This window comes from Hydrogenophaga intermedia, assembly GCF_000723405.1.
GTDB classification, from domain to species: Bacteria; Pseudomonadota; Gammaproteobacteria; order Burkholderiales; family Burkholderiaceae_C; genus Hydrogenophaga; species Hydrogenophaga intermedia.
This window is the reverse complement of sequence record NZ_CCAE010000040.1, coordinates 1-41,543: the sequence shown is the minus strand read 5'-3', so window position 1 is coordinate 41,543 and position 41,543 is coordinate 1. Positions and strand designations below refer to the sequence as shown.

The window sequence follows — 41,543 nt, the reverse complement described above, 5'->3', positions numbered from 1 at the left end:
TCAGTTGCGGCTCTGATCGACCAGCTTGTTCTTGGCGATCCAGGGCATCATGGCGCGAAGCTGCGCGCCCACCACCTCGATGCTGTGCTCGGCCGTGTTGCGCCGACGCGCGGTCATGCTCGGGTAGTTGGTGCGGCCTTCGCTGATGAACATCTTGGCGTAGTCGCCGTTCTGGATGCGCTTCAAGGCATTGCGCATGGCCACGCGCGACTGCTCGTTGATCACCTCGGGGCCCGTCACGTACTCGCCGAACTCCGCGTTGTTGGAGATCGAGTAGTTCATGTTGGCGATGCCGCCTTCGTAGATCAGGTCCACGATGAGCTTCAACTCGTGCAGGCACTCGAAGTAGGCCATCTCCGGCGCGTAGCCCGCTTCCACCAGCGTCTCGTAGCCCATCTTGATCAGCTCGACCGCGCCACCGCACAGCACGGCCTGTTCGCCGAAGAGATCGGTCTCGGTCTCTTCCTTGAAGTTGGTCTCGATGATGCCGGCCTTGCCACCGCCGTTGGCCATGGCGTAGGAGAGGGCCAGGTCGCGCGCCTTGCCGCTCTTGTCCTGGTGCACGGCCACCAGGTGGGGCACGCCACCGCCTTGCGCGTAGGTGCTGCGAACGGTGTGGCCGGGGGCTTTGGGCGCGACCATCCACACGTCCAGGTCGGCGCGGGGCACCACCTGGTTGTAGTGCACGTTGAAGCCGTGGGCGAAGGCCAGCGAGGCGCCCTGCTTGATGTTGGGCTCGACGTTGTTCTTGTAGACCTCGGCGATCTGCTCGTCGGGCAGCAGGATCATGACGACGTCGGCGGATTTCACCGCGTCATTGACTTCCAGCACGTTCAGGCCGGCCTTGCCGACCTTGTCCCACGAGGCGCCGCCCTTGCGCAGGCCCACCACCACCTTCACGCCGCTGTCGTTGAGGTTCTGCGCGTGCGCGTGGCCCTGGCTGCCGTAGCCGATGATCGCGACCGTCTTGCCCTTGATGAGGGACAGATCGCAGTCCTTGTCGTAGAAAACTTTCATGGTGGTGCTTCGTTTTGTGGATCAGGCGGCCGTTGCCTGCGGGGCGTCGGCCATGAGGGACAACGCTGCCTCGACGACAGCGGCGGGGGAGACACGGGCCACGGTTTCCAGCCGCGTGGCGTAGCCCACGGGAATGCGCGGCGCGCCCAGGCGGCCGATGCGGCAGCCCGTGGCCTGCGCGGCGGTGGCGGCCACCTCGGCGCCGAAGCCGGCGGCCTGCACGGCGTCGTGCACCACCAGCAGGCGGCGTGTGCGCGCGCAGTCGGCCAGCACGGCGTCGCGGTCCCAGGGCCACAGGGTGCCCAGGTCGATGACGCTGGCGCGCACGCCTTGCGCGGCCAGTTCGTCGGCGGCCTTCGCTGCGGTGTGCACGGCGGCGGACCAGCTCACGAGCGTGAGATCGTCGCCGCGCCGCAGGACGTTGGCGCGGCCGGGCGTGGCGATCAGCGAATCATCGACCTCGCCCTCCAGGCCCCACAGCTCCTTGTTCTCCATGTAGATCACCGGGTCCTCGCCGCGCAGGGCCTGGGTGAGCATGCTGAAGTTGTCTTGCGGTGTGGCGGGGCACATCACCACCACGCCGGGCAGGTGGGCGAACCAGGCCTCCAGGCTTTGCGAGTGCTGAGCGGCCGAGTTGGCCCAGAAGCCGATGGGCAGGCGCATCACCAGCGGCACGCGGCCCTGGCCGCCGAACATGTAGCGGTTCTTGGCGGCCTGGTTGACGATCTCGTCCATGGCGCAGAGCGCGAAGTCGACCACGCGCATCTCCACCACGGGGCGCATGCCCACCAGCGCCATGCCCACGCCGACGCCGACGATGGTGGCTTCGGAGATGGGCGTGTCGATCACGCGCTCGGGCCCGAAGGCGGCCTGCAGGCCCTTGTACTGCTGGAAGATGCCGCCCCGGCCCACGTCTTCGCCCAGCACCACCACGCGCGGGTCATCGCGCATGGCGTTGGTCATCGCGCGCACGGCGGCGTCGGCATAGGTGGTGCGGATCAGTGCCATGCGCCGGCTCCGGTGGTCTGGATGTCGGTGAAGGCCGCGGCCGGCTCGGGCGCGGGCGATGCGTCGGCGAAGGCCACGGCGTCGTCGATCTCGGCGCGCACCTCGGCGTCGATGGCGTCGAGCTGCGCGAGCGTGGCGCCGCCGGCCAGGGCGGCTTCGCGCGCGCGACGCAGCGGGTCGGCGTCGATGGCGCCTTGCAGGTCGTTCGGGTCGCGGTAGCCCTGGGTGTCCACCGACACGTGGCCGCGCACGCGCCAGGTGAGGGCGTGCAGCAGTTGGGGGCCTTCGCCCGCGTGGATCTTGGCGACCAGGCGGCCGGCGGCCGCGTGCACGGCCTGCACGTCGTTGCCGTCGGCCGTTTCACCGGGCACGCCCAGCGCCGCTGCGCGCGCGGCCACGCCGGGGCCGGCGCTGAGGCCCGCGGTGGCGGTGGTGGCGGAGTAGCGGTTGTCCTCGCAGACGAAGAGCACCGGCAGCTTGAAGACGGCGGCCCAGTTGAGCGCTTCCAGGAAGGGCCCGCGGTTGGTGGCGCCGTCGCCGAAGAAGCAGGCCACCAGGTGCGGCTTGCCTTGCAGCTTGAGCGCCTGCGCCGCGCCGCAGGCGATGGGCAGGCCGGCGGTGACGACACCGTTGGCGCCCAGCATGCCCACCGAGAAGTCGGCGATGTGCATGGAGCCGCCCTTGCCGCCGTTGCTGCCACCGGCGCGGCCGAACAGCTCGGCCATCATGCGGCGCATGTCGCCGCCCTTGGCCAGGGTGTGGCCGTGGCCGCGGTGGGTGCTCGTCAGCAGATCCTCGCGGCTGAGGTGGGCGCAGACGCCGGCGGCCACGGCCTCCTGCCCGATGGACAGGTGCAGTGGGCCGCGCACCTTGGCGCGTTCGTCCAGCTTGGCGCCGAGCACGCCCACGCCGCCCTGGCTGGCCACCTCGGCCGCGAGTTCGAAGGCGCGGATGCGCGCCATGGTTCGGTACAGATCGATCATGTTCACGCGGGCCTTCGTCACAAGACCATGGTGGTGATGCCCGGTACGGCCGCGATGATCAGCACGCCCACGAGCAGTGCGACCAGATACGGCCAGATGGCGCCGATGACCTCGTCGGGCGGGGCGCCGCCGATGCGGCAGGCGATGTAGAAGCCCACGCCGATGGGGGGCATCATCAGGCCGATGTTCATGGCGCAGACGATGACCATGGCGTAGTGCACGTCGTTGATGCCCAGCTTGTGCGCGATGGGGAACATGATGGGCGCGAGCAGCAGCACGGCGGGCAGGCCTTCCAGCAGACAGCCCAGGGCCACGAAGACCACGATGGTGACGGCCATGAAGCCGACCCAGCCGCCGGGCAGCGAGGTCATCACCGTGGACAGTTGCTGCACCACGCCGCTCTGCGTGATGGACCAGGCCATGGCCGAGGCCGAGCCCAGCACCAGCAGCACCACGCCCGAGAGCGCGGCGGTCTCCACCAGCATGTCGTAGAACTTGCGCAGGCCGATGCCGCCGTACATCACCTGGCCCACGAACAGCGCGTAGACCACGGCGACGGTGGAGACCTCGGTGGCTGTGGCCACGCCTTCGCCCACCGCCGCGCGGATGAGGAAGGGCAGCACCAGCGCGGGCGCGGCGATCAGCAGGAAGCGGCGCACCAGCGACAGCGGGGCGCGCTTGGCGTCGTGCATGTCTTCGTTGCGGGCCTTCCAGCGCGCCAGCACCAGCAGCACGGCCAGCAGCACCATGGCGATGACGAAGCCGGCCTGGAACAGGCCCGCGATGGACACGCCGGCCACAGCGCCCAGCACGATGAGCACGATGCTGGGTGGCACGGTGTCGGCCATGGCGGCGCCGGTGGCCAGCAGGGCCACCATCTCGCGCGGCTTGTGGCCGCGGCGCTTCATCTCGGGGAAGAGGGCGGGGGCCACGGTGGCCATGTCGGACACCTTGGAACCGGAGATGCCCGAGACGATGAACAGCGAACCCAGCAGCACGTAGGACATGCCGGCCTTGACGTGGCCGAGCAGCGAGCCCAGGAAATCGACGATGGCCTTGCCCATGCCGGTCGCATCAAGGATGCAGCCCAGCAGCACGAAGATGGGCACGGACACCAGCACCAGGCTGGACATGCCTTCGTCCATGCGCCCGATGACGACGGTGAGCGGCACGTGCGTGGTGAAGGCCAGGTAACACACCGCGCCCACGCCGAAGCAGAAGGCGATGGGCACACCCGCCACCAGGCAGATGGCGGCGAAGCCGATGAGGAAGAAGCCGATGTTGGCCGCGCCCAGCTTCATGAGCTGCGGCGAGAAGTGCCAGCACAGGCCCGCGACCACCGCCACCAGCAGCACGGCCAGCGCCAGGTCGGCCTTGCGCGCGGAGCGGCCGGCGTACAGCACCACCAGGGCCAGCATGACGGCGAAGCCGAAGCCGATGGAGCTGACGCGGAAGGAGTTGGGCAGGTCCAGCGCGGGCGTGTGGATGAACCACTCGTCTTTGGCGTAGTCGATGGCCGGGCCGATGAGCGCGAGCAGCACCGCCGCGATGGCCACCAGCGCGAAGGCGTGCACGAACTCGCGCAGGCGCGGCGGCAGCAGGTCGACGAACAGGCCCAGGCGCAGGTGTTCGTTGCGGTGCACGGCGATGGCCGCGCCCAGCATGGTGAGCCAGATGAAGGAGATCGAGACGACCTCGTCCGACCACACCAGGGACTGGTTGAACACGTAGCGCGAGACCACGCCCACCAGCAGCAGCACCGTGATGACCACCATGAGGAGGGCCGAGACGGCCTCCAGCGGCTTGAGCCAGAGCGGGCTGCTGCGGGTGTCGTGAAGGACGGTGCCCTTGTAGGCACCGTCGGCGTCGGCGGAGGTGCCGGCGATGAGTTCCGTCATGTCAACCCAGCTTGCCGGTGTACTTTTCCATCACGGCCCAGGCCTCGTCGCCGAACTTGCCCTTCCACTCGGCGTAGAAGCCGGCGCTGCGCAGCTTGTCGCGGAAGGGCGCGGTGTTGGGCGAGTTGAAGACGATGCCCTTGGCGGTGAGGTCCTTCTGCAGCGTGGCCTCGTTGGCGGCCACGTCCACGCGCTCCTTCACGGCGGCGGCGTTGATGTGCTTGGTGACGATGTCGCGCACGTCGGGTGGCAGGCGGTCCCAGGCGCGGCGGTTGATCAGCGTCCAGAAGCCGTCCCACATGTGGTTGGTGAGCGAACAGTACTTCTGCACCTCGTAGAGCTTGAAGTTGGAGATGACCGCGAAGGGGTTCTCCTGGCCGTCGGCCACCTTGGTCTGCAGGGCCGTGTACATCTCGGACGCGTTGATCGAGATCGGCGAGGAGCCGAAGGCCTTGAACATGGAGGTCCACATCGGCGACACCGGCACGCGGATCTTGAAACCCTCCAGGTCGGCCGGGGAGTTGATGGGCTTGGTGGACGAGGTGGTCTGGCGGAAGCCGTTGTCCCAGATGCGGTCGAGCGTGTGCAGGTTGGCCTTGGCGATCTGCGCGCGGATGTAGGCGCCGACGTCACCGTCCATGGCCTTCCACACGGTGTCGTAGTTGGGGAAGGCGAAGCCCAGGCCGTTGAGCGCGGCGGGCGTGACGAGGGTGGACAGGATGAGGCCGGAGAGGTTGAACATCTCCACACCGCCCGAACGCAACTGGCTCAGCGTGTCGGTGTCGGAGCCGAGTTGGTTGCTGGGGAAGAGCTGGATGTCCATGCGGCCATTGGTTTCCTTCTTGATGGCCTCCACCGCTTCCTTGGCGCGCACGTTCATGGGGTGCTGCGGCGGCTGGTTGTTGGCGTACTTGAAGGTGAACTCGGCGTTCTGGCCATAGGCCAGCTTCAGTGGCGCGGCCACGCTGGCCGCGGTGATGCCCGTGGCCTTGATGAGGGTGCGGCGGGAAATGGTCATGGTGTGTCTCCTCTGGTTGGGGTGCTGGCGCGGGGGAAGGGGTGCGGCGCTCACGCGGCCTGCGGCGTGGCGGCTGGGATGTCGAACAACTGGCGCATGTACAGGCCGCTGGCCAGGTAGCCGCCGTCGACGCCGAGCGTCTGGCCGGTGACGAAGCTGGCCTGTTCGGAGGCGAAGAACAGCGCGGCGGCGGACACCTCGGCCGGCGAGCAGAAGCGGTGCATGGGGCAGACGTCGAGATAGGTGTTGGCCTTGGAGCTGCCGTGCAGGCTGCGGATCATGGGCGTGTCGACGAAGCCTGGCGCGATGGCATTGACGGTGATGCCTTGTTCGCCGAGCTCGATGGCGAATTGCGCCGTCATGGCGATGAGCGCGGCCTTGGAGCTGCCGTAGGCCAGGCGCCCCGTGCCCGCGCGCACGCCGCTGATGGACGAGACGTTGACGATGCGGCCCCAGCCCTGGCGCTTCATGCCCGGCAGCACCGCCTGCGTGAGCAGCATGGGCGCCGTGAGGTTGATGGCCAGCGTGGTGTTCCACTGCGCCAGCGAAACCTCGTCGTGCGGCTGGGTGGAGACCACGCCCGCGTTGTTGACGAGGATGTCGACCTGCGGGTGGCGGCGCAGGAGCGCGGCCATGGTGCGTTCGATGGCCTCGGCGTCGGCCAGGTCGGCCACGAAGGCCTCGGCCTGGCCGCCGGCCTCGCGAATGCCCTGCGCGGCCTGCTCGGCCGCCGGGCCGTTGCGGTCCACGATGCAGACCGTGGCGCCTTGCCGCGCCAGGTCTTGTGCGATCTGCAGGCCGATGCCGCTGGCGGCGCCCGTGACCAAAGCGACGCGCCCGACGTGCTGATTGGGGTTGTCCATCTCGCCCTTGTGAGGTTGAATGTCCAGAATGTGAATCGATTGGCCACATGTTCGCAGCACAACTGACGTGAGCGTCAGAGGAAAACCCTGAATCTCCCCGCAAAACCGGTTCACTATGTGATCCGAGAATTGCGGGTTTTCACCAAGATGAACGCACCCGAAGCACCGGCCGGCGAAACCGCTGGCGCGCAGACCCTGCGAAGGGGGCTGGGCATCCTGAAGCTGCTGGCGCGCCATCAGCCCGAGGGGCTGCGCATTGGCGAGATCGGGCGCCGCCTGGGCCTGAGCAAGGCCACGGCGGTGCGGCTGACGCACACGCTGGCGGACGAGCGCTTCGTGGTGCACGACGCGGCGAGCCGCTGCTACCGGCTGGGGCCGGAGTCCTTCGTGGTGGGCCTGGCGGCCGAGCCCAGCTACTCGCTGCAGCGCCTGGCCACGGCCTCGCTGCGCGCCTTCGCGCTGGAGACGGGCGACTGGGTGTTCTTCTCGGTGGTGCAGGGGCTGGAGGCGATCTGCCTCTCACGCGAGACGGGCCACGGCCCCATCCCCAGCGACGCGCTGCGCCTGGGCGACCGGCACCCGCTGGGCGCGGGCGCGGGGGGCCTGGCCATCCTGGCCGCGCTGCCCGACGAGGAGGTGGAGCTCGCGCTGCAGGTCAACGGTGCCTTCATCGACGAGCACTTCCCCAAGTCACCGGTGGCGGTGATCCGCCACCTCGTGGCCGAAACGCGCGAGCGCGGTTACGCGGTGATCCCCGGCATCGTGGTGCCGGGCTACTGGGCGCTGGGGGTGCCACTGCTGCAGCGCGATGGCCGGCCGGTGGGCGCGATCGTGCTGGTGGCGAGCGAGTCGCGCCTGCACCCGACGCGCCGGGCGGCGCTGGGGGACCGCATGCTGGCGATCAGCCGGGACCTGATGAGCCGGGCGGCGCAGGGGGAGGGCATCGCGCCATGACAAATTCCAACCGCTCCACGCGGCGGCAGATCATCACCGTGGTGCTGCTGGTGCTGGCACTTGTCGGCGGCCTGGTGCGCTGGCTGGCGCCCCAGCCGTCGGTGGCGCGCGACCTGGGGACCCTGCTGATGGTGCTGTGGCTGCCCATCGTCGGCAACGTCATCGCGTGGCTGATCCGGCGCGCGAAGACGCCAAAGCAGGTGCCGCCGGGCTTCGCGGCCGGTGCCGTGTTCGTGCCGCATGCGCGCATTGAACTGGTGCTGCTGATGACCGATGTGCCCCGGCTCAGCCGACCCATCCGTGCGGGCTATTTCGATGGCGCTCTGGTGGTGGGCACCGAGGGATTCACCACGCGCCTGCTGGTGCCGCCGGATGGGGAGCCGGCGCCGGGGGAGCCTTGCGCGCTGGAGGCGCAGTTTCTGCGCCCGGAGCTGGCGCTGGCCAAGCTGGCGGCGGGCACCCGGTTCACCTTGCTGTCCGGCCGCACGGTGCTCGGCACCGGGCACGTGCTGCCGATGGTGGGTTGAGCGCGTTCAGCGGGCGACGCCGGCCCCGGGAGCCGGCGCCTCGGCGCCCGGCGGCTCCGCGGGCTCCAGCAGGCTGCGCGGCGGGTTGCGCTTCATCTCGTCCGCGAAGGTCACCTGCTCGGGGCTCATGCACTCGTCGGCCACGCGCAGGCCGAGCTTCTGGCTCATGAGCATGGACTTGTTGCCCAGTTGAAGCCACAGCGCGCCGCGTTTCGGGTCTTCCAGGCGGATGGCGCCGGTGCGGCTTTCCACCGGGTGCATGTAGTAGCGCGTCTTGCGCGGCTTGTCGACCTGCACGAGGAAAAAGCCCTGGCGTTTGGCGGGCGTGATTTCCACGGCCGCGCCCAGCTCGCAGGGGATCTTGCCGACGTACACGCGCTGCGCCACCGCCAGGTCGGCCTCGGTGAGCGTGACGCTGCTGTCTTCCTCGATCGGCGTCACCTCTTCCACGGCCTTGGCGGCGGAGCGCTTGAGCGGCGCGCGCTTCTTGGTGGGTTCCTGGGCGGTGGCGGCGGGCTTGGGTGAAGGGGTTTGCGCGAGCGCGGCCACCGGCGCGAAAGCCAGGGCGCTGAGGGAGAGGGCGAGGGGCAGCAGTTTCATGGGCTCGGATCGGAAGTCGGCGTCCAGTCTGCCTGCACTGGCGCGGAAAAAGTGTACGCAGATGTTCGATCCGGTCTTTGTCTGTATCGCCGGTGGTCTATATAATTCGTATACGTTTCATATACGGATTGACCATGGGCATCGTGAAGATTTCGGACCAGATGCACGAGAACCTGCGCGTGGCGGGCAACGCACTCAGCCGCTCCATCAACGCACAGGCCGAGCACTGGATGCGCGTGGGCATGCTGGCCGAAATGCACCCCGGCCTTGACCACCAGGCCATCTGCCAGCGGCTGGTGCGCGCCGAACTCGACGGAGGGCTGGACATCACGGTGGCCATCGCCCCCGAGGGCAAGGGCCGCAAGCCCCGCGCACCGTCGAACGGAAAACGCTGATGGAGCGCGGCATCACCATCAAGTCCGCCGAGGACATCGAGAAGGCGCGGCGCGCCGGCCAACTGGCCGCCGAGGTGCTGAGCGTTGTCGCGCCCCACGTGAAGCCGGGGGTGAGCACGGAGGCGCTTGACCGCATCTGCCACGAGCACATCGTGAAGGTGCAGCGCGCCGTTCCCGCCAACCTGGGTTACCACGGCTACCCCAAGACCATCCTCACCTCCGTCAACCAGGTGGTGTGCCACGGCATTCCCTCGCCCGACAAGATCCTGAAGAAGGGCGACATCGTCAACATCGACGTCGCGGTGAACCACGGTGGCTGGTTCGGCGACACCAGCCGCATGTTCTTCGTGGGCGCGCCGAGCGTGCTGGCGCGGCGCCTGGTGGAGACGACCTACGAGGCCATGCGGGCGGGCATCCGCCAGGTGCGGCCTGGCGCCACGCTGGGCGACATCGGGCACGCCATCCAGGCGGTGGCGCAGCGCGAGCGGTTCAGCGTGGTGCGCGAGTACTGCGGGCACGGCATCGGGCAGGTCTACCACGAGAAGCCCGACGTGCTGCACTACGGGCAGCGCGGGGAAGGGCTCACGCTGGAGGCGGGGATGGTGTTCACCATCGAGCCCATGCTCAACGCCGGCCTGCGCGACACGCGCACCCTGGCCGATGGGTGGACGGTGGTGACGAAAGACCGCTCGCTGTCGGCGCAGTGGGAGCACATGGTGGCGGTGACGCCCGAGGGGTACGAGGTGCTGACGGGCTGGCCGGAGGGGACGGGGGCGTACGCGCCGGTGTGAGCGCCGGACGGGGGTGCGGTCGAGGCCGCTAAGCTACGCCGCCCATGGACTCCCTCATCGCCGCCGCCGCCCGCGCGCTTGCCACCGGTGCCCCGCTGGCCGCACTGCAGCGCGTCGCGCTGCGCGAGGACCCGCCCGCATTGGCGCTGCGCGGCATCGCGATGGCGCAACTGGGCGAGTACCCGCGCGCCCGCGAGCTGCTGCGCCGCGCGGGCAAGGGCTTTGGGCCGCACGAGGCGCTGGCCCGCGCGCGTTGCGTGGTGGCCGAGGCGGAGGTGGCGTTGGCGCTGCGCGAGTTGGGCGGCTCGCCGCGCACCCTGCTGGCCGCCGCGAAGACCTTGGCCGCGCGCGGCGACCAGGCCAATGCCTGGCAGGCGCAACTGATCGCCGCGCGCTGGCGTTTGCTGGTCGGTCGGCTCGACGAAGCCGCCGCGCAACTGGAACCATTGAACGGGCAGGCCCTGCCGCCGCTGCTGGCCGCCGTCGCCCACCTCCTCTCGGCCGAGCTGGCCTTGCGTTCGCTGCGCACCGGCCCCGCGCGCCAGGCACTGGTGCGCGCGAAGCAGGCCGCCGAGCGCGCTGGCGTGCCCGCGTTGCAGGCCGAGGTGAGCGAGGCGCGCGCGGCGCTGGAGCGCCCGGCCGCGCGCCGTGTGGGCTCGGGTGGCGAACAGGTGCTGCGCCTGGACGAGGTGGAGGCGCTGCTCGCCTCGCGCGCGCTGGTGGTGGACGCCTGCCGGCGCGGCTTGAGCGCGGGCGCCGCGTGGCAGTCGCTGGCGGGGCGTCCGGTGCTGTTCACGCTGGCCCTGGCCCTGGCCGAGGCCTGGCCCGGCAACGTGGACCGCCAGGCGCTGATCGAGCGCGCCTTTCGCACGCGGCACCCCGACGAGACCCACCGCGCGCGCTTGCGGGTGGAGATCGGCCGCCTGCGCGCGCTGGCCGCCGAGGTGGCGGACATCGTGGCCACGCCGCGCGGCTTCCAGATCGTGCCCCGCGACGGGCGTCCCGTGATCGTGCTTGCGCCGCCCATTGAAGGCGAGCTGGCCGCGCTGCAGGCGCTGCTGTCCGACGGAGCGGCCTGGTCCACGTCGGCGCTGGCCCTGGCGCTGGGCGCCAGCCAGCGCACGGTGCAGCGCGCCCTGGCGGAACTGCAGACGCAGGGCCGTGTGCGGGCCATCGGTCAGGCGCGCTCGCGCCGCTGGCTGGCGCCACCGCTGGCGGGATTCACGACGATCTTGTTACTCCCCGCTTCGCTGCCGCTTGACTAGAGTGCACCTCAAGGCGTCGCGTGTGGCGCCCTCAAGGAGCACCTGATGAAGAGCAACCCATCGATCCAGCCCGCCGAGGTCGTGCGCGAGTACGGCCCCTTCGACGGCGCCACCAACGTCCACGGGGTGAGCTACGACGGCCGCCACGTGTGGGCCGCCACCGGCCCGCGCATCGTGGCCTTCGACCCCGCCAGCGGCGAGACCGTGCGCCGCGTCGAACAGCCCGGCGACGCGGGCACCGCCTTCGATGGCAAGCACCTCTACCAGATCGCCGAGTCGCGCATCGACAAGATCGACCCGGCCACGGGGAAGGTGCTGGCCTCCATTCCCGCGCCGGGCCAGGGCTACGACTCGGGCCTGACCTGGGCCGAGGGCAGCCTGTGGGTGGGCCAGTACCGCGACCGCAAGATCCACCAGATCGACCCCGAGACGGGCGCGATCCGCCGCACCATCGAATCGAACCGCTTCGTCACCGGCGTCACCTGGGTGGACGGCGAGCTGTGGCACGGCACCTGGGAAGCGGACGAGAGCGAGCTGCGCCGCATCGACCCCGCCAATGGCGAGGTGCTGCAGCGCCTGCGCATGCCGGCGGGCGAGGGCGTGAGCGGGCTGGAGTCCGACGGTGCCGACCTTTTCTATTGCGGCGGTGGCGGCAGCGGCAAGGTGCGCGCCGTGCGCCGGCCCAAGGCCCTTCAATCCTGAAGTCCCTCAACCCTGAAACTGGAGCCTCTCATGAACCCCACCACCATCACCGACCGCGAGCAATGGCTCGAACAACGCCTGGCGCTGCTGGAGCGTGAAAAGGAACTCGGCCGCCTGAGCGACGAACTCGCCGAGGCGCGCCGCGCACTGCCCTGGGTGCGCATGGACAAACGCTACGTGTTCGACACACCCGAGGGTCCGCGCGCGCTGGCCGATCTGTTCGACGGCCGCCGCCAGTTGCTGGTGCAGCACTTCATGCTGGGCCCGGGCTGGGAGCAGGGCTGCAAGAGCTGCTCGTACATGGCCGACCACACCGACGGCATGCTGGCGCACCTGGCCGCGCGCGACGTGGCCTTCGTGGCGGTCTCGCGCGCGCCGCTGGCGGAGATCGAGCGCTTTCAGCAGCGCATGGGCTGGCACTTCCGCTGGGTGTCGTCCCACGGCAGCGACTTCAACCGCGACTTCGGCGTGAGCTTCACGCCGGCCGAAGTGGCCGCGCAATCCATGCACTACAACTTCGCGCAACGGCCCTTCGCCAACGACGAGATGCCCGGCGTGAGCGTGTTCGCGAAGAACGACGCGGGCGAGGTGTTCCACACCTATTCGACCTACGGACGCGGCGTGGAGGTGATGATGGGCACCTACCGGCTGCTGGACCTCACGCCGCGCGGACGCCACGAGGACGGCCTGGACGACACCATGGGCTGGGTGCGGCACCACGACCGGTACGTGGACCGGCCGGCGGCGAAAGGGGGCGCATCGTGCTGCGGCTCGCGCGCCTGACGGTGCTGCTGGCGCTGACGCACGTCACGTGCGTGGGCTCGGTCGTGGCCCCTGCGGTCGGTGTGCCGATGCTGCTGTCGCTGTGTTCGGCCGTGGCCTTGTAGCCGGGTGACGCCGCCGCGCGCCGCGTGGTCGGCTCAGCCCGCCTTGTGCGCGGCCACGAAGTCCGCGAAGGCCGACATGTACTTGCGCAGGAATTCCTCGGTGCCGGCGTCGGTGCAGGCGCCGTCCTCGGTGAAGAGGCCTTTCTTGAACTGAAGGTAGACCTCGGGTTGCAGCAACTGCGGCACGTCCAGGTAGTTGAGCACGCCGCGCAGGTGCGCCTGGCCGAGCGCGGTGCCGATGGCGCCCACCGAGGCGCCGACCACGCCCGCCGGCTTGCGCGCGAAGGCGCTCTTGCCGTAGGGCCGGGAGCCCCAGTCGATGGCGTTCTTGAGCACGCCCGGGATGGAGCGGTTGTACTCGGGTGTCACGAAGAGCAGGGCGTCCGCGTCGGCGATGGCCTGCTTGAAGGCGGTGGCCGCGGGCGGAAAGTTCGCGTCCATGTCGTAGCTGTAGAAGGGCAGGTCCTTGATGGGGATCTCGGTCATGGCGAGCTCGGCTGGTGCGAGCTTGACCAGGGCCTTGGCGAGCTGGCGGTTGATGGAGGCGCTGGCGATGCTGCCGATGATGATGCCGACCTTGTGCTGGGCCATTGGGTTTCTCCTGAGGTGTGGTGGACGGGCCATTGTTGGCCGACGGCCAAACCCGACCGGACGATGGGGGCACGGCGCGTTCCCGATCCCATAATCACCGCGTGGCGCCGCCGCTCACTCAGACGATCCGTTTCTGCACCACCCGCGATGGTGTGCGGATCGCTTTTGCCAGCACCGGCCAGGGCGCGCCGCTGGTGCGCGCGGCGCACTTCCTCACGCACCTGGACGGTGACCTCGGCAGCCCGGTGTGGCGCCCCTGGATCGACGAACTGAGCCGCGAGCGCACGCTGATCCGCTACGACGGGCGTGGCTGCGGCCTGTCGGACCGCACGGACGCGCCGCTGGCGCTGGACGCCTGGCTGGCCGATCTGGAGGCCGTGGTCGAGGCCGCGGGGCTGGATCGCTTCGCGCTGTTCGGCTGCTCGCAGGGCGCGGCGGTGGCCGTGGCCTATGCGGCACGCCACCCCGAACGCGTCACGGCCTTGGCCATCATCGGCGGCTACGTGCGCGGCCTGCTGCACCGCCAGCCCACGCCGCAGCAGTTGAAGGAAGCGAAGCTGCTGCTGGACCTGGTCGAGATCGGCTGGGGCCAGGACAGCGAGGCCTTCCGGCAGGTGTTCACCTCGCTCTTCATCCCGGGTGGCACGCCGGAGCAGACGCGCTGGTTCAACGAGCTGGAGCGCCTGTCGTGCAGCCCCGAGCACGCGGCGCGCACCATTGCGGCCTTCGGATCGATTGACGTGAGCGACGAGGCCCGGCGTGTGCGTTGCCCCGTGCTGGTGATGCACGCGCGCGGCGATCTGCGCGTGCCCTTCGACGAAGGCCGCCACATCGCGGGCCTGATCGAGGGCGCGCGCTTTGTGCCCATCGACAGCCGCAACCACGTGCTCTTGCAGCAGGAGCCGGCCTTCGCCGGCAGCTTCGCTACCGTGCGACGGTTCCTTGCCGACGCGGAGGCGGTGGATGCACCACTGTCGCCGCTGTTCACGCGGCTGAGCCCCGGCGAGCGGGCCCTGCTGGAGTTGCTCGCGCAGGGCCGCGACAACCTGCAGATCGCGGCCCACCTGGGCCTGAGCGAGAAGACCGTGCGCAACAAGGTCTCGGCGGTGTTCGGCAAGCTCGAGGTGGCGACGCGGGCGCAGGCGATCGTGCTGGCGCGGGAGGCGGGGTATGGGAAGGGCAAGCCGCCGCCCGGCTGAGGCGCGGGACGGCGGTCCCGGCGGCCGGCGCGCGAGCAGGTGCCCAGGGACCGGATCGGGACATCTGCCCCGCGCATCGAAGGCGACCGTTCGCTGAAATGCCTGAACGCGCAGCCCGCGCGTTCAGGAGCTCGGCATGAAAGCCATTGCACTCTTCGCCTCGCCCCGCATGGGCGCCCCGCTGGCCGACCGTTGCCGGCGACTGGCTCCCAAGCTGCGCGCCTGGTTCGCCGCGCGATGTCAGGCGGCCTGTCAGCATGCGGAACGGCCGGAGCGGGTGGTGCCCTACTACTGATTGGCGGCGCTGTCCCGGCGGAGGCGCCGCCATTCGAACAGGGCCGATACGAAGAAGGCCCCGCCGATGATCAAGAGGGCGGCAATCTTGCCCCGCGGGCCCAACACTTCATGAGCCCACGTGAAAAGGATCGAAGCCTTACCCGTGTAGGGTGGCGCTGAAGGAGAGAGCCATTCCATCAAGGCCAATCCGATGGCCATTGCAGATATCCCCAACTGGATCTGCCATTTCCCGCTATCGCCGGGCAGCACGCCGCGCTTCATGCGCTCGCGCGACAACGGGGTAACGTCCGTGCGGCGCAGCCGACGACTGTCCCAGACGATGAACACGGCGAGTCCCGCCAACAGTGCCATGCCGATCCACATACCTATCCCCGCCCCTGAGTTCGAGATGCGGCCCGCATTGTCGTCGCTGCGGTGGCGCCCGATGGCTGAGAGCTTCTAAACTGTCTGCTTCGCCCAGACCTGCCGAGGCCATCCATGCTCCGACTGCGCCCCAACTGCGAGTGTTGCAACACCGATCTGCCGCCTGACGCGCGAAACGCTCGCATCTGTTCCTTCGAGTGCACCTTCTGCGAGGCCTGCGCCACCAGCAAGCTCTCCGGTATGTGCCCCAATTGCGGCGGTGAACTGGTGCGTCGGCCTGTGCGGCCCGCCACCAAGCTCGACAAGTACCCGGCGTCGACCGAGCGCGTGTTCAAGCCGCAGGGCTGCGCGATGGCCAGCTGAGCGCATACCACCCGTTGTCTGCCCACAAGGAGTTCCCATGCCCGACTTCCTTCCGTCCTTGCCGCTGTTGCTGGCCTTCCTGGCCGCCGCGCTGGTGCTCGCGGTCACGCCCGGGCCCGCCGTGCTCTACATCGTCACACGCACGCTGTCGCAGGGCCGCAAGGCGGGGCTGGCTTCGGTGGCCGGTGTGGCGTTGGGCAACCTGATGAATGCAGTGGTGGCCTCGCTGGGCTTGGCGGTGGTGCTGCTGGCGTCGGAGCTGGCGTTCGCGCTGATCCGCTACGCCGGCGCGGCGTACCTGGTGTGGCTGGGCGTGCAGGCCCTGCGCGCGCCGCGCACCACGGCTGCGCCGGATGCGCCCGCCGCCGCCGTGGCCGCGTGGCGCGTCTTCCGCGAGGGCGCGGTCGTGGCGCTGCTCAACCCCAAGACCACGCTGTTCTTCGCGGCCTTCCTGCCGCAGTTCATCGACGCGTCGCGCGGCGCCACGGCGCAGGCCTTGAGCTTGAGCGTGTTGTTCGTGGGCATCGCCGTCTGCAGCGACATCGTCTATGTGCTGCTGTCGCGCGCCGTGGCGAAGCGTTGGCGGCCGGGGCGCGGGGGCGTGCGCTGGGGGCGCTACGCCACGGCGGGCATCTACTTTGCCCTGGGTGGGCTGGCGGCCTTGTCGCCCAATGCATCGTCGAAAGGCGCACGTCCCACGCCTTGAAGCGATTTCCCCAGGAGGAGTTCAACCATGAAGTACCAAGGCAGCTGCCACTGCGGCCGCGTCGCGTTCGAGGTGGAAGGCACCATCGACGGCGGCATGGCCTGCAATTGCTCCATCTGTTCGCGCAAGGGCTCGCTGCTGTGGTTCGTGCCGCGCGCGAACCTCACGCTGAAGACGCCCGAGGAGGACGCGAGCACGTACATGTTCAACCAGCACGTCATCAAGCACCGCTTCTGCCCGGTGTGCGGCATCCATCCCTACGGCGAAGGCACCGACCCGAAGGGCAACGCCATGGCGGCGATCAACCTGCGCTGCGTGGAGGGCATCGACCTCGCGGCGATTTCGGTGCAGCACTTCGACGGCAAGTCGATGTGAGCCTGGCGGGCGGGCCGCTCAGGCCAGGGTCTTGAGCCCCAGCCAGGTGAGCAGCAGCGAGCCCAGCAGGTGCAATGAGGCCACGCCCAGCGCCAACGCCAGACGCCCCTGTTGCAGCAGCGTGACCACCTCGATGGAGAAGGTGGAGAAGGTGGTGAGCGCGCCCAGCAGGCCGGTGACGATGGCCAGGCGCCACACCGGGTCGATGTGCGGATTGGCGTGGAACACCGCCATGGCCAGGCCGATGGCGTAGGCGCCGATCCAGTTGGCCGCCAGTGTGCCCCAGGGCAGCAGGCCGTGTGGCTGGTTCAGCCACAGGCCCAGGCGCCAGCGCAGCAAGGCACCGACGCAGGCGCCCAGGCAGATGGCGAGCACCGAAGCCATGGTCAGAACGGCGCGCCTTCGTCGGCGCTGGCCACGGTGGCGTCAGGCGCTGGCGCCTCGCCGGCCGGCGCGGGTTCGTGCCCGGGCACCTGGCCCGGCTGCAGTTCACCACCCAACGCGGCGATCAGGGCGTCGAGCACGCCGCGCAGTTCGCCCGTGCCGATGGCGACGTTGCTGTCGAAGGTCTCGTCGTCGTTCGCCGGGCGGTCCTCGAACACGCCCTCCAGGAAGTTGATCTTCTTGAGCGACATGCTCTCGGTGAGCGTGAAGCCCACGCGGCCTTCCCAGTTGAGCGCCAGGCGCACGGGCAGCTTGCCTTCGGTGATGTGGCGGCGCACCTCGTCGTTGAAGAGGTGGTGGCGGGTGAACTTCACCACCGACTTCTCTTCGTCGCTGGAGCGCAGCTCGCAGTCGCGCTCCACGGCCAGGCCCTCGGGCCACTCTTCGGCGTCGGTCACGCTGAGCCATTGCGTCATGGCGGTCTGGGGCGTCACCTGCGTGTTGAACAAGGTGATGACCAGGCCGTCGAAGGCGCGCACCAGCGCGGTGATGAGGTCGTCGACCTTGCCCTGGCTGCTGGCGTCGGTGGCGAGCCAGCCGCGCTCGGGGTCGATCCAGACCCACAGGCTCTGTTGGCGCGCGAAGGCCTGGGGCAGCAGCGAGAGCAGGGCGTCCTCGCGCAGGGCCTTGGTTTCTTTCTTGCCGGGCTTGCGGCCGGTGGTGGCCTCGATGTGGTCGGCCGCTTCCTGCGCCTTGCGGCGCACCACGGCGCCGGGGACGGACTTGGTTTCGATCTGCAGCTTGAGGATGCGCTGGCCGGCGATGGCTTCCACCAGCGGGCCGTGGGCTTCGCCGCGTGGCTCCACCCAGCCGACGGATTTGTCCTGCGTGGCGGGGCAGGGCTGGAAGCGCGCGGCGTCGAGGGCCTTCTCCATCGCGTCGGGCGTGGGCGCCCAGCCGGGGCCGATGCGGTAGAGCGTGAGGTTCTTGAACACGAAAAGGGGTCTCCGGAAAAACAAACCCCGCTCGCGGGAAACGCGGGCGGGGTGGGCATCTTAGTGGCTTCGCGTACCTACATCTTCGAGGGCATCCAGGTGACCAGACCGGGAAACCAGTAGAGCAGCAGCACCGCCACCACCATGATGAGGAAGTAGGGCAGGCAGGCCACTGCGATCCAGGTGATCTCGCGTTTCGTCATGCCTTGCAGCACGAAGAGGTTGAAGCCCACGGGCGGAGTGATCTGCGCCATCTCCACAACGATGACGATGAAGATGCCGAACCAGATGAGGTCGATGCCGGCGGCGGTGACGGTGGGCAGGATCACGCCCATGGTGAGCACGATCATGGAGATGCCGTCGAGGAAGCAGCCGAGCACGATGTAGAACACGGCCAGCGCGATGAGCAGCATGCCGGGCGTGAGGCCAAGGCCGCCGACCCATTCGGCCAGGTGGCGCGGCAGGCCGATGTAGCCCATGGACAGCGTGAGGAAGGCCGCGCCCGCGAGGATCAGCGCGATCATGCAGTACAGGCGCGTGGCGCCCAGCAGCGAGTCGCGAAAACTCACCCAGTTGAGCGAGCCCTGCGAGGCCGAGAGGATGAGCGAGCCCACCACGCCGATGGCGGCAGCCTCGGTGGCGGTGGCAATGCCGCTGTAGATGGCGCCGATGACGCTGCCGATGAGCAGCACCACGGGGATGAGGTGGCGCGCCTCGCGCAGCTTCTCGCCGAAGCTCAGGCTGGCGTCGGCGCTGGGCACCTTGCCGGGGTTCATCAGGGCCCACACGATGATCGAGCCGCTGAACAGCGCCGCGAGCAGCACGCCGGGGATGACGCCCGCCACGAACAGCTTGGCGATCGACACCTCGGCCGCCACGCCGTAGACGATCATGATGATCGAGGGTGGGATCAGCAGGCCCAGGGTGCTGGCGCCGCCGAGCGAGCCGACGATCTTCTCGGGTGGGTAGCCTCGGCGCGTGAGCTCGGGGATGGTCATCTTGCCGATGGTGGCGCAGGTGGCGGCCGACGAACCCGAGACCGCGGCGAAGATGGTGCTGCCCAGGATGTTGGTGTGCAGCAGGCGCCCGGGCAGCGCGTTCACCCAGGGCGCCAGACCCTTGAACATGCTCTCCGACAGCTTGGTGCGAAAGAGGATCTCGCCCATCCAGACGAACAGAGGCAGGGCGGTGAGCGTCCAGCTGCTGGCCGAGCCCCAGATGGTGAGCGCCATGGCGTCGCCCGCGGGGCGCGATGAGAACAGCTCCATGCCGATCCAGGCCACGCCGGCGAGCGTGAGGCCGATCCACACGCCGCTGCCCAGCAGCGCGAACAGCGCCACGATGAGCAGCGTGGTGACGACGAATTCATTCATGGCGCGTGTCCCCCTCGGCGCGCACGCGTTGACCGCGCCACTCGAGCACCCATTCGTCGAGCAGCGCGATGAACAGCACCGTGCAGCCCAGGCCCATGAGGATCTGCGGAATCCACAAGGGCGTGGCGTCGGCGGCGGTGGAGATGTCGTGGAAGGTGTGGGACTGCCACACCAGACGCCACGAGAACCAGGCCAGCGCGCCCGACATGAGCACGGCCACGCTCAGCGCCCACAGCTCGAGGCCGCGCCGTGCGCCGCCGCGCAGCTTGCCGATGATCAGCGTGACGCGGATGTGCTCGTTGGCCTTGAGCGTGTGGGCCAGCGCCAGGAAGCCAGCGCCGGCCATGGCGTAGCCCGCATAGGCGTCGGTGCCTGGCACGTAAAAGCCCACGAGGCGGCTCACGATGGACAGCAGCACCATCGCGAGCACACCAATCATGAAGAGCGCGGCCAGCCAGCCCGCGCCCAGGTACAGAGCGTCAAGGGATTTGCGCATTCACTTCCTGTACGCATCGATCAGCTGTTGCCCTTCGGGGCCGGCCTTGCCCAGCCATTCCTGCAGCATGGTGGCGCCCACTTTCTGCAGATCGGACTTGAGCGCGGCCGATGGCGGCTCCACCGACATGCCGTTGGCCTTCAGCGTGGCCAGCGTGTCGGTGTTGACTTTCTCGGAGGCCGCCCAGCCGCGCGCCTCGGCGTCGGCGGCGGCTTTCATCAGCGCGTCCTGCGTGGCCTTGTCGAGCGCGTCGAAGGCCTTCTTGTTGGCGATGACCGCGTTCTTGGGCAGCCAGGCCTGCACGTCGTAATAGAACTTCAGGTGTTCATAGAGCTTGCTGTCCACGCCGGTGGCGCCGGAGGTCATGTTGTTCTCGACCACGCCGGTGGCCAGGGCCTGCGAGAGCTCGGCCGCCTGCACGGTGACGGGCTGCGCGCCCACCAGTTCGGCGATGCGCGAGGTGGCCGGGCTGTAGGCGCGCCACTTGCTGCCCTTCAGGTCGGCCGCGCTGGCCACGGGCTTCTTGCTGTACAGGCCCTGCGGCGGCCAGGCCACGGCGTAGAGCAGCACCATGCCCTGTTCGGCGAGCTTCTTCTGCAGGATGGGCTTCTGCGCGGCGTAGAGCTTCTTCGACTCGGCATAGCTGGTGGCCAGGAAGGGGATGCCGTCGGCACCGAACATCTGCCATTCGTTCTGGTAGGCCGTCAGCAGGATCTCGCCCACCTGGGCCTGGCCGCCCTGCACCGCGCGCTTGATCTCGGGCGCCTTGAACAACGAGGCGCCAGGGTGCACCGTGATCTTGAGCTTGCCACCGGTGGCCTTGTCCACGTCGCTGGCGAAGCTGGCAAGATTGACCGAGTGGAAGTTGGTGGCCGGGTAGGCGGCGGGCAGGTCCCAGGCGGTCTGGGCCTGGGCACCGGCGCTCAGTGCGAAGGCGGCGCTGGCCAGGGCAAGCTTGAATTTCATGGTCGCTCCAGAAAGTTGATCGGATGACAAAGACGGGCAGCATAGTTGCAAAAGCCGGGCCAGGCCCGTCCGTATTTCCCCGGAGGCGCGCATGAACCTGCGCTTCGTGGAAGCCTTCTACTGGGTGGCCTCGCTCAAAAGCGTGACGCGCGCGGCCGAGAAGCTCTTTCTCACGCAGTCGGCCATGTCCAGCCGCATCGCGGCGCTGGAGGAGGAACTGGGTGTGTTGCTGCTGGACCGGCGCGACAAGCAGTTCCGTCTGACCATGGCCGGCACGCGCTTCCTGGTGTACGCCCAGCGCCTGCTGGAGCTGCAACGCGAGGCCAAGGCCGAGATGGGTTCGAGCGACGCCCTGGCGGTGTCGCTGCGCATCGGGGCCATCGAATCGGTGCTGCACTCGTGGCTCATTCCCTGGATGGAGCAGTTGCGCACCGAGCACCCGGCGCTGGAGCTGGAGTTGTCGGTGGAAACCACGCCGGTGCTGATCGAGCAGATGCGCCGGGGCACGCAGGACCTGGTGTTCACGGCCCTGCCCGCCACCGCCGACGGCGTGCGCTCGCGCGCGCTGCCGTCGATGGAGATGGTGTTCGTGGGCAGCGCCAGCCTGCACCGGCGGCGGCGCTACACCCTGGCCGATCTCGCCGAGCTGGAACTGCTCACGTTCCAGCGCGGCTCGCTGCCGCACGTGGCCTTGCTCGACCTGTTCCGCGCGGCGCGCGTGGAGCCGCGACGCGTGCACACCATCTCTTCCGTCTCGGCCATGCTGCAGATGGCGCAGGGCGGATTCGGCGTGGCCACGCTGCCGCGAGAGGCCGTGCGGCACCTGTTCGTGGTGGCCGACCTGCGCGAGCTGCCCTGTGACGCCCGGCTGCAACCCCTGCCCATCCACGCCAGCTACCGCAGCGACCCGTCGGCCCAGGCGGTGGAGACGGTGATGCGCTCGGCGCAGGCCTTCGTCGATGCGTGGAGCGCGGCGCGGGAAGGCACCGCAATGGGGCGGCAGCGAACGAAACCGCCCCAAGGCAAGGCATCGAAAAAATCGATGAGCTGAGCAAGAAAATTTGCGTTTGTGGTGGCGATGGCCACTGCCCACAATCCGGCCCCAATGTGACAAGCCTGTCACGAAGCCAACGCAACGGAGACGGACGAAGTGGGATTCCTGGACGACATGGGCGCACGCCGCATCGACGCCGATGCGCAGGCCCTGGCGCGCCGCGTCAGGGGCGACATCCGCCGGGGCGAGTGGACGCGCCACACCAGCGGCCTGGCCGATGAACTCGTGCAGGGCAATGTGGTGATCCTGCCCCGGGCACTGGCCGATGACTTTCTGCTGTTCTGCCAGCGCAACCCCAAGCCCTGTCCGCTGCTGGCGGTGGGGGCGCCGGGTGACCCGTCGCTGCCCGGCCTGGGCGAGGGCATCGACATTCGCAGCGACCTGCCGCGCTACCGCGTGTGGCGCGAGGGCGAGCTGGTCGACGAGCCCACCGACATCACCGCGTTGTGGCGCGAAGACCTCGTGACGTTCGTGATCGGGTGTTCCTTCTCGTTCGAGCAGGCATTGATGAACGCCGGCCTGCGCCTGCGCCATGTGGACGAGGGCCGCAACGTGGCCATGTACCGCACGCGCCTGGCCACCACGCCGGCGGGCCCCTTCGCCGGCCCGATGGTGGTGAGCATGCGGCCGTTCAAGGCCGCCGACGCGGCGCGCGCGGTGGAGATCACCTCGCGCTTTCCCGACGTGCACGGCGCCCCCGTGCACGTGGGCGACCCCGCGCTCATCGGCATCGACGACCTGTCGCGGCCCGACTACGGCGACGCCGTGGCGGTGCTGCCCGACGAGGTGCCCGTGTTCTGGGCCTGCGGCGTCACGCCCCAGGCGGCGATCGCCCAGGCCCGTCCCCCGTTCTGCATCACGCACGCCCCGGGCGCGATGTTGATCACCGACCTTCTCAACCAGCAACTCGCCAACGACCAAGGAGAGCGACCATGATCAAGACGGCAATCGGCCTGAGTGCCCTGGCACTGGCCGGCGCGGCCCACGCGCAGACCAAGTGGGACCTGCCCAGCGGCTACGGCGCCAACACCTTCCAGGTGCAGAACCTGCAGCAGTTCGCCAACGACGTGGACAAGGCCACGGGCGGCAAGCTCAAGATCACGCTGCACGCGGGCGGCTCGCTCTACAAGGCCAACGAGATCAAGCGCGCGGTGCAGACGGCGCAGACGCCGATCGGCGAGTTCATCCTCTCCGGCGCGGCCAACGAAAACCCGCTGTTCGGCGTGGACTCGGTGCCCTTTCTGGCGACGGGTTATGCAGATGCGCGCCGCCTGTACAACGCATCGCGCGGTGCGCAGGAGAAGCTGCTGGCGCAGCAGGGCCTGAAGGTGCTGTTCTCGGTGCCCTGGCCGGGGCAGTCGCTGTACTCGATCAAGCCCGTGAACTACGCGGCCGATCTGGCCGGCACCAAGATGCGCGCCTACAACCCGGCCACCACGCGCATCGCGCAACTGCTCAAGGCGCAGCCGGTGACGATCCAGCTCGCCGAGTTGCCGCAGGCCCTGGCCACGGGCGCGGTGCAGAACTTCCTCACCTCCAGCGCCAGCGGCGTGGAGAGCAAGCTGCATGAGCAGGTGAAGCACTTCTACCCGGTGTCGGCCTGGCTGCCGCGCAACGTGACGGTGGTGAACCTCAAGGACTTCAATGCCCTGGACAAGGCCACGCAGGACGCGTTGACCAAGGCGGCGGCCGAGGCCGAGACCCGCGGCTGGGCCCTGAGCGAGAAGCTCGACAGCGAGTACATCGGCCAGCTCAAGGCCGCCGGCATGTCGATCAATCAGCCCAACGACGACGTGAAGAAGGCACTGGCGGCCATCGGCGAGACCATGACCGCCGAGTGGATCAAGGCCGCGGGCCCCGAGGGGCAGGCCATCGTCGACGCGTACCGCAAGCAGCCGTAATCCGATCGCCGCGCACGGCGGGGCCCGGCACCTGCAGGCCGCCTCGCCCCGCCGATCGCGCTTCCTTCCTCATCCTGTTGAACCGATGCCGGAGGGCACGATGGATGCGTTCGTCCGTACCGTTCACCGCTGGCTGTTGGCGCTCTCCTGCGTCAGCATGCTCGCGGCCTTCATCACCGTCTCGCTGGGCATCCTGGCGCGCCTGTTGCGCTGGGACATAGCCGGTCTGGACGCCTACGCGGGTTACGCCATTGCGGCTTCGCTGTTCCTGGCGCTGCCGGCCACTCTGCTGCGTGGTGAACACATCCGCGTGACCCTGGTGCTGGAGCGCTTGCCCGCACGGGGCCGCGCCGCGCTGGAGTGGTGGTGCCTGCTCGCCGGCACGGCGCTCTCGCTCTATTTGAGCTGGTACGCGGCGCGGCTGGTGTGGGTGTCGCACCTCACGCACGACGTTTCGCCCGCCGCCGACGTGACGCCGCTGTGGATTCCGCAGATCGCCATGGCCGTGGGTTGCCTGGGCCTGACGCTGGCCTTTGTGCAGGCCGTGCTGCAGCGCTGGCGCGGCAGCGACCCCTTCGCCGTGGCCTCGGCCGCGCGCACCGAATAAGCCCTTGAAAGAGCCGTCCCCATGGAAGCCGTGATCGCATTGACCCTGATCGTGCTCTTGTTCGCCGTGCTCGGCTCGGGCCTGTGGATCGGCCTGTCGCTGTTGGGCGTGGCCCTGGTGGGCATGGAGTTGTTCACCCAGCGCCCGGTGGGCGACAGCATGGCGCTCACGGTCTGGGGCTCCACCTCGAGCTGGACGCTGACCGCGTTGCCGCTGTTCCTGTGGATGGGCGAGATCCTGTTCCGCAGCAAACTGTCGAACGACATGTTCAAGGGCCTGGCGCCCTGGCTCAACTGGTTGCCCGGGCGCCTGCTGCACACCAACGTGGTGGGCTGCACCATCTTCGCGGCCATCTCGGGTTCGTCGGCGGCCACCTGCGCCACCATCGGCAAGATCACGCTGCCCGAGCTCAAACGCCGCGGCTACCCGGACGCGCAGGCGGTCGGCACGCTGGCCGGTGCCGGCACGCTGGGCCTGCTGATACCGCCCTCGATCATCATGATCGTCTACGGCGTGGCGGCCAACGTGTCCATCGCGAAGCTGTTCCTGGCGGGGGTGGTGCCGGGGCTGATGCTGGCCGCGCTGTTCAGCGGGTACATCGTGGTCTGGTCGCTGTTGAACCGCGACCGCCTGCCCGGCAAGGAGCCAGAAACCACGCTGCGCGAGAAGCTGCACGCCTCGCGACACCTCATCCCCGTCGTCACGCTGATCGCCCTGGTGCTGGGTGGCATCTACAGCGGCATCGCCACCGCCACCGAAGCGGCGGCGCTGGGGGTGGCGGGCTCGCTGGTTCTGGCGCGCCTGGAGGGCTCGCTGAACTGGGCGAGCTTTCGCGAGGGACTGGTGGCCGCCTGCCGCACCTACTGCATGATCGGCCTGATCCTCGCGGGCGCGGCCTTCCTCACGCTGGCCATGGGCTTCATCGGCCTGCCGCGCCAGGTGGCCGAGTTCATCGGTGGGCTCGGGCTATCGCCCTTTGCGCTCATGCTGTTGCTGGTGGTGTTCTTCATCGTGCTGGGCTGCTTCCTGGATGGCATTTCCATGGTGGTGCTGACCATCGCCGTGCTGCTGCCCACGGTGCAGGCGGCCGGATTCGACCTCATCTGGTTCGGCATCTTCATCGTGCTGGTGGTGGAGATGGCGCAGATCACGCCGCCCGTGGGCTTCAACCTCTTCGTGCTGCAGGGCCTCACGCAGCGCGAGGTGACCTGGATCGCGCGCACGGCGCTGCCGCTGTTCGTGCTGATGATGGTGGCCGTGCTGTTGACCTATGTGGTGCCTGGCGTCGCGCTGTGGCTGCCATCGCACATGCAGGGCTGAGCACCGCACCGGCACGCGACTCGCTACGATCCGCGGGATCCGTCCCCCGCGTGGACCCGGCTTTCCTTTCATTCCTTCATTCCTTCACGGCGCACGCGCCCGACCGACATGACCCCGACGCAAGACCCCCGCTGGCAGTTCTGGATCGACCGTGGTGGCACCTTCACCGACATCGTGGCCAAGCGGCCCGACGGCTCGCTCACCACGCACAAGCTGCTCTCCGAGAACCCCGAGCAATACCGCGACGCGGCGGTGGCGGGCATTCGCCACCTGCTGGGCCTCAAACCCGGCCAAGCCGTGACGCCCGAACAGGTGGCCTGCGTGAAGATGGGCACCACCGTGGCCACCAACGCCTTGCTCGAGCGCAAGGGCGAACCCACGCTGCTGGTCACCACGCAGGGCTTTCGCGACGCGCTGCGCATCGCGTACCAGAACCGCCCGCGCCTGTTCGACCGGAACATCGTGCTGCCCGAATTGCTGTACAGCCGCGTGATCGAGGCGCAGGAGCGCGTGGCCGCGCATGGCGAGGTGATGGTTCCCCTGGACGAGGCGCACCTGCGCGAACGCCTCTGGGCCGCCTTCGACGCCGGCCTGCGCAGCGTGGCCATCGTGTTCATGCACGGCTACCGCTACACCGCGCACGAGGCCGCGGCCGCGCGCCTGGCGAAGGAGATCGGCTTCACGCAGATCAGCACCTCGCACGAAACCAGCCCGATGATGAAGTTCGTGAGCCGGGGCGACACCACGGTGGTGGACGCCTACCTCTCGCCCATCCTGCGCCGCTACGTGGACCAGGTGGCCGGCGAGATGCCCGGCGTGCCGCTGTTCTTCATGCAGAGCAGCGGCGGCCTGACCGACGCGCACCGATTCCAGGGCAAGGACGCGATCCTGTCCGGTCCGGCGGGTGGCATCGTGGGCATGGCGCGCACCGCCACGCTGGCCGGGCACGACAAGGTGATCGGCTTCGACATGGGCGGCACGTCCACCGACGTGTCGCACTACGCGGGTGCCTTCGAGCGCGAGTTCGAGACCCAGGTGGCCGGCGTGCGCATGCGCGCACCCATGATGAGCATCCACACCGTGGCGGCCGGCGGCGGCTCCATCCTCAGCTTCGACGGCTCGCGCTTTCGCGTGGGCCCCGAGAGCGCGGGCGCCAATCCCGGGCCCGCGAGCTACCGGCGCGGCGGCCCGCTGGCCGTGACGGACGCCAACGTGATGCTCGGCAAAATCCAGCCGGCGCACTTTCCGAAGGTCTTTGGCCCGCAAGCCAATGAAGCCCTCAGCGCCGAGGCCGTGCGCGAAAAGTTCGCCGAGCTGGCGCAACAGACCGGACGCACCGCCGAGGACGTGGCCGAGGGCTTCATCCAGATCGCCGTGCAGCAGATGGCCAACGCGATCAAGAAGATCTCGGTGGCGCGCGGCTACGACGTGACGCGCTACACCCTGCAGTGCTTCGGCGGCGCGGGCGGCCAGCACGCCTGCCTGGTGGCCGACGCGCTGGGCATGGGGCGCGTGTTCGTGCACCCGCTGGCCGGTGTGCTCAGCGCCTACGGCATGGGCCTGGCCGACCAGAACGTGATCAAGGAACAGGCGGTGGAGCGTGTGCTGGATGCCGGCGCGCTGGAGGCCATCGCCGCGCAGCTCGACACCCTGGCCTTGGCCGCCGGCGACGAGTTGCGCGCGCAGCAGGTGAGCGAGGGCGAGGTGCGCCTGCACCGCCGCGTGCACGTGCGCTACGAGGGCAGCGACGCCGCGCTGATCGTGCCCTTCGGCGACCAGGCGGCCATCGAAGCGGCGTTCGAGGCCGCGTACCGCCAGCGCTTCGCCTTCCTCATGCCGGGCAAGCGGCTGATCGCCGAAGCGGTGTCGGTGGAGGCGGTGGTGGCCGGCGACGCGCCGGCCGAGCCGCGCCACGCCCTGCATGAGCCGCGCGAGGTGCCGCGCCGCGACACGGTGCGCCTGTACGCCGAAGGCCAGTGGCTGGACGCCGCGCTGGTGGTGCGCGAAGACCTGCGTCCCGGCGACGTGATCCCCGGCCCGGCCATCATCGCCGAGAAGAACGCCACCACCGTGGTGGAACCGGGCTGGGAGGCGCAGCTCACCGCGCTGGACCACCTGGTGCTGGAGCGCCGCGTGCCGCGCGCCGCGCGCCACGCCGTGGGCACCACGGTGGACCCGGTGCTGCTGGAGGTGTTCAACAACCTGTTCATGAACATCGCCGAGCAGATGGGCCTGCAACTGCAGAACACCGCCTACTCGGTGAACATCAAGGAGCGGCTGGACTTCTCCTGCGCGCTGTTCGACGCCGAGGGCAACCTCATCGCCAACGCGCCGCACATGCCGGTGCATCTGGGCTCGATGGGCGAGAGCATCAAGACCGTGATCCGCAAGAACGCGGGCCGCATGCAGCCGGGCGACGTGTACGTGCTCAACGACCCGTACCACGGTGGCACGCACCTGCCCGACGTGACGGTGATCACGCCGGTGTACGTGGGCGCCTCGACCGAGCCGACCTTCTACGTGGGTTCGCGCGGCCACCACGCCGACATCGGCGGCACCACGCCCGGCTCCATGCCGCCGTTCTCCACGCGCATCGAGGAAGAGGGCGTGCAGATCGACAACGTGAAGCTGGTGGAAGGGGGTCGCCTTCGAGAGGCCGAGATGATCGCGCTGCTGCAGAGCGGCCAGTACCCCAGCCGCAACCCGCAGCAGAACATGGCCGACCTGAAGGCGCAGATCGCGGCCAACGAGAAGGGCGTGCAGGAACTGCGCAAGATGGTGGAGCAGTTCGGCCTGGACGTGGTGCAGGCCTACATGCGCCACGTTCAGGACAACGCCGAGGAGTCGGTGCGCCGCGTGATCACGCGGCTGAAGGACGGCGCATTCACGCTGCCGCTGGACAACGGCGCGCAGATCCAGGTGGCGGTTCGCGTGAACGCCGCCGAGCGCAGCGCGCAGATCGACTTCACCGGCACCAGCCCGCAGCAGACCAACAACTTCAACGCGCCCACGGCCGTGTGCATGGCGGCGGTGCTCTATGTGTTCCGCACGCTGGTGGACGACGACATCCCGCTCAACGCAGGGTGCCTCAAACCCATCGAGGTGATCATTCCGCCGGGCTGCATGCTCAACCCCAACCCGCCGGCCTCGGTGGTGGCGGGCAACGTGGAAACGTCCACCTGCATCACCAACGCCCTGTACGGCGCGCTGGGTGCGATGGCGGCGAGCCAGTGCACGATGAACAACTTCACCTTCGGCAACGCGCGGCACCAGTATTACGAGACGATCTCGGGCGGGTCCGGCGCAGGCGAGGGCTTCGACGGCACGGCGGTGGTGCAGACGCACATGACCAACTCGCGCATGACGGACCCGGAGGTGCTGGAGTTCCGCTTCCCGGTGCGGCTGGAGAGCTACGAGATCCGCAAAGGCTCGGGCGGCACGGGGCGCTGGCGCGGGGGCGATGGCGGCGTGCGTCGGGTGCGCTTCCTGGAGCCGATGACGGCGAGCATCCTCTCGAACGGCCGGGTGCACCCTTCGTTCGGCATGGCGGGGGGCGCACCGGGTGCGCTAGGCATCAACCGCGTGGTGCGCGTCGACGGGCGCACGCAAGAGCTGCAGCACATCGGCCAGGCCGAAATGGCCGCGGGCGACATCTTCGAGATCCACACGCCCGGGGGCGGTGGCTACGGAAAGGCCTAGAGCTCTTCAACCCGGCGTGCCGGGTAGCTGTCCCAGGCCTGGCAGCCGGGGCACTGCCAGAAATGCTGGCGGGCCTCGAAGCCGCAGGCCGCGCAGCGGTAGCGCTTGAGCGGGCCGATCGCCTGGTCGAGCGCGCGCTGCACGCTGGCCTGAGCCTGAGGATCGGAGAGGGTTTCACCGGCCAGCCACTGGCTGGCGATGACCAGCGAGGGTTCCGCTTCGAGGTGGCGCAGGTACATGCCGCGAGCGCCGTCGGGCTGCGGCGCGAGGCGGGCGAGGGCTTCGGTGACGTCGATCGAGGGTGCGCGGGCCTGGGCGTTGCCCAGCGTGCGCAGCACGGGATCGGTTCGACCGGTCTGCTGCGCGAGCTCTGCCATCGTGCGCGCGGCCAGCGGTAGCGCGGCAGGAGCATGTTCGGTGAGGGCCAGCAGATCGTCGAGTGCGCCCGCGGCGTCGCCTTGCTGGTTGCGCAAGGCCGATCGCGCCATCCATCCGCGCGCCAGCGTGGGCACGCGCCGCACGGCCTCGTCGAGCAGCGCACGCACGCGTTCCGCCTGGCCCTCGCGGTGAGCGAGTTCGGCGAGTTCGCACAGGTAGTGCGCGATGCGCGTGGTGAAGGCGCCTTGCTCCACGGCGTCGAGCTTCTCGGCGATGGCACGGGCCCGTGCCCAGTCGCGCGAGCGCTCGTAGATGCCCAGCAAGGCCAGGCGTGCCTCGTTCTCGAAAGCGGTGCCTTCGAGCTTGCTCAGCGCGGACTCGGCGCGGTCGAGCAGGCCGGCCTTGAGGAAGTCGAGCGCCAGGGCGTGCTGCGCGCGTTCGCGTTCCTTGCGGTTGATGTCGGCGCGCGAGAGCAGGTGCTCGTGCACGCGCACGGCGCGGTCGTAGTCGCCGCGGCGACGGAACAGGTTACCCAGGGCGAAGTGCAGCTCGGTGGTGTCGGGGTCGCCCTGCACGGCCTCGATGAAGGCGTCGATGGCCTGGTCCTGCTGTTCGTTGAGCAGGTGGTTGAGGCCGCGGAAGTAGGCCTTGGGCGCCTGCCGGCCTTCGATGCGCCACTGGCGCAGGTCCAGGCGCGAAGCCACCCAGCCCAGCGCGAAAGCCAGTGGCAGGCCCCAGAGCAGCCAGGTCAGGTCAAAGTCCATGCCGGCGATCGACGGGGTCTTGCGGCATGAGCGTGGTCTCGTTGCCGAACAGGGTGGTGTTGCCGCTGCGCTGGCGGTGCCGGCGCGCGCGCAGCCACAGCGGCAGCATCACGATGACGCCGAGAAAGACACCCATGAGCAGCACCAGCAACAACACCAGCACCAGCGGAGCTTCCCAGCTGTGTCCGAAGAACAGCTTCAGCGTCACGCTGTCCTGGTTGTTCAGCGCGAAGGCGAAGAGGACAAAAAAAATGGCCGCGTTGAGCAGCCACATGAGGTACTTCAAAACATCCCCTCAAGTGGTGGGGGACGATTGTAGCGAGGGGGTCTTCAGCCCGTGCGCTGCTTGTCCTCGTGCTGCTGCATGAGGGCGGTGCGCTCGTCGACCTGCTCGCGCAGGGCCTTGCCGGGCTTGAAGTGGGGCACGCGCTTCTCGGGAATCATCACGCTCTCGCCCGAACGCGGGTTGCGTCCGATGCGAGGCGAGCGGCGATTGACCGAGAAACTGCCGAAGCCCCGGATCTCGATGCGGTGGCCCTTCACCAGGGCGTCGCCCATGGCGTCGAGGATCGCCTTGACGGCGAACTCGGCATCTCGGTGGGTGAGCTGGCCGAACCGGGCGGCCAGGGCTTCGACAAGATCGCTGCGGGTCATTGGACGCGGATCAGCGGCCGTTGCCGTTGTTGTCCAGCTTGGCGCGCAGCAGGGCGCCCAGGCTGGTGGTGCCGGCGTTGCCCGAGCTCTGGCTCAGGTTGGCCATGGCTTCCTGCGCGTCGGCGTTGTCCTTCGCCTTGATCGACAGCTGGATGTTGCGCGTCTTGCGGTCCACGTTGACGACCACGGCCGAGACTTCGTCGCCTTCCTTGAGCACGTTGCGCGCGTCTTCGACGCGGTCGCGGCTGATCTCGGAGGCGCGCAGGTAGCCCAGCACGTCTTCGCCCAGGTCGATCTCGGCGCCCTTGGCGTCAACGGTCTTGACCTTGCCGGTCACCACGGAGCCCTTGTCGTTGACCGACACGAAGGTGGTGAACGGGTCGCCGTCGAGCTGCTTGATGCCCAGGCTGATGCGCTCACGCTCGACGTCGATGGCGAGCACGACCGCTTCGACTTCCTGGCCCTTCTTGTAGTTGCGCACGGCTTGTTCGCCGGCTTCGTTCCAGGACAGGTCGGACAGGTGCACCAGGCCGTCGATGCCGGCGGCCAGGCCGACGAACACGCCGAAGTCGGTGATCGACTTGATCGGGCCCTTGACGCGGTCACCGCGCTTGGTCTGCTCGGCGAATTCGTGCCAGGGGTTGGCGCGGCACTGCTTCATGCCCAGGGAGATGCGGCGCTTGTCTTCGTCGATGTCGAGCACCATGACCTCGACCTCGTCGCCCAGCGACACCAGCTTGGAAGGGGCCACGTTCTTGTTGGTCCAGTCCATTTCGGAGACGTGCACCAGGCCTTCGATGCCGGGCTCGAGTTCCACGAACGCGCCGTAGTCGGCGATGTTGGTGACCTTGCCGAACATGCGCGTGCCTTGCGGGTAGCGGCGGCTCACGCCCAGCCACGGGTCGTCGCCCATCTGCTTGAGGCCCAGCGACACGCGCTGCTTCTCGGTGTCGAACTTGAGGATCTTGGCCGTGATTTCCTGACCGGCCTGCACCACCTCGCTGGGGTGGCGCACGCGGCGCCAGGCCATGTCGGTGATGTGCAGCAGGCCGTCGATGCCGCCGAGGTCCACGAACGCACCGTATTCGGTGATGTTCTTGACCACGCCGTTGACGATGGCGCCTTCCTTCAGCGTTTCCATCAGCTTGGCGCGCTCTTCGCCCATGGAGGCTTCCACCACGGCGCGGCGGCTCAGCACCACGTTGTTGCGCTTGCGGTCGAGCTTGATGACCTTGAATTCCAGGGTCTTGTTCTCGTAGGGGGTGAGGTCCTTGGTGGGACGGCTGTCGACCAGCGAGCCCGGCAGGAAGGCGCTGATGCCGTTGACCATGACCTTGAGGCCGCCCTTGACCTTGCTGGTGGTGGTGCCGGTGACGAATTCGCCCGATTCCAGGGCCTTCTCGAGGGCCATCCACGAGGCCAGGCGCTTGGCCTTGTCGCGCGAAAGCAGGGTGTCGCCGAAGCCGTTTTCGACGGAGTCGATGGCGACGGACACGAAGTCGCCGACCTGCACTTCGAGTTCGCCCTGGTCGTTCTTGAATTCGGACAGCGGGACGTAGGCTTCCGACTTCAGACCGGCGTTGACCACCACGTGGTTGTGCTCGATGCGAACAACCTCGGCGGTGATGACTTCGCCCGCGCGCATTTCGGCGCGCTTGAGGGACTCTTCAAAGAGGGCGGCAAAAGATTCAGACATGGAAATTTCCTGAAACCGCTTGGCGTGTCGACGCGGAGATGCCCTGGAGGGAGCAGCGCGGGTGACGACGGGTGGGCGGTGTGACGTTGTGCCGTGCGAAACACGGCGGGTTGGTTGACGATCCCTGGGACCTGCGGACGGGGAACATCCGGCGGGGTCTTCGGGGCTTGCGGGTTGCCTTCTCAGCGGACCGGGAAAGCCTGTTGGCCGTGCCAGCGTTTCAACACGAATTGCACCGATTGCTCGATGTCCAGTTCGGAGTTGTCCAGCAGCACCGCGTCTTCGGCCGGCTTGAGCGGTGCGTGCGCGCGGTTCATGTCGCGTGCGTCGCGTGCCTCAAGGTCGGCCAGAAGGTCTGCGAGTATAGCCGGTATTCCCTTTGAAATCAACTGCTTATGGCGCCGCTGCGCGCGCTGCCCGGCGCTGGCCGTGAGGTAGATCTTGAGCGGCGCGCCCGGGAAGATCACCGTGCCCATGTCGCGCCCGTCGGCCACCAGGCCGGGCAGGCGGCGCATCTGCAGTTGCAGGTCGACCAGGGCGGTGCGTACCTGGGGCACGGCCGAGACGCGTGAGGCTGCCATGCCGGCGGATTCGGTGCGCAGGGCCTCGGTGACGTCTTCGCCTTCCAGCCAGGTTTTGCCGGGAGTGAAGCGGACATCCAGCCCGGCGGCGAGGCGGCCCAGGCGTTCAGCGTGGGCGGGCTCGCGCAGGTCGGCTTCGGTGGTGGACAGACCCTCGCGTTCGGCGGCCAGGCCCACCAGGCGGTACAGGGCGCCGGAGTCGAGCAGGTGGTAGCCGAGACGTGAGGCCAGTTCGGCCGCGAGCGTGCCTTTGCCCGACGCGGTGGGGCCGTCGATGCAGACGACGGGAATGCGCTCGGCCGGCGTGTGGCACACGCTGAAGAGGGTTTCGAAGTAGTCGGGGAAGGTCTTGCCCACGCACTTGGGGTCTTCGATGCGCACGGGCAGCCGCGCCGGGTTGAAGGCGGCGAGCGAGAAGCACATGGCGACGCGGTGGTCGTCGTAGGTGTGAATGTTCGCCTTTTTCCAGGCGGTGGGCGGGGTGACGCGAAGGTAGTCCGCGCCTTCTTCGATCGTGGCGCCGAGCTTGCGGCCCTCGATGGCCATCGCAGCGATGCGGTCCGTTTCCTTGACGCGCCAGCTCGCGATGTTGCGCAGCGTGGTGGTGCCGTTGGCGTAGAGCGCCATCACGGCCAGCGTCATGGCTGCGTCAGGGATGTGGTTGCAGTCGAGGTCGATGGCCTTGAGCGGCCAGGTGTCGCGGCGCACGCGCAGTGCGTTGCCTTCGTCCACGACCTCGGCGCCCATGAGGCGGGCCGCCTCGACGAAGCGGATGTCGCCCTGGATGGAGTCCAGGCCCACGCCTTCGATGACGATGCCGTCGGTGCCCGGCGTGGCCGGCGCGATGGCGCCGAGCGCGATGAAGTAGCTGGCCGATGAGGCGTCGGCCTCGACGGCGATGCGCCCCGGGGAGGCGTAGCGGCTGCCGCGCGCAATGGTGAAGCGCTGCCACCCCTCGCGGCGCACGCGTACGCCGAAGCGTTGCAGCAGGTTGAGCGTGATCTCGATATAGGGTTTGGAGATCAACTCGGTGACGACCTCGATGACCACGTCGTGTTCCTGAGCCACCAGCGGCAGCGCGAGCAGCAGCGCGGTGAGGAACTGGCTGGAGACGTCGCCGCGCACGCGGATGGGCTCGTTCAGATGCAGCGGGTGGGGCGCGCCGTCGCCCAGGCGAAGTGGGGGGTAGCCCTCGGTCTGCAGACATTGCACCGGGCAGCCGAGCTGGCGCAGCGCGTCCACCAGGTCACCGATGGGGCGTTCGTGCATGCGGGGCACGCCGGAGAGCTCGAAGCGCGCGCCCTGGGACGCGGCCATAAGGGCCAGCGCGGCCGTGAGCGGGCGCATGGCGGTGCCGGCATTGCCCAGGAAGAGCGCTGCCTCGCGCACCGGCAGACGCCCACCCAGGCCCTGCACGCGCACGCTGGCCGGGCCGGCTTCTTCAATGGCGCAGCCGAGCTGGCGCAGGGCCGCGAGCATGACGCGCGTGTCGTCGGAGTCGAGCAGGTCCTCGACCAGGGTGGGGCCATCGCTCAGTGCGGCGAGCAGCAGCACGCGGTTGGAAATGCTCTTGGAGCCTGGCAGGCGCACGCGGCCCCCGGCGCTGCTCAGGGAAGGAATGTCAAGGCTGGGGATGTCGAACATGCGCGGTCGGCGGCTCAGCCCTGGGGCTTGATGGCCGTCATGCGCCAGTTCGCGCGCGCTTCGCTGGCCTGGTCGATCAGGGTTTCGAGCGCGTCGGGGTCGTTGTTCTTGATCGCGGATTCCAGCTCTTGCAGGGCGCGCAGGAAATGGCGCGACTGCGTGATCAGCTCTTCCTTGTTGGAGAGCAGGATGTCGCGCCAGATGGCGGCGTCGCTGGCGGCGATGCGGGTGAAGTCGCGAAAGCCCGGACCGGCGAGCGCGAGGAAGTCATTGCCCTCGGGCTGCTTCTGGATGGCGCTCATGAGCGCGAAGGCCAGTAGGTGCGGCAGGTGGCTGATGGCGGCGTAGGCGGCGTCGTGGCCCTCGGGCGTCATGCGCTTGACCTGGCAGCCCAGCGCGCGCCACACCTTCTCCGCCTTGTCCACGTGGGTGGGGATGGTGCGTTCGATGGGCGTGAGGATGACCTGGCGGCCGGTGTAGAGGTCCGGGTCGGCGTGGTCCACCCCGGCGAGTTCCTTGCCTGCGATGGGGTGGGCGGGCACGAACACGCCGACCTGGTCGCGCAGCACGCGGCGCGCGGCATCGATCACCTCGCGCTTGGTGGAGCCGACGTCCATGATGAGCACGTCGTTGCGCACCAGGTGGCGGATGGCCTTGAAGGTGGCCTCGGTGGCGGCCACGGGCACGGCGAGCAGAACCAGGTCGGCGCCCGAGACGGCGAGCAGCGCGGACGGGGCCTCGACGTCGATGACGCCGAGCTGGCGGGCGCGTTCGGTGGTGGAGGGCGACTTGCTGTAGCCCACCACGCGCTTGACCAGGCCGGCGCGCTTGAGCGCAAGCGCGAACGAGCCGCCCATGAGGCCGCAGCCGATCAGTCCGAGTTGCTCAAACATCATTCCGTCACCGGGTAGGCGCCCAGCACCTTGTAGAAGGCGCACAGGCGTTGCAGTTCATCGAGCGCGGCCGCGACGTGCGGCTGCGAGGGGTGGCCGGCGAGATCGATGTAGAAGTAGTACTCCCATTGACCGGACTTGGCGGGGCGCGATTCGAAGCGCGTCATGGACACGCCGTGCTGCTTGAGCGGCACCAGCAGGTCGTGCACGGCGCCGGGGCGGTTGGGCACGGAGACCACGAGGCTTGTGCAGTCGCGCCCGCTGGCGGGCGGCATGGCCAGGGTCTGCGGCAGGCAGATGATGGCGAAGCGCGTGCGGTTGTACGCCTCGTCCTGCACCGCATGGGCCACGATGTGCAGGCCGAACTGCGCCGCGGCGCGCTCGCTGGCCAGGGCCGCGAAGCGCGGGTCCTCGGCGGCCAGGCGCGCGCCCTCGGCGTTGCTGGAGACGGCGCGGCGCTCGGCGTTCGGCAGGTGCTGCGACAGCCAGCCCTGGCACTGTGCGAGCGCCTGAGGGTGGGCCATGACGACCTCGATGCCGTCCAGCGATGCGCCACGGCACAGCAGGTTGTGGCGCACCAGCAGGCTCACCTCGCCCACCACGTGCACGGGCGAGCGCAGGAACAGGTCGAGCGAGCGCGCGACCACGCCTTCGGTGGTGTTCTCGACGCCGACGACGCCGAACTGGGCGGTGCCCGCGGCGGTGGCGTGGAAGACCTCGTCGAAGCTGGCGCAATGGATGAGGTTGGCGGCGCTGCCGAAGAACTCGACCGCGGCCTGTTCGCAGAAGGTGCCCTGCGGGCCCAGCACGGCCACGCGCTGGGGCGTTTCCAGCGCCAGGCAGGCGGACATGATCTCGCGCCAGATGGACGCCACGTGCTGGTTGAGCAGCGGGCCGGGGTTGGCGGTCTGGATCTTCTCGATGACCTGGGCCACGCGGTCGGGCCGGAAGAAAGGCGAACCTTCCTTGCGTTTGAGCTCGCCGACCTGCTCGGCCACCAGCGCGCGCTGGTTGAGCAGGCTCAGCAGTTGCTGGTCGATCGCGTCGATCTGGACGCGCAGCTCGCCCAGCGCTTCGGTTTGTTGCGGGTGGGATGCCATGGGGTCAGGCCATTTCCTTTTCGAAGTCGCGCAGGTAGCTCACCAAGGCCTGCACGCCTTCGATGGGGATGGCGTTGTACAGGCTGGCGCGCATGCCGCCCACCGACTTGTGCCCCTTGAGCTGCAGCAGGCCCCGCGCCTGCGCGCCGGCCAGGAAGGCGTCGTTGCGCGACTCGTCCTTCAGGAAGAACGGGATGTTCATGCGCGAGCGGCACTCGGGCGCGACGCGGTTCTCGTAGAACGGCGACTGGTCCAGGAAGTCGTAGAGCAGCTTGGCCTTGGCGATGTTGCGCGCTTCCATGGCGGCCACGCCACCCTGGCGCTTGAGCCACTGGAAGGTGAGGCCCGCCATGTAAATCGCGTACGTGGGCGGCGTGTTGTACATCGACGCGTTGTCGGCCACGGTCTTGTAGTCGAACGCGCTGGGGCAGATCGGCAGGGCGTGGCCGAGCAGGTCCTCGCGCACCACGACCAGGGTGAGCCCGGCGGGACCGAGGTTCTTCTGTGCGCCGCCGAAGGCCAGGCCCACGCGCGACCAGTCGACCGGGCGCGAGGCCACGTGCGAGGAGAAGTCGATCACCAGGGGGGCGTTGCTGCCCAGGGCCTTGAGATCGGGCAACTCGTGGAATTCCACGCCGTGGATGGTCTCGTTGCTGCAGACGTGCACGTACTGCGCGTCCGGCGAGAGCTGCCAGCTGGCCGGTGCGGGCAAGGTGGTGTGGTGGCTGTCAGCGTTGCTGGCCGCGAGGCGTGCGCCGGCGTAGCGGCCGGCTTCCTTTTGCGACTTCTGGCTCCAGCTACCCGTGACGACGAAGTCGACCACGCCGCCGCGCGAGAGATTCATCGGCACGATGGCGTTCTCGGCCAAGCCGCCGCCTTGCATGAACAGGATCTTGAACTGCGGGGGCACCGCGAGCAGTTCGCGCAGATCGGCCTCGGCCTGAGTGGCGATCTCGCCAAAGGCCTTGCCGCGGTGGCTCATCTCCATCACGCTCATGCCACTGCCGTGCCAGTCGAGCATCTCGCGCGCGGCGATCTCGAGCACCTCGGCCGGCATCGCGGCCGGGCCGGCGGAGAAGTTGTAGGGCCGCGCCATCACGCGGCCGGTGCGGGTTCGCCGCTGTCGGGCTCGCCACCTTCGGGTGCGTTGGCGTCGTTCTCGACGATGCGCTGCAGGCCGGAGAGCTCGTCACCGTCGTCGAGCGAGATCAGCGTCACGCCCTGCGTGGCGCGGCCCATCTCGCGGATCTCGGCCACGCGGGTGCGCACCAGCACACCCTTGTCGGTAATCAGCATGATCTGGTCGTCGGTGTGCACCAGCGTGGCGGCCACGACCTTGCCGTTGCGCTCGCTCTGCTGGATGGCGATCATGCCCTTGGTGCCGCGGCCGTGGCGCGTGTACTCGCCAATGGGCGTGCGCTTGCCGTAGCCGTTGACGGTGGCGGTCAGCACGCTCTGCGTCTCGTCCTCGGCCACCAGCATGGCGATCACGCTCTGACCGTCTTCCAGCATCATGCCGCGCACGCCACGCGCGTTGCGGCCCATGGGGCGCACGTCGTTCTCGTCGAAGCGCACGGCCTTGCCGCCGTCGGAGAACAGCATCACGTCGTGGTGACTGTCGGTCAGCGCGGCGCCAATGAGGTAGTCGCCTTCGTCCAGGTCGACGGCGATGATGCCGGCCTTGCGCGGGTTGCTGAATTCGTCGAGCGCGGTCTTCTTGACCGTGCCGCCCGCCGTGGCCATGAACACGTAGTGATCGGCCGGGAAGCTGCGGAACTCGCCCGTGAGCGCCAGCACCACGTTGATCTTCTCGCCTTCGGCCAGCGGGAACATGTTCACGATCGGCTTGCCGCGCGAGCCACGCGAGCCGCTGGGCACCTCCCAGACCTTGAGCCAGTAGAGGCGGCCGCGGTTGGAGAAGCACAGGATCCAGTCGTGCGTGTTGGCAATGAAGAGCTGGTCGACCCAGTCGTCTTCCTTGGTGGCTGTCGCCTGCTTGCCGCGTCCCCCGCGCTTTTGCGAGCGGTACTCGTTGAGCGGCTGGCTCTTGATGTAGCCCGAGTGGCTCAGCGTGACGACCATGTCGGTCGGCGTGATCAGGTCCTCGGTGGCGAGGTCTTGCGCGTTGTGTTCGATCTCGCTGCGGCGCGCGCCCAGCTTGGTCTGGCCGAACTCCTGGCGCACCGCAATCAGCTCCTCGCTGATGATGGTCGAGACGCGCTCGGGCCGGGCCAGGATGTCGAGCAGGTCGTCGATCTCGGCCATCACCTCTTTGTACTCGGCGACGATCTTGTCCTGCTCCAGGCCAGTGAGGCGCTGCAGGCGCATCTGCAGGATCTCCTGGGCCTGCGTCTCCGAGAGGCGGTACAGGCCGTCGCCCTGCATGCCGTAGTGGCGGTCCAGCCCGTCGGGACGGTAGTCGTCGGCGTTCACCGTGCCGCCATCGGCCTTGGCGCGCGTGAGCATCTCGCGCACGAGTTGGCTGTCCCAGCTGCGGCTCATCAGCTCCGACTTGGCCACCGGCGGCGTGGGCGACTCGCGGATGATGCGGATGAACTCGTCGATGTTGGCCAGTGCCACGGCAAGGCCTTCGAGCACGTGGCCGCGTTCGCGCGCCTTGCGCAGGTTGAAGATGGTGCGCCGCGTCACCACCTCGCGCCGGTGCTCCAGGAAGACGGTGATCAGGTCCTTCAGGTTGCACAGGCGCGGCTGGCCGTCGACCAGCGCCACCATGTTGATGCCGAAGGTGTCCTGCAACTGCGTCTGCTTGTACAGGTTGTTGAGCACGACCTCGGGGACTTCGCCGCGCTTGAGCTCGATCACCAGGCGCATGCCGGATTTGTCCGACTCGTCCTGGATGTGGCTGATGCCCTCGATCTTCTTCTCGTGCACGAGCTCGGCCATGCGCTCCTGCAGCGTCTTCTTGTTGACCTGGTAGGGCAGTTCGTCAACGATGATGGCTTGCCGCTGGCCCTTGTCGATGTCTTCGAAATGGCATTTGGCACGCATGACCACGCGGCCTCGGCCAGTGCGGTACCCATCCTTGACGCCTTGCACGCCATAAATGATGCCGGCGGTGGGGAAGTCGGGCGCCGGGATGATCTCCATGAGTTCGTCGATGGACGCCTCAGGGTTCTTGAGCATGTGCAGGCACGCGTCCACCACCTCGTTGAGGTTGTGCGGCGGAATGTTGGTGGCCATGCCGACGGCGATACCCGCGCTGCCGTTGACCAGCAGGTTGGGCAGCCTCGTGGGCAGCACCAGGGGCTCTTTCTCGCTGCCGTCATAGTTCGGGCCGTAGTCGACCGTTTCCTTGTCGATGTCGGCCAGCATCTCGTGCGCGATCTTCGAGAGCCGGATCTCGGTATAGCGCATGGCCGCGGCGTTGTCGCCGTCGACCGAGCCGAAGTTGCCCTGGCCGTCCACCAGCATGTGGCGCAGGGAGAAGTCCTGGGCCATGCGCACGATGGTGTCGTACACCGCGGAGTCGCCGTGCGGGTGGTACTTACCGATCACGTCACCGACGATACGGGCCGACTTCTTGTAGGGCCGGTTCCAGTCGTTGTTGAGTTCGTGCATCGCGTACAGCACGCGCCTGTGCACCGGCTTGAGCCCGTCTCGCGCGTCGGGCAGGGCACGGCCCACGATCACACTCATCGCGTAGTCGAGGTAGCTCCGGCGCATCTCCTCTTCCAGACTGATGGGCAGGGTTTCTTTGGCGAATGAGGTCATGGAGGAAGGACGCTGGTAGGGACCGTGCAATGCAGCAGAAGATTTTAATCGGCGTGATTCGGCCCTTGGATTCGACGCTCTTGTTGTACATGGGCAACGGATGTCGCATCGGGGTCGTAGGCGTTGTCTGACTTTGAATGCCCGGGATTGGCGCGTGGATCCTTGTGGCACAATGCCCCGAGCGTTTTGGAGTGCTCACATCCAGGCGCCGCTAATCTAATTACGTCACGCAGGTCGTCTGCGGCTTACCTAGAGGAAAACCATGAAGAAACTCAACCGAGTGGCAATGCTGTTTGCAACCGCCGCCATGGCAACGGCTGCTGGCGCCCAGACCATCGACAACTGGCGCAACGGCACCAGCGAACTGGTGTGGAAGAACGGCACCAACGAACTCTGCTGGCGTGACGCCTCCTGGACGCCCGCGACCGCTGCCAAGGGTTGCGACGGCGCCATCGTGCCCATGGCCGCTCCGGCCCCGGCTCCCGCCCCGGCCCCGGCTCCTGC

General features: G+C 68.6%; 41 protein-coding genes and 1 pseudogene. 19 read left to right on the top strand and 23 right to left on the bottom strand.

Annotation, left to right across the window (positions count from 1 at the left end):
• Genes ilvC through BN948_RS18835 form a run of 6 tightly spaced genes read right to left on the bottom strand, consistent with a single transcriptional unit; the run spans position 1 to position 6,787 of the window.
• Positions 1 to 1,017: a ketol-acid reductoisomerase gene (gene ilvC / locus BN948_RS18860; protein WP_035623171.1), complete on the bottom strand. Its 1,017-nt coding sequence runs from the start codon at positions 1,015 to 1,017 to the stop codon at positions 1 to 3.
• 21 nt (positions 1,018 to 1,038) lie between these two features.
• Complete coding sequence (locus BN948_RS18855; RefSeq protein WP_009517643.1) at positions 1,039 to 2,025, bottom strand: alpha-ketoacid dehydrogenase subunit beta; 987 nt, start codon at positions 2,023 to 2,025, stop codon at positions 1,039 to 1,041.
• Positions 2,016 to 3,008: a thiamine pyrophosphate-dependent dehydrogenase E1 component subunit alpha gene (locus BN948_RS18850; protein ID WP_009517644.1), complete on the bottom strand. Its 993-nt coding sequence runs from the start codon at positions 3,006 to 3,008 to the stop codon at positions 2,016 to 2,018. The genes BN948_RS18855 and BN948_RS18850 overlap by 10 nt, the downstream gene beginning before the upstream one ends.
• Before the next feature lie 17 nt (positions 3,009 to 3,025).
• Positions 3,026 to 4,906 (bottom strand): TRAP transporter large permease, encoded by a 1,881-nt coding sequence (locus BN948_RS18845; RefSeq protein WP_009517645.1) that lies wholly within the window; start codon positions 4,904 to 4,906, stop codon positions 3,026 to 3,028.
• A 1-nt stretch (position 4,907) separates the two neighbouring features.
• Complete coding sequence (locus BN948_RS18840) at positions 4,908 to 5,924, bottom strand: TRAP transporter substrate-binding protein (RefSeq protein WP_009517646.1); 1,017 nt, start codon at positions 5,922 to 5,924, stop codon at positions 4,908 to 4,910.
• Between the two features lie 50 nt (positions 5,925 to 5,974).
• The gene (locus BN948_RS18835) at positions 5,975 to 6,787 is read right to left on the bottom strand and encodes an SDR family NAD(P)-dependent oxidoreductase (protein ID WP_009517647.1); all 813 of its coding nucleotides are present in this window, start codon (positions 6,785 to 6,787) and stop codon (positions 5,975 to 5,977) included.
• Positions 6,788 to 6,934: 147 nt separating this feature from the next.
• Between BN948_RS18835 and BN948_RS18830 the strand changes: the two genes are divergently transcribed.
• Together BN948_RS18830 and BN948_RS18825 are read left to right on the top strand one after the other, a co-directional pair.
• Entirely contained in the window at positions 6,935 to 7,741 is an 807-nt protein-coding gene (locus BN948_RS18830) for an IclR family transcriptional regulator (RefSeq protein ID WP_009517648.1), read from the top strand.
• Positions 7,738 to 8,268 carry a hypothetical protein gene (locus BN948_RS18825; RefSeq protein ID WP_009517649.1) on the top strand — a complete coding sequence of 177 codons (531 nt, stop codon included), beginning with the start codon at positions 7,738 to 7,740 and terminating at the stop codon, positions 8,266 to 8,268. The genes BN948_RS18830 and BN948_RS18825 overlap by 4 nt, the downstream gene beginning before the upstream one ends.
• A 6-nt stretch (positions 8,269 to 8,274) precedes the next feature.
• Here BN948_RS18825 and BN948_RS18820 read toward each other — a convergent pair whose 3' ends face one another.
• On the bottom strand, positions 8,275 to 8,868 hold the full coding sequence (locus tag BN948_RS18820; RefSeq protein WP_009517650.1) for a hypothetical protein: 594 nt from the start codon (positions 8,866 to 8,868) through the stop codon (positions 8,275 to 8,277).
• 134 nt (positions 8,869 to 9,002) lie between these two features.
• Between BN948_RS18820 and BN948_RS18815 the strand changes: the two genes are divergently transcribed.
• From BN948_RS18815 to BN948_RS18795, 5 genes are read left to right on the top strand one after another with little or no spacing between them, the layout of a single operon-like run.
• Positions 9,003 to 9,263, top strand: a complete 261-nt coding sequence (locus BN948_RS18815) for a ParD-like family protein (protein WP_009517651.1) — start codon at positions 9,003 to 9,005, stop codon at positions 9,261 to 9,263.
• Entirely contained in the window at positions 9,263 to 10,054 is a 792-nt protein-coding gene (map, locus tag BN948_RS18810; protein WP_009517652.1) for a type I methionyl aminopeptidase, read from the top strand. Before BN948_RS18815 ends, map begins: the two co-directional genes overlap by 1 nt.
• Before the next feature lie 44 nt (positions 10,055 to 10,098).
• Positions 10,099 to 11,319 carry a hypothetical protein gene (locus tag BN948_RS18805; protein ID WP_009517653.1) on the top strand — a complete coding sequence of 407 codons (1,221 nt, stop codon included), beginning with the start codon at positions 10,099 to 10,101 and terminating at the stop codon, positions 11,317 to 11,319.
• Positions 11,320 to 11,364: 45 nt separating this feature from the next.
• Positions 11,365 to 12,021: a Vgb family protein gene (locus BN948_RS18800; RefSeq protein WP_009517654.1), complete on the top strand. Its 657-nt coding sequence runs from the start codon at positions 11,365 to 11,367 to the stop codon at positions 12,019 to 12,021.
• Between the two features lie 30 nt (positions 12,022 to 12,051).
• Positions 12,052 to 12,804: a DUF899 domain-containing protein gene (locus tag BN948_RS18795; protein WP_009517655.1), complete on the top strand. Its 753-nt coding sequence runs from the start codon at positions 12,052 to 12,054 to the stop codon at positions 12,802 to 12,804.
• 137 nt (positions 12,805 to 12,941) lie between these two features.
• On the opposite strand, the gene BN948_RS18790 is transcribed toward BN948_RS18795, so the two are convergent.
• Entirely contained in the window at positions 12,942 to 13,499 is a 558-nt protein-coding gene (locus BN948_RS18790; protein ID WP_009517656.1) for an NADPH-dependent FMN reductase, read from the bottom strand.
• A gap of 101 nt (positions 13,500 to 13,600) precedes the next feature.
• On the opposite strand from BN948_RS18790, the gene BN948_RS18785 reads away from it, so the two are divergent.
• Both BN948_RS18785 and BN948_RS26740 read left to right on the top strand, forming a co-directional pair.
• A complete protein-coding gene (locus BN948_RS18785) occupies positions 13,601 to 14,698 on the top strand; it encodes an alpha/beta fold hydrolase (RefSeq protein ID WP_009517657.1) in 1,098 nt (365 codons plus the stop codon).
• Positions 14,699 to 14,834: 136 nt separating this feature from the next.
• Positions 14,835 to 14,993 (top strand): hypothetical protein, encoded by a 159-nt coding sequence (locus tag BN948_RS26740; RefSeq protein WP_009517658.1) that lies wholly within the window; start codon positions 14,835 to 14,837, stop codon positions 14,991 to 14,993.
• On the opposite strand, the gene BN948_RS18780 is transcribed toward BN948_RS26740, so the two are convergent.
• A complete protein-coding gene (locus BN948_RS18780; protein WP_138820050.1) occupies positions 14,987 to 15,346 on the bottom strand; it encodes a hypothetical protein in 360 nt (119 codons plus the stop codon). The genes BN948_RS26740 and BN948_RS18780 overlap by 7 nt on opposite strands.
• A 126-nt stretch (positions 15,347 to 15,472) precedes the next feature.
• Between BN948_RS18780 and BN948_RS18775 the strand changes: the two genes are divergently transcribed.
• The 3 genes from BN948_RS18775 to BN948_RS18765 are packed head-to-tail and all read left to right on the top strand — an operon-like array spanning position 15,473 to position 16,802.
• Complete coding sequence (locus BN948_RS18775; RefSeq protein ID WP_009517660.1) at positions 15,473 to 15,721, top strand: DUF1272 domain-containing protein; 249 nt, start codon at positions 15,473 to 15,475, stop codon at positions 15,719 to 15,721.
• Positions 15,722 to 15,758: 37 nt separating this feature from the next.
• Positions 15,759 to 16,427 (top strand): LysE family translocator, encoded by a 669-nt coding sequence (locus BN948_RS18770; RefSeq protein WP_009517661.1) that lies wholly within the window; start codon positions 15,759 to 15,761, stop codon positions 16,425 to 16,427.
• A gap of 27 nt (positions 16,428 to 16,454) precedes the next feature.
• On the top strand, positions 16,455 to 16,802 hold the full coding sequence (locus BN948_RS18765) for a GFA family protein (RefSeq protein ID WP_009517662.1): 348 nt from the start codon (positions 16,455 to 16,457) through the stop codon (positions 16,800 to 16,802).
• Positions 16,803 to 16,820: 18 nt separating this feature from the next.
• Here the strand turns inward: BN948_RS18765 and crcB are convergent, their stop codons facing one another.
• The 5 genes from crcB to BN948_RS18740 form a co-directional block, all read right to left on the bottom strand.
• Positions 16,821 to 17,186 (bottom strand): fluoride efflux transporter CrcB, encoded by a 366-nt coding sequence (gene crcB, locus BN948_RS18760; RefSeq protein WP_009517663.1) that lies wholly within the window; start codon positions 17,184 to 17,186, stop codon positions 16,821 to 16,823.
• Positions 17,187 to 17,188: 2 nt separating this feature from the next.
• The gene (locus BN948_RS18755) at positions 17,189 to 18,181 is read right to left on the bottom strand and encodes a recombination-associated protein RdgC (RefSeq protein ID WP_009517664.1); all 993 of its coding nucleotides are present in this window, start codon (positions 18,179 to 18,181) and stop codon (positions 17,189 to 17,191) included.
• A gap of 77 nt (positions 18,182 to 18,258) precedes the next feature.
• Entirely contained in the window at positions 18,259 to 19,554 is a 1,296-nt protein-coding gene (locus tag BN948_RS18750) for a TRAP transporter large permease (protein ID WP_009517665.1), read from the bottom strand.
• Positions 19,547 to 20,050, bottom strand: coding sequence for a TRAP transporter small permease (locus tag BN948_RS18745; protein ID WP_009517666.1), 504 nt, complete (start codon positions 20,048 to 20,050; stop codon positions 19,547 to 19,549). Before BN948_RS18745 ends, BN948_RS18750 begins: the two co-directional genes overlap by 8 nt.
• On the bottom strand, positions 20,051 to 21,016 hold the full coding sequence (locus BN948_RS18740) for a TRAP transporter substrate-binding protein (protein ID WP_009517667.1): 966 nt from the start codon (positions 21,014 to 21,016) through the stop codon (positions 20,051 to 20,053). It abuts the gene before it with no gap.
• Between the two features lie 91 nt (positions 21,017 to 21,107).
• Here BN948_RS18740 and BN948_RS18735 point away from each other — a divergent pair, with 91 nt between their 5' ends.
• The 6 genes from BN948_RS18735 (at position 21,108) to BN948_RS18710 (ending at position 29,597) form a co-directional block, all read left to right on the top strand.
• The gene (locus tag BN948_RS18735) at positions 21,108 to 22,067 is read left to right on the top strand and encodes a LysR family transcriptional regulator (RefSeq protein WP_009517668.1); all 960 of its coding nucleotides are present in this window, start codon (positions 21,108 to 21,110) and stop codon (positions 22,065 to 22,067) included.
• A 117-nt stretch (positions 22,068 to 22,184) separates the two neighbouring features.
• Positions 22,185 to 23,006, top strand: a complete 822-nt coding sequence (locus BN948_RS18730; RefSeq protein WP_035623177.1) for a putative hydro-lyase — start codon at positions 22,185 to 22,187, stop codon at positions 23,004 to 23,006.
• The gene (locus BN948_RS18725; protein WP_009517670.1) at positions 23,003 to 23,971 is read left to right on the top strand and encodes a TRAP transporter substrate-binding protein; all 969 of its coding nucleotides are present in this window, start codon (positions 23,003 to 23,005) and stop codon (positions 23,969 to 23,971) included. The genes BN948_RS18730 and BN948_RS18725 overlap by 4 nt, the downstream gene beginning before the upstream one ends.
• Positions 23,972 to 24,071: 100 nt before the next feature.
• Entirely contained in the window at positions 24,072 to 24,578 is a 507-nt protein-coding gene (locus BN948_RS18720) for a TRAP transporter small permease (protein WP_009517671.1), read from the top strand.
• 21 nt (positions 24,579 to 24,599) lie between these two features.
• Positions 24,600 to 25,898, top strand: a complete 1,299-nt coding sequence (locus BN948_RS18715; RefSeq protein ID WP_009517672.1) for a TRAP transporter large permease — start codon at positions 24,600 to 24,602, stop codon at positions 25,896 to 25,898.
• Positions 25,899 to 26,006: 108 nt separating this feature from the next.
• Positions 26,007 to 29,597 (top strand): hydantoinase B/oxoprolinase family protein, encoded by a 3,591-nt coding sequence (locus BN948_RS18710; protein WP_009517673.1) that lies wholly within the window; start codon positions 26,007 to 26,009, stop codon positions 29,595 to 29,597.
• On the opposite strand, the gene lapB is transcribed toward BN948_RS18710, so the two are convergent.
• The 9 genes from lapB to gyrA form a co-directional block, all read right to left on the bottom strand.
• Positions 29,594 to 30,739 (bottom strand): lipopolysaccharide assembly protein LapB, encoded by a 1,146-nt coding sequence (gene lapB / locus BN948_RS18705; protein WP_009517674.1) that lies wholly within the window; start codon positions 30,737 to 30,739, stop codon positions 29,594 to 29,596. The two genes, BN948_RS18710 and lapB, sit on opposite strands and share 4 nt — an antisense overlap.
• Entirely contained in the window at positions 30,729 to 31,025 is a 297-nt protein-coding gene (locus BN948_RS18700) for a LapA family protein (protein ID WP_050980639.1), read from the bottom strand. The genes lapB and BN948_RS18700 overlap by 11 nt, the downstream gene beginning before the upstream one ends.
• A 44-nt stretch (positions 31,026 to 31,069) precedes the next feature.
• Positions 31,070 to 31,393, bottom strand: coding sequence for an integration host factor subunit beta (locus BN948_RS18695; protein WP_009517676.1), 324 nt, complete (start codon positions 31,391 to 31,393; stop codon positions 31,070 to 31,072).
• Positions 31,394 to 31,403: 10 nt separating this feature from the next.
• Positions 31,404 to 33,095: a 30S ribosomal protein S1 gene (gene rpsA, locus BN948_RS18690; protein ID WP_272945553.1), complete on the bottom strand. Its 1,692-nt coding sequence runs from the start codon at positions 33,093 to 33,095 to the stop codon at positions 31,404 to 31,406.
• 176 nt (positions 33,096 to 33,271) lie between these two features.
• A complete protein-coding gene (locus BN948_RS18685; protein ID WP_009517678.1) occupies positions 33,272 to 35,314 on the bottom strand; it encodes a bifunctional 3-phosphoshikimate 1-carboxyvinyltransferase/cytidylate kinase in 2,043 nt (680 codons plus the stop codon).
• Between the two features lie 14 nt (positions 35,315 to 35,328).
• Positions 35,329 to 36,207, bottom strand: coding sequence for a prephenate dehydrogenase (locus BN948_RS18680; RefSeq protein WP_035623168.1), 879 nt, complete (start codon positions 36,205 to 36,207; stop codon positions 35,329 to 35,331).
• On the bottom strand, positions 36,207 to 37,307 hold the full coding sequence (gene pheA / locus BN948_RS18675) for a prephenate dehydratase (RefSeq protein WP_009517680.1): 1,101 nt from the start codon (positions 37,305 to 37,307) through the stop codon (positions 36,207 to 36,209). The genes BN948_RS18680 and pheA overlap by 1 nt, the downstream gene beginning before the upstream one ends.
• A gap of 4 nt (positions 37,308 to 37,311) precedes the next feature.
• Positions 37,312 to 38,403, bottom strand: coding sequence for a 3-phosphoserine/phosphohydroxythreonine transaminase (gene serC, locus BN948_RS18670; protein ID WP_009517681.1), 1,092 nt, complete (start codon positions 38,401 to 38,403; stop codon positions 37,312 to 37,314).
• The gene (gyrA, locus tag BN948_RS18665) at positions 38,403 to 41,039 is read right to left on the bottom strand and encodes a DNA gyrase subunit A (RefSeq protein WP_009517682.1); all 2,637 of its coding nucleotides are present in this window, start codon (positions 41,037 to 41,039) and stop codon (positions 38,403 to 38,405) included. Before gyrA ends, serC begins: the two co-directional genes overlap by 1 nt.
• Before the next feature lie 262 nt (positions 41,040 to 41,301).
• On the opposite strand from gyrA, the pseudogene BN948_RS18660 reads away from it, so the two are divergent.
• Positions 41,302 to 41,543, top strand: a pseudogene (locus BN948_RS18660) (outer membrane protein OmpA); the annotation flags it as partial.

What these genes read in the sequence shown, in the direction of transcription:
- ilvC (WP_035623171.1), bottom strand. Translation starts at nt 1,017, where the DNA reads ATGAAAGTTTTCTACGACAAGGACTGCGATCTGTCCCTCATCAAGGGC.
- BN948_RS18855 (WP_009517643.1), bottom strand. Translation starts at nt 2,025, where the DNA reads ATGGCACTGATCCGCACCACCTATGCCGACGCCGCCGTGCGCGCGATG.
- BN948_RS18850 (WP_009517644.1), bottom strand. Translation starts at nt 3,008, where the DNA reads ATGATCGATCTGTACCGAACCATGGCGCGCATCCGCGCCTTCGAACTC.
- BN948_RS18845 (WP_009517645.1), bottom strand. Translation starts at nt 4,906, where the DNA reads ATGACGGAACTCATCGCCGGCACCTCCGCCGACGCCGACGGTGCCTAC.
- BN948_RS18840 (WP_009517646.1), bottom strand. Translation starts at nt 5,924, where the DNA reads ATGACCATTTCCCGCCGCACCCTCATCAAGGCCACGGGCATCACCGCG.
- BN948_RS18835 (WP_009517647.1), bottom strand. Translation starts at nt 6,787, where the DNA reads ATGGACAACCCCAATCAGCACGTCGGGCGCGTCGCTTTGGTCACGGGC.
- BN948_RS18830 (WP_009517648.1), top strand. Translation starts at nt 6,935, where the DNA reads ATGAACGCACCCGAAGCACCGGCCGGCGAAACCGCTGGCGCGCAGACC.
- BN948_RS18825 (WP_009517649.1), top strand. Translation starts at nt 7,738, where the DNA reads ATGACAAATTCCAACCGCTCCACGCGGCGGCAGATCATCACCGTGGTG.
- BN948_RS18820 (WP_009517650.1), bottom strand. Translation starts at nt 8,868, where the DNA reads ATGAAACTGCTGCCCCTCGCCCTCTCCCTCAGCGCCCTGGCTTTCGCG.
- BN948_RS18815 (WP_009517651.1), top strand. Translation starts at nt 9,003, where the DNA reads ATGGGCATCGTGAAGATTTCGGACCAGATGCACGAGAACCTGCGCGTG.
- map (WP_009517652.1), top strand. Translation starts at nt 9,263, where the DNA reads ATGGAGCGCGGCATCACCATCAAGTCCGCCGAGGACATCGAGAAGGCG.
- BN948_RS18805 (WP_009517653.1), top strand. Translation starts at nt 10,099, where the DNA reads ATGGACTCCCTCATCGCCGCCGCCGCCCGCGCGCTTGCCACCGGTGCC.
- BN948_RS18800 (WP_009517654.1), top strand. Translation starts at nt 11,365, where the DNA reads ATGAAGAGCAACCCATCGATCCAGCCCGCCGAGGTCGTGCGCGAGTAC.
- BN948_RS18795 (WP_009517655.1), top strand. Translation starts at nt 12,052, where the DNA reads ATGAACCCCACCACCATCACCGACCGCGAGCAATGGCTCGAACAACGC.
- BN948_RS18790 (WP_009517656.1), bottom strand. Translation starts at nt 13,499, where the DNA reads ATGGCCCAGCACAAGGTCGGCATCATCATCGGCAGCATCGCCAGCGCC.
- BN948_RS26740 (WP_009517658.1), top strand. Translation starts at nt 14,835, where the DNA reads ATGAAAGCCATTGCACTCTTCGCCTCGCCCCGCATGGGCGCCCCGCTG.
- BN948_RS18780 (WP_138820050.1), bottom strand. Translation starts at nt 15,346, where the DNA reads ATGGCACTGTTGGCGGGACTCGCCGTGTTCATCGTCTGGGACAGTCGT.
- BN948_RS18775 (WP_009517660.1), top strand. Translation starts at nt 15,473, where the DNA reads ATGCTCCGACTGCGCCCCAACTGCGAGTGTTGCAACACCGATCTGCCG.
- BN948_RS18770 (WP_009517661.1), top strand. Translation starts at nt 15,759, where the DNA reads ATGCCCGACTTCCTTCCGTCCTTGCCGCTGTTGCTGGCCTTCCTGGCC.
- BN948_RS18765 (WP_009517662.1), top strand. Translation starts at nt 16,455, where the DNA reads ATGAAGTACCAAGGCAGCTGCCACTGCGGCCGCGTCGCGTTCGAGGTG.
- crcB (WP_009517663.1), bottom strand. Translation starts at nt 17,186, where the DNA reads ATGGCTTCGGTGCTCGCCATCTGCCTGGGCGCCTGCGTCGGTGCCTTG.
- BN948_RS18750 (WP_009517665.1), bottom strand. Translation starts at nt 19,554, where the DNA reads ATGAATGAATTCGTCGTCACCACGCTGCTCATCGTGGCGCTGTTCGCG.
- BN948_RS18745 (WP_009517666.1), bottom strand. Translation starts at nt 20,050, where the DNA reads ATGCGCAAATCCCTTGACGCTCTGTACCTGGGCGCGGGCTGGCTGGCC.
- BN948_RS18740 (WP_009517667.1), bottom strand. Translation starts at nt 21,016, where the DNA reads ATGAAATTCAAGCTTGCCCTGGCCAGCGCCGCCTTCGCACTGAGCGCC.
- BN948_RS18735 (WP_009517668.1), top strand. Translation starts at nt 21,108, where the DNA reads ATGAACCTGCGCTTCGTGGAAGCCTTCTACTGGGTGGCCTCGCTCAAA.
- BN948_RS18730 (WP_035623177.1), top strand. Translation starts at nt 22,185, where the DNA reads ATGGGCGCACGCCGCATCGACGCCGATGCGCAGGCCCTGGCGCGCCGC.
- BN948_RS18725 (WP_009517670.1), top strand. Translation starts at nt 23,003, where the DNA reads ATGATCAAGACGGCAATCGGCCTGAGTGCCCTGGCACTGGCCGGCGCG.
- BN948_RS18720 (WP_009517671.1), top strand. Translation starts at nt 24,072, where the DNA reads ATGGATGCGTTCGTCCGTACCGTTCACCGCTGGCTGTTGGCGCTCTCC.
- BN948_RS18715 (WP_009517672.1), top strand. Translation starts at nt 24,600, where the DNA reads ATGGAAGCCGTGATCGCATTGACCCTGATCGTGCTCTTGTTCGCCGTG.
- BN948_RS18710 (WP_009517673.1), top strand. Translation starts at nt 26,007, where the DNA reads ATGACCCCGACGCAAGACCCCCGCTGGCAGTTCTGGATCGACCGTGGT.
- lapB (WP_009517674.1), bottom strand. Translation starts at nt 30,739, where the DNA reads ATGGACTTTGACCTGACCTGGCTGCTCTGGGGCCTGCCACTGGCTTTC.
- BN948_RS18695 (WP_009517676.1), bottom strand. Translation starts at nt 31,393, where the DNA reads ATGACCCGCAGCGATCTTGTCGAAGCCCTGGCCGCCCGGTTCGGCCAG.
- BN948_RS18685 (WP_009517678.1), bottom strand. Translation starts at nt 35,314, where the DNA reads ATGTTCGACATCCCCAGCCTTGACATTCCTTCCCTGAGCAGCGCCGGG.
- BN948_RS18680 (WP_035623168.1), bottom strand. Translation starts at nt 36,207, where the DNA reads ATGTTTGAGCAACTCGGACTGATCGGCTGCGGCCTCATGGGCGGCTCG.
- pheA (WP_009517680.1), bottom strand. Translation starts at nt 37,307, where the DNA reads ATGGCATCCCACCCGCAACAAACCGAAGCGCTGGGCGAGCTGCGCGTC.
- serC (WP_009517681.1), bottom strand. Translation starts at nt 38,403, where the DNA reads ATGGCGCGGCCCTACAACTTCTCCGCCGGCCCGGCCGCGATGCCGGCC.
- gyrA (WP_009517682.1), bottom strand. Translation starts at nt 41,039, where the DNA reads ATGACCTCATTCGCCAAAGAAACCCTGCCCATCAGTCTGGAAGAGGAG.